This window comes from Primorskyibacter sp. S87 (genome assembly GCF_049801055.1).
Classification (GTDB): Bacteria; Pseudomonadota; Alphaproteobacteria; order Rhodobacterales; family Rhodobacteraceae; genus JBNAGF01.
On sequence record NZ_JBNAGF010000001.1, the window covers coordinates 55,185 to 111,057 of the forward strand.

Below are 55,873 nucleotides of genomic sequence, written 5' to 3' on the forward strand. Positions count from 1 at the left end.
GGCACCATTCACCCGATCAGCCAAGCCAGCGAAGAACTAACCGCGATCTTTGCCGAATTGGGGTTTTCCGTGGCCGAAGGCCCGCGGATCGAGACCGACTGGTATAATTTCGACGCCCTGAACATCCCCGGCCACCACCCCGCGCGGGCCGAGATGGACACGTTCTATATGCACCGCGCCGAGGGCGACAATCGCCCGCCGCATGTGCTGCGCACCCATACCTCTCCGGTGCAGATCCGGTCGATGGAGAAGCAGGGCGCCCCGATCCGGGTGATCTGTCCCGGCGGTGTCTACCGCGCCGATTACGACCAGACCCACACGCCGATGTTCCACCAGGTCGAAGGGCTGGCGCTGGACAAGGACATCTCGATGGCGAACCTGAAATGGGTGCTGGAGGAGTTCTGCCGCGCCTTCTTCGAGATCGACGACGTGGAACTGCGCTTCCGCGCCTCGCATTTTCCGTTCACCGAACCCTCGGCCGAGGTCGATATCCGCTGCTCGTGGCAGGGCGGCGCGCTGAAGATCGGCGAAGGCGACGACTGGATGGAGATTTTGGGCTCCGGCATGGTCCACCCCAAGGTGATCGCCGCCGGCGGCATCGACCCCGAGGTCTATCAGGGCTTTGCCTTCGGCATCGGCATCGACCGTCTGGCGATGCTGAAATACGGCATCCCCGACCTGCGGGCCTTCTTCGATTCAGACCTGCGCTGGCTGCGCCACTACGGGTTTGCAAGCCTCGATATGCCAAACCTGCATGGCGGCCTGTCGCGGTGAGCTTTCGGTGGGAGCAATTCCATCACCACTGATTTCCGACAGGATCTGCCTGTCAAACGAGACGGAATGAGCATATGAAATTCACCCTCTCCTGGCTGAAAGACCACCTCGACACCACCGCAAGCGTGGACGAGATCGCCGAGGCTCTGACCGATCTGGGCCTTGAGGTCGAAGAGATCACCAACCCCGCCGACCGGCTCAAGGATTTCACTCTTGGGTATGTCAAACATGCCGAGAAGCACCCCGATGCCGACAAGCTGCGGGTCTGCAAGGTCGAGACCGATGAGGGCGAGATGCAGATCATCTGCGGCGCGCCCAATGCCCGCGAAGGCATCACCGTGGTCGTCTGCAAACCGGGCATGTATGTGCCAGGGCTGGATATCACCATCGGTGTCGGCAAGATCCGGGGCGTCGAAAGCTACGGCATGATGGCCTCGGAGCGCGAGCTTGAGCTTTCGGACGAGCATGACGGTATCATCGAACTGCCTACCGGCAAGGTCGGCGACCGGTTCGTCGACTGGCTGGCTGAGAACGAACCCTCCAAGGTTGATCCCGTCATCGAGATTGCGATCACTCCAAACCGCCCGGATGCCTTGGGCGTTCAGGGCATCGCACGCGATCTGGCGGCGCGCGGACTGGGAACTCTGAAGGTGCGGGATTATGCGCCTGTTCCGGGTGATTTCAAAAGCCCTATCAACGTCACGATTGCCGATGACACATTGGATGGCTGCCCGTTGTTCACTGGTCGGGTCATTCGCGGCGTCAAGAACGGCCCCAGCCCGCAATGGCTGCAGGATCAGCTGAAGGCAATCGGATTGCGCCCGATTTCGGCGCTGGTGGACATCACCAACTACATGACTTTCGATCACAATCGGCCGCTGCATGTCTTTGACGTGGACAAGGTCAAGGGCAACCTGATCGTGCATCGCGCCAAGGGCGGAGAGAAACTGATCGCGCTGGACGAAAAGGAATACTCCCTGCAGCCCGGCATGATGGTTATCTCGGACGACAACGGCCCTGAAAGCATCGCCGGAATCATGGGCGGACAGGAAACCGGCTGCACCCAGGACACGGTCGACGTATTTCTCGAGAGCGCATACTGGGATCACGTGCAGATCGCTCTGACCGGTCGCGCGCTCAAGATCAATTCGGACGCACGCTACCGGTTTGAACGCGGGGTAGACCCGGAATACACGATTGAGGGGCTGGAACACGCCACACAGATGATCCTCGATATCTGTGGCGGCGAAGCGTCCAAGGTCGTGGTTGCCGGCAAGGTGCCGGATCACTCCCGCGCCTACAAGCTGGATGCCGATCGTGTGCAGTCTCTGGTCGGGATGGAAATCCCCGAGGCCGATCAGCGCCAGACCCTGACCCGACTGGGCTTCAAGCTAGAGGGCAACATGGCGCATGTTCCCAGCTGGCGTCCCGACATCCTGGGCGAGGCGGATCTGGTCGAGGAAGTTGCGCGGATTGCGTCCCTGACCAAACTGCAGGGCAAACCCTTGCCGCGCTTGTGTGAAGGCATCCCGAAACCGGTAATGACGCCCGGCCAGCGGCGTCAGCAGATGGCGCGCCGGACCTGTGCTTCCTTGGGATACAACGAGTGCGTTTCATACACGTTCATCGATCAGGCCTCGGCGGCACTGTTTGGCGGTGGTGATGACGCAACAAAACTGGAAAACCCGATTTCTTCGGAAATGAGCCACATGCGCCCGGCTCTGCTGCCGGGGTTGTTGCAGGCGGCGGCCCGAAATCAGGCTCGCGGTTTCATGGATCTTGCGCTGTTCGAGGTCGGGCCGGCCTTTCACGGCGGCGAGCCGGGTGAACAGCACACGTTGATTTCCGGACTTCTGGTTGGCCGAACCGGCCCAAAGGATGTTCAGGGCGCTTCCCGCCCAGTTGATGTTTTTGACGTCAAGGCCGATGTCGAGGCGGTTCTGGCTTCTATCGGTGCGCCGTCCAAGGTGCAGATCCTGCGGGGCGCGCAAAGCTGGTGGCATCCGGGACGGCATGGCAAGATTTGCCTTGGCCCAAAGAAAGTTCTGGGTGTTTTCGGCGAACTCCACCCCCGTGTCCTGCAGGCAATGGACGTCAAAGGACCGGCCATGGCCTTTACCATCTGGCCGGAAGAAGTGCCGATGCCGCGTAAATCCGGCGCATCGCGCCCGGCCTTGGAACTGCGTGACCTTCAGGCGGTCGAGCGTGACTTCGCCTTTGTGGTGGACGTCGATGTCGAGGCGCTAACGCTGGTCAATGCCGCGGCCGGTGCCGACAAGGCTCTGATCGAAGAGGTCCGGGTGTTCGACGAGTTTATCGGCGGGTCTGTTGGCGAAGGTAAGAAATCCCTCGCGATCACTGTGCGTCTTCAGCCGGTGGAAAAGAATCTGAAGGACAAGGATATCGAAGCTGTCGCAGCGAAGATTGTCGAAAAGGTTTCGAAGGCGACGGGCGGCGTGCTGCGCGGCTGAAACCGCTCTTACCCAGAAAATCTGAAACCCCGGTCTGGTGCCGGGGTTTCGTCATTTATGGGCCGGGCTATGGCGGCAGGCTGGCCAAGCTGGCATAGTTGGCTTGTGCTGACAGGAGGGCCGGCATGTTCGAAGATCGGGAACAGGCGGCAATTCGCCTTGCCGACGCGGTCGCTGAACAGACCCCGAAAAATCCGCTGGTGCTGGCTCTGCCGCGCGGTGGTGTCCCACTTGCGGTCAAGGTCTCAGAGAGGCTGGGGGCGCCACTAGATCTGCTTTTGGTGCGCAAGATTGGTATGCCGGGCAACCCGGAATATGCAGCCGGTGCCGTAGTGGGCGGCACTGAGCCGATCACGCTTTTCAACGATCGGAGCCTTGCGTCGCAAGGCCTGTCGCCTGCTGATTTCAAGGGGCAAGTCACAAAACTCCTTTCAGAAATCGAAAGACGGCGGGATGTCTACCTGAAAGGAAGGCAGAAGCAACCGGTGGCAGGTCGGACGGCAATCCTTGTCGATGACGGGATCGCCACAGGGGCCACGGTTCGGGTTGCTGTGAAGGCTCTGCGTCAGCAAGGCCCTAGCGCGATCTGGGTTGCCGTGCCCGTAGCTCCGAAAGACGCCAGAGAGATTCTGGAAACTGAGGCGGACCGCGTCATCTGTCTCGAAACACCGACCCCGTTTATCGCCGTCGGGGTACATTACAGGCAGTTCGGACAGGTATCCGATGAAGAAGTCGTTCGTTTGCTTTCCCCGGAGTAACACTGTAGGAGAGCGCGGCGCGGCGGCCGGTCTTCGGGCGATGGCATGCCCGAAGAAATCACAAAATGTTAGGAGTGGCCCATGCCCCTGAACGTCTATCTTTCTGGCGAAATTCACACCGACTGGCGCGAGCAGATCATCGAAGGCGCTGCCGATCTGGCCGTAGAATTCAACAGCCCCGTAACCGATCACGATGCCTCGGACGATTGTGGTGTCGCCATCCTTGGCGAGGAACCGAACAAATATTGGCATGACCACAAGGGCGCCATGGTCAACGCGATCCGGACCCGCAAGGGGATTGCCGATGCGGACGTCGTCGTGGTGCGCTTTGGCGAGAAATACAAACAGTGGAACGCCGCGTTCGATGCTGGCTATGCCTCAGCACTGGGCAAGTCGATCATCGTTCTGAATCCGCCCGAGCATCAGCACCCGCTCAAGGAAGTTCACGCCGCCGCGTTGGCTGTTGCCGAGCAACCTGCGCAGGTCGTTGAAATCCTACGCTACGTGCTGACGGGGAAAATTCCCGGCTAAAGCAACTGGACCGGCCCGCCATTTTTCGTTTCTGTAGCTGCATGATGGCGGGATTTCCCACGCCACAGCAGGGAGATTGAAATGGAAGAGGTAATAGGCGGGCCGTTTTCCGCTGTGTTGATGAATGCTGGCAAGGCGTTGCTGGTCCTTATTGTGGGCTGGATCCTTGCCGGTCGATTGGGCGCAATTGTTCGCAAGAGGGTCAACTCGAATGAGCATATTGACCCAACGCTGGGCAACTTCTTTGCCAGCCTTGTGAAATGGGCGGTTCTGGCCATCGTTCTGGTGGCTGTTCTCGGAATTTTCGGAATTCAGGCCACCAGTATCGTTGCCATTCTGGGCGCGGCCTCTCTTGCGATCGGGCTTGCCTTGCAGGGCACGCTCAGCGATCTGGCCGCCGGTGTCATGCTGGTTGTGTTTCGGCCTTACAAGCTGGGCCAGTTTGTCGACATTGGTGGAACGTCGGGGACGGTTAAGGATCTGAACCTGTTCACCACCGAACTGGTAACGCCCGACAATGTTCAGATCATCGTTCCCAACGGTCAGGCATGGGGGTCGATCATTACCAACTATTCCGCCCATGACACCCGCAGGGTCGATCTGGTTTTCGGTATCGACTACGACGACAGCGCCGATACGGCGATGGAGATCATTCTGGACATCGCAAAGGCTGACTCTCGTGTTCACGACGATCCAGAGCCTTGGGTGCGCGTGACCAACCTTGGTGACAGTTCGGTAGACCTGACTGCGCGACTGTGGTGCGACGCTGCAGATTACTGGGACGTGAAGTTCGAACTGACCAAGTCGATCAAAGAGGCCTTTGACGCTAAGGGTGTGTCGATCCCCTATCCACATACGGTGGAAATCAAGAAATCTGCCTGAGCGAAATTGGCGCTCGGGAAATTTTTGGGTGGCGGTCTGAAATGTCATTTTTCTGTTTGACACCGCCGCCCAGCTTGGATACTTCGCGCCGGTGAGTATGGCGTGATAGCTCAGCTGGTTAGAGCACAGCACTCATAATGCTGGGGTCGGCGGTTCAAGTCCGCCTCACGCTACCACACTCACTTTTCCCAGCCGGTATGAGCGACGACCTACAGGACCAGCCTGCGGGCTGTTTGCTGGTTGAAATTTGGGTGCATGCAGCGCGTTGGCACAAAACTGTGTGGCATCCGGCCGGGTTTTGATCTGCCAATAATGGATGCGGATAAATTAGGGGCTTCTGGAACGAAAAAGCCCCGCAACCACTGAGGCCGCGGGGCTATGGGGCGATCTGGAAGATCTGGATTACTTGATGACCAGGTTGGGTGACACGACGTCGATGCCAAGCGCTTTGCCGACCGCGAAGTAGGTCAGTTGACCGGCGTGGACGTTAAGCCCGTTCAGCAGGTGTGGATCGTCTGCACAGGCCTGTTTCCATCCCTTGTCGGCCAATGCCAGCAGGAACGGCATCGTGGCGTTTCCAAGGGCGATCGTCGAAGTCCGCGCCACGGCACCCGGCATGTTGGCAACGCAATAGTGCATGATGCCATCGACCTCATAGATAGGATCGGCATGGGTGGTGGCCTTCGAGGTTTCGAAGCAGCCGCCCTGATCGATCGCCACATCTACGAGCACCGCACCGGGTTTCATGCCGGCAAAATGATCGCGACGGACCAGTTTCGGGGCCTCCGCTCCGGGGATCAGAACCGCACCGATGATCATGTCGGCTGCGCTCAGGTGCTCTTCGAGCAGGCCTGCCGAGGAATAGCCGGTGCGGAACTGGTTGCCATAGACGTCGTCGAGATATCGCAAACGGGGGAGCGAGCGGTCAAGAACGGTGACTTCGGCGCCCATACCGGCTGCAATCTTGGCTGCGTGCGTACCCACGACACCACCGCCGATCACGACGACACGAGCAGGACCGACACCGGGCACACCGCCCATCAGAACCCCACGTCCGCCATTGGCCTTCTGCAGGGTCCAGGCACCGACCTGCGGGGCCAGTCGGCCAGCAACTTCGGACATCGGCGCCAACAGCGGCAGCCCGCCGCGATCGTCGGTCACGGTTTCATATGCAATGGCGGTGCAGCCGCTTTCCAGCAGGTCTTTGGTCTGCTCAGGATCCGGGGCAAGGTGCAGATAGGTAAACAGCAACTGGCCTTCGCGAAGCATCTTGCGTTCGACGGCTTGCGGTTCCTTCACCTTCACGATCATGTCGGCTGTGGCAAATACCTCCTCAGCGGTATCGAGAATCTTGGCGCCAGCGGCGATGTAGTCGGCGTCCTCGAAACCCGATCCATGGCCGGCGTTGGTTTCGATCACGACCTCGTGGCCATGCGCAACAGCTTCCTGCGCGGCGTTCGGAGTCATGCCGACCCGGAATTCCTGTGGCTTGATCTCTTTTGGGCACCCGATTTTCATTTTGAATCCTCCTGTTCGCAAGTTGCCGCAATTTTAGGCGCCCTTGACCGCAATGTTTTTGAAACTTCCCCCTGCAAATGGGCATCTGGTTCGGATATTCTCTTACCATCTTGCGAATTTTGTGAAGGATCTTGCAGAAATGGGGCTTGATGCGACGGATCGACGGATTCTGGATGTGCTGCAAAGATCGGGGCGGATTTCGAATGCGGACCTCTCCGAACGGATAAACCTGTCGGCGTCGGCCTGCCATCGACGGGTGCAGCGACTGGAGGCAGACGGGTACATCCGAAATTACGTTGCTTTATTGGATGCGCGTAAAATGGGTGTACCATCCACTGTCTTTGTAGAAATCACCCTGCAGGGTCAGGCGGATGAATTGCTGGATGCGTTCGAAAAGGCGGTCGCTCGGATCCCGGATGTTCTGGAATGTCACCTCATGGCAGGAACGGCGGATTACATTCTGAAGGTGGTCGCAGAGGACACCGAAGATTTCGCCCGTATTCACCGGCAGTATCTGGCGCGTTTGCCCGGGGTGGCGCAGATGCAGAGCTCATTCGCGCTGCGAACCGTGTTCAAGACAACGGCACTGCCGGTCTGATGTCGCAGTTGATCCACTTAATGCCCCGAACTATCTCGTTGGTAAGGACAAGCACGCGGCCGCAGTCAAAGGTCGGCCTTCCTGATATGGATCGGATTCCGGGCTGATCTGTTTGTTGGCAGGGGATCGAATGGAATTTGGTTTCCGCATGTTGCGACAAGTCGGCTCATGCGATCGTCTGGAGCCGGGCCGTACACCTGTTTTAAGGTGGTAGGGGGTCACACGCGGAAGAATTGATTGGGTTAGCGTCGAAAGGCGCGAGAGAAGCACTTCGAAAGGAACAGAGATTGGTTAACGAGTCGGAATCACAACGCAAAGACTGGCTGGAAGCCGAGCTCGAAGACTCTCTCGATGAGGATTTCGAAATCGAGTTCAGCGAGCCAATGCTGTCGATGGAGATCCGCAAGATCTATCGAGGCCAGCATCCTGACATGCTCGACCGCAAGGTCTATTTCCGCAACTTGCTGCGGTTGCAGGCCGAACTCATCAAATTGCAGGACTGGGTGCAGCACACCAATTCCAAAGTTCTGATCATCATGGAGGGGCGGGATTCAGCCGGGAAGGGCGGTGTGATCAAGCGGATTACCCAGCGTCTAAACCCGCGCGTGGCCCGCGTTGTTGCTTTGCCGGCCCCCAGCCGTCGTGAACAAAGCCAATGGTATTTTCAGCGTTACGTGCCGCATCTGCCGTCGGGTGGTGAAATCGTTCTGTTCGACAGATCATGGTATAATCGCGCGGGGGTCGAGCGAGTGATGGGGTTCGCCACCGAAGATCAGGTGGAGCAGTTTTTTCAGGACGTTCCGGAATTTGAACGGATGCTGGTTCGCTCGGGCATCATCGTTTTGAAATACTGGTTTTCAATCACTGACGAAGAACAGCAACTGCGCTTTCTCATGCGGATCCATGATCCGATGAAGCAATGGAAGCTGTCCCCGATGGATCTGGAGTCGCGTATTCGCTGGGAGCAATACACCAAGTCAAAGGAAGAGATGTTCGCCCGCACCAACATTCCGGAGGCACCGTGGTATATCGTCGAAGGCAATGACAAGAAACGCGAACGGTTGAACTGCATCGAACATCTTCTGTCGCAGATCCCGTATGAGGATGTACCCAGCGACAAGGTTTCCTTGCCGGAACGGCATTACAATCCTGATTACGAACGGCAGGTTCTTCCAGACGAGCTATACGTCCCGAAAATCTACTGAGACAAAAGCGCTGCGGGGGGAGAATTCAGGCCAATGCCAGGTAGAGCAACGCGTTAGCCCCGCCGCGCTTTTCTTTTTTGCCCCTGAAAAACGACAAACCCCCGGGCGATGCCACGGGGGTCGTCAACTTTAGCGTCAGAACCAGCTGTGCTGATTGCGGCGAGGAGATCTTAGAGAAGACCTTCGCGCTGTGCTTTCTTACGTGCCAGTTTACGGGCACGGCGGATCGCTTCAGCTTTCTCGCGCGCTTTTTTCTCGGACGGCTTCTCGAAATGTTGCTTGAGCTTCATTTCACGGAACACGCCTTCGCGCTGCAGCTTTTTCTTCAGGGCACGGAGCGCCTGATCGACATTGTTGTCGCGAACACTAACCTGCATGTGGTTGTCACCACCTTTCTAGAGTAAGAGTTGCAAGGAAATTGCAGGAGTTGGCCGTATAGCAAAGCAGGACTAACTTGTCCAGCACGCGCTTTTCGGATCGGAGAGACATCATGACCACTGCTTATGAGACCGCAAGAGACACCCTTTTGAATGCTGCACTGCTCCATGTTCCCTTTGATGGCTGGTCGGAAAGCACGTTCCAGGCTGCCATCAATGATTCGGAGATGGACATTGGGTTTGCCCAGGCGGTTTGCCCCCGCGGAGCACTTGATCTGGCTCTGGCGTATCATGCGCGCGGCGACGCAGCCATGGTGAACCGCTTGCGCTCAGAAGATCTCGGGGCGCTGAAGTTCCGCGAAAAGATTGCAGCTGCCGTGCGGTTCCGCCTCGAGGCTGTGGATGACAAAGAGGCAGTGCGCAGAGGCGCAACGCTGTTTTCGTTGCCACAGAACGCGCCCGACGGGGCAAAGGCAATCTGGAACACCTGCGATTTGATCTGGACCGAGCTCGGTGACGGATCGGATGATCTGAATTGGTACACGAAGCGGGCGACCCTGTCGGGGGTCTACTCGGCAACGGTTCTCTACTGGCTGGGTGACGACAGCCCCGATCATCAGGCCACATGGGAGTTCCTTGACCGGCGGATCGAAAACGTGATGCAGATCGAGAAGCTCAAAGCGGATATCCGCAAAAATCCCGTGCTCAAACCGTTCATGGCGGGGCCTCAGTGGTTGGCCAGTCAGATCAAGGCTCCGGCAAAACTGGACAAGCTGGACCTGCCCGGGACGCTGACCCCCCGGCGGTAACGACATTTCAGGATAAATGCCCGGTTTGCAGCGCCTTGTCCGGATGCTAGGCAGGCAGAAAATGAAAGAGGATGCCCGATGACCGAGATGATGCGCGCCGTTGAGATCTGCGAACCCGGCGGGCCGGACGTACTGAAGCTGACCGATCGTCCGGTACCTCAAGCGGGACATGGTCAGGTGGTTCTGAAAGTGGCCTATGCCGGCGTGAACCGACCAGATGCCCTCCAGCGGGCAGGCGCGTATGACCCCCCGCCCGGTGCCAGCGACCTGCCTGGGCTGGAAGCATCCGGCGAAGTTGTCTCTGTCGGCCCCGGAGTCGAAGGCATTTCGGAGGGGGACAAGGTCTGCGCCTTGCTGCCCGGCGGCGGATATGCTGAATATGTGGCGACGCCCGCAGCCCATTGCCTGCCGGTGCCTGCCGGTATGGGCATGAAAGAGGCCGCCTGCCTGCCCGAAACCTTCTTTACGGTCTGGTCCAACGTGTTCAACCGGGGCGGGCTGAAGGCCGGTGAACGCTTCCTTGTTCACGGGGGATCAAGCGGTATCGGGACGACCGCCGTCCAACTGGCCAGTGCATTCGGTGCCCGTGTCTTTGTCACCGCCGGATCGGAAGAAAAGTGCCAGGCATGTCTCGATCTTGGTGCAGAACGGGCAATCAACTATCGAGAAGAAGATTTCGTTTCGGTGATGCGCGGAGAAGGCGGAGCTGATCTGATCCTCGATATGGTAGGTGGTGACTATATCCCTCGCAATGTCAAAGCACTGGCCGAAGATGGCCGGCTGGTTCAGATTGCGTTTCTTCAAGGGCCGGTAGAGAAACTGAATTTCGCACTGGTGATGGTCAAGCGCCTGACAATAACGGGCAGCACCCTTCGTCCGCAAAGCGATCTGGCCAAGGCTCGAATCGCACAGGACCTACACGAGGCCGTCTGGCCCCTACTCGAAGCGGGAAAGGTAGCGCCGGTCATGGACAGCGAGTTTGATTTGTCCGAAGCCGCAGCGGCGCATGCGCGCATGGAAAGCTCTGGGCATATTGGCAAGATTGTCCTGAAGGTTTCAGGCTGATCTGGCCAATTTCAATTTTGTGATCTTTTGCCCGGGCCGCGGAACAGGTCGGCTCGGGACCGTTGGTCCGAGCCCTTCGGGTACTCGGTCGTCAGGCGACGGCCCGGCGATACAGATGCCATGTCGCATGGCCAAGGATCGGGACGACGATGATCAGGCCAAGCAGCATCGGCAATGCGCCCAGAACCAACACCCCGGCCACGATGCATCCCCAACTCAGGATGACGACCGGGTTGCGTCGCAGGACGCGCACCGATGTCACGACGGCGACAGGAACACCCACCGACTTGTCGAGCAACAGTGGGAACGACACCACACTGATGGCCAGTGCCACCACCGCAAACAGCGCCCCGATCACAAGGCCAGTGACGATCATCGACCAGCCTGACGAGGTGGTGAAGATGTCTTGCATAAAGGCCCCGGCCGAGGCGGGCGGTTCCGGCCCCAGGGTCTGGGCGTAAATGGCCTGTGCACACATCATCCAAGTCACGAACAGTCCCGTCAGATACAAGCCGAGGATCAGAATTGCACCGCTGGATGGTGAGCGAAACACTCCGAATGCGTCGATCCAGTGCACTTCCTTTCCCTGTTCCCGACGCCGGCTCATCTCGTAAAGTCCGACCGCTGCAACCGGGCCGAGGATCGCGAAACCGGCGACCAGAGGGGCGAGCAGCGGCAGCAGTTCCATCTGCAATCCGAGCCCCATGAGAACCAGACCGGCGATTGGGTAAACCACAGCGATAAAGATCACATCGGCCCGGCACGCCTTGAAGTCCTCGTAACCGGCAAACAACGCGGCCCGGACGTCACCAAAGTTGAGATCAAGCACCATGGGTGGCGAAGCCTCTGCGGTCCCGCCAAGTTGCGACACCGAATCCGACAGATGCTCCGAGGCATCTCCGACCCTTCCGGCTGTCCAGCTTAATGGATTTCCAATTGTTTTTGCCATAACCGTATCCTTTCCTGGGGAGTTTCCCCGCGGAAAAGGCCCGGCAATCAGGACGCGACCGGGCGGGCCGATCCGCGTTCCCCACTTCAGTTTACCACAGAATTTTCGGAGTTCCGGTCACAGTGTCGGGATCTGGGCATCCTGAGTCGCAGATGCACGGCATATTGGCAGCGGAAATTCTGGGAATCCTCACCTTTCCGGTGCCATGGCGGTAACTGGGGGTTGGTCTTGGCTGCAATTCCGCTAGACATGTCAAGCGTCAACCATTTGTCCAAGGAGACACCATGTTCCGCACCCCGCTCCGCGCCATCGCTCTTGCTTTTGGCCTCGCCGCGCCATCGCTGGTTTCAGCGCAGGAATTGATCGACAAGGGTTTCGTGCATGGCTGGAACCTCATGGTCGATCCCGCCATGGGAAATGGTTGCCTGATCCAAACGGTTTACGAGGATCTCTCCGTTGTTCGGCTCGGTTATGACGCCAACAGCGATCGCGGTTACTTTGTCGTGTTCAACAAGGCTTGGGGTGATATCAAGACCGGCGAACAATACAACATCACCTTTGATCTTGATGGAGAGGGTTTCAACGGGGTCGCTACAGGTGTTCGTCTGAAGAACGTCCCCGGCGCGATCGTGGCGTTTGATGACCGCAACTTCGTGCATGCCATCGCAAGCCGCAAGGTGATGACGGTCTACGGCCAGACCGGTGAGCAGGTTATGGCGATCGATCTGAAAGGCACGGCAAAGGCGCTGGAATACGCCCGCGAGTGTCAGAAACAACAGGGTTAACGCTTAGCGGACCGGGGGAAACAGCGCGTCCTTCAACGTGCAATCTCGGATCACGTCCCGACCGCAAGGCACCGGCTCCAGACCGCGGGAAAGGCAGATCCGAACCTCCTGAATGCGCCCTTGGGTGCAGGTCACCGTCAACATGTCTGCATCTAGGTCTGGGTTGGCCTTGAGAAATGCCTCTTCCACGATCTTGGCGGGCAGGGCCACTTGCCGGTCCAGCTTGCGAAAGACCGGCGGGCGGACGACCTTTCCGTAGGCGTGCCGGGACAGGGTGTAGTAGTCGGCAGCACTTAGTCCGGAACAGGTGCCGTGTTTCTTCCACTGATGCCACGCCAGCCCGGCGCTGCCCTGAATGTCGGCCATTTCGCGGGTCATTCGGCGGGTAGGCGGTGGTTCGGGCGTGCGGCAGAAAGCGGGCCAGCCCTGGTGAAACTGCGGCCACAAACCGTGCAGTATCCAGCCATGGTCATGGCGGTCATCGCATTGATCGGATTTTTGTGCGTCTCCGGTCAGCTCGCACCAGCTGGGGGACCAGCTGAGGGCCAGTACGTAGTAGTCGAATTCCCCAGCCTTTTTGCCATCGGCAAAAACCGGCAGGGCAGAAAACATCCAAATCAAGAGCCAGCGCATTCGCCTCTTTCCTTATTCGCTGGCGATGACTATATACGGGCCAAGTTCCCCGACAACGGAAACCCGCCCTGTGTATCAGGGCCGCCGATTCCAGGCGACGGGACAAATGTATTCGAAGGAGATACGCACATGGCAAAACCATTGATGGCCAAGGCTACCGCCGTGTGGCTGGTGGACAACACCACGATCAGCTTCAAGCAGATTGCAGATTTCGTGGGCATGCACGAACTGGAAATTCAGGGCATCGCCGATGGCGAAGTTGCGGTCGGCGTAAAAGGGTTTGACCCAATCGCCAACAACCAGCTGACGCAGGAGGAAATCGATTCCGCTCAGTCGAATCCGCTGCACAAGCTGAAGCTGAAATTCAATCCGGCTGCCACAGGTGAAGAAAAACGGCGCGGTCCGCGCTATACGCCATTGTCAAAACGGCAGGACCGTCCGAACTCGATCCTGTGGTTGGTCAAGTTCCATCCCGAACTGAGTGACGGCCAGATCGCCAAACTGGTGGGCACCACCAAGCCGACGATCCAGTCGATTCGCGAGCGCACCCATTGGAATATCTCCAACATGCAACCGATTGATCCAGTGGCTCTGGGGCTGTGCAAACAGTCCGAGTTGGACGCGGTTGTTCAGAAAGCCGCTGCCAAGAAGGCCGCCGAGGGTGGCGTTATGAGCGATGATGAGCGCCGCAAACTGGTGTCGACGGAACAGTCGCTTGAAATGGATGCTGAACCCAAGATTCCGACTGCCATCGAAGGCCTGGAAACCTTCTCGCTGCGCGATGATGCAGAAGAGAAGGAGAAAGAAGAGGAGGTCGTTGATGCCGACAGCTTCTTCAACCTGCCTAAGGGTGACGATTCAGAAGAAGACGAAAGCGACGACCCGCGTTTCTGAGTTTCTGAAACCGCAAAGGACAAAAGCCCTCGCGCTACAAGGCCGGGGGTTTTTTCATTTCAGGTCTGTGAGGCGTTTGAAAGCGTCCCAAGTCGCCCTGAAACTGGCATGGGATCTCAGATTTCCTTACGGGCGCTGAGGGCCGCACTGATGGTGCCGTCATCGAGGTAATCCAGCTCACCTCCGATCGGAACACCCTGCGCCAGTGACGTCAGGCGAACCTGACCCTCGAGCTGATCTGCGATGTAGTGGGCTGTTGTCTGGCCATCGACGGTGGCATTCAAGGCGAGAATTACCTCGGATATTCCTTCGGTCGTGACCCTGTCAATCAGCCTGGGAATGCGCAGTTCTTCCGGCCCAACGGCATCTAATGCCGACAATGTGCCGCCGAGTACGTGATAACGGCCCTTGAACACCCCGGCGCGTTCCATCGCCCAAAGATCGGCAACGTCTTCGACGATGCAGAGCTCGCCCGTCGCGCGGGCTTCGGACTGGCAGATGCCGCAGATTTCTGACGTTCCGACATTGCCACAGTTCAGACATTCACGCGCGGTCTCGGCAACCTGTTGCATCGCATCGGCCAATGGGGTGAGTAGAAGTGCCCGCTTTCGGATCAGATGCAAGACCGCCCTCCTGGCCGAACGCGGCCCCAGTCCGGGCAGCTTAGCCATAAGCTCGATCAGATTGTCGATGTCGCGGGTAGAGCTATCGGTCATTTTGCACAGCGCGTCCGGTCATGTCTGGTCGCGCCATTAGGGCGGTGCAGGCAGGGAAAAGCAAGCGCCACCCGGCATTTGATCGGGTTGTGTTTTCTCTGGGTGTCGCAGGCCACACCCATACGTGCGGCCTGTCGGTGGGCCCGGATCAGAAGGGCAGCTTGATGTCTTTTGGCAGACCCATGCTTTCCGTCAGCTTGGCCATCTCGTCCTGCGTGCGCTGGGCGGCCTTGGCCTGTGCGTCCTTGACCGCGGCAAGGATCAGGTCTTCGACAACTTCCTTGTCGTCGCCGTTGAAGATCGACGGGTCGATATCCAGCCCCTTGAGCTCGCCCTTGGCGGTGGCCGTGGCCTTGACCAGGCCTGCGCCGGCTTCGCCGGTCACGAGCATTTCGTTCATTTCGTCCTGCAGCTGAGCCATCTTGGTCTGCAGTTCCTGGGCGGATTTCATCATCTTGGCCATATCGCCAAGACCGCCGAGTCCTTTGAGCATGAGGTGTCTCCTGAATTGCGGTTTGCGTCTAGATACGGGTGCGAAGGTGTTAGCACAAGGGGTGGCACCGGTTTCCGATATCGCATCCAGCGCAGGCCGAAGTGGCCGCATCTGTCGCTATGTTACTCTGCAGGCCGACAGGCCAAAGAACCGTCACGGGTGCGCCGGGTTGTAAAAGTCTTCAGTCTTCCTCGAACGGATCCCACTCGTCTTCGACCTCGGGCAAAGCTTCGGTCTGGACCTGGGCTTCCAGCTCTTGTGGGGTCTGGATGCGCGCAATCCGGGCCTTTGGAAACTGCGTCAGAACCGCTTGGACAAGGGGATGCGCCTCTGCTTCCTGTCGTAATGCATTGTCGGCGGCGTCACGCAGTTCGGAGATGGTGTCGGCCCCGCCATCAGAGGAGACAATCACCGCCCACCGGTTTCCGGTCCAGCTTTGCAGCCTTGCACCCAGACGCTGCGCCAGATCTGTCGGAGCCTGCTCCGAAGGCGTGAATTCAATCCGCCCCGGTTGATAGGAAACCAGCCTCACGCCCGTTTCGACTTCGACCAGCAGTTTCACGTCACGTTTGTTGCGGATTAGTTCGACCACATGTTCAAAGCTGGGAAATCGCGCCAAAGCAGCCTCAACGTCCTGTGCCAGGGCCATCACCGGGCCTCCGGACGGAGCCGGGCCGCCGGATGAAACGGGCTGAGTCTGTACCGGTGTGGCAACACCGCCGGAATGCAGAGCGCCACCGCCACCAGAACCCGGCCCCGGTGGCAGTGGTGGCGGTGCATCCTGCAAGCGCCGGACCAGTTCCTCGGGCGAGGGCAGGTCCGCAACATGGGTCAGGCGAATGACTGCCATCTCGGCCGCCATCATAGTGTTCGGGGCCGAGGACACCTCGTCCAGCGCCTTTAGTAGCATCTGCCACATCCGGGTCAGCACGCGCATTGGCAAGGCATTGGCCATCTGCGAGCCCCGTGCCCGTTCATCCGGAGACACGGTCGGATCTTCGGCCGCGTCGGGTGTGATTTTCACCACGCTGATCCAATGGGTGATCTCGGCCAGATCGCGCAGAACGGCAAGCGGGTCTGCGCCTTCGGCGTATTGAGCGCCCAGCTCGGTCAGGGCTCCGGCCGCGTCTCCCCGAAGAATCATATCCATCAGATCAAGCACCCGCCCGCGATCGGCCAGCCCCAGCATTGCCCGGACCTGATCCGCTGTCGTTTCACCCGCACCGTGGCTGATCGCCTGATCCAGCAGCGAAGTTGCATCCCGGGCCGAGCCTTCGGCCGCGCGGGTGATCAGGGCCAGCGCGTCACCGGCGATCCGGGCGCCTTCGGCATCCGCAATCTTTTCGAGCATGCCAATCATGTCTTCAGGCTCGATCCGTCGCAGATCAAAGCGCTGGCAGCGCGACAGAACGGTAACCGGAACCTTGCGGATTTCAGTGGTCGCAAAGATGAATTTCACATGCTCGGGGGGTTCTTCCAGCGTCTTCAGAAGCGCGTTGAACGCGCTTGTGGACAGCATGTGAACCTCGTCGATGATGTAAATCTTGTATCGGGCCGAGGCGGCCCGATAGCGGACCGAATCGATGATCTCACGGATGTCGTTCACACCTGTCCGGCTGGCGGCATCCATCTCCATCACGTCAACATGGCGGCCTTCCATGATCGCCACGCAATGTTCACATTGCCCGCAAGGCTCTGTCGTCGGCCCTCCTTCGCCATCTGGGCCGATGCAGTTCATCCCCTTGGCGATTATCCGGGCGGTGGTGGTTTTTCCGGTGCCGCGAATACCGGTCATTATGAAGGCCTGGGCTATTCTGTCGGCTTCGAAGGCGTTCTTGAGGGTGCGGACCATGGCGTCCTGCCCCACGAGATCGGCAAAGGTTTCCGGTCGATACTTTCGGGCCAGAACCTGATATGGGGCGGGGCTGCTTTCGGTCATTTATGCTCTGTCGGATTCGTTGTCGATGGCAGGGTAGAGCGGCTGACCCCCGGCGTCCACCGCGGTCCCGACGAAAACCCTGTTGGGGAACCGGGATCGGTCGCGCATAGTCGGGCTGGCGAACATAATCGGCGAGGAGGGCAATGACCAAGTTCAAGATCTTTGAGCTACCTGTGGGTGGCGGAACGCTTGCCTTCTCCGCAATGCCCGGCAGTTCGGGCGACTACGCAGCGGACCTGCAAAAAATCCTGAAATGGCGACCTGCGCTGGTGATCTCGATGACCACCGAGACAGAGAACACCAATGCCGGGATCGGCCAGATTGCCAGAGATTTGAAAGACTGCATGTGGGTGAACTTTCCGGTTCCGGATTACGGGATCCCGATCGGGGCAGCGGACAGAGAGTGGTGCGGCCTCGGCGAGTCTGCCCGACGTCATTTGCATCAGGGTGCGCGCGTTCTGGTGCATTGCAAGGGTGGGTGCGGGCGATCCGGAATGATCGTTTTGCGACTAATGATCGAAAGTGGCGAAGCGCTCGGTCCGGCCTTGTCCCGTTTGCGCGTGATACGCCCATGTGCGGTCGAGACAGAGGCGCAGTTGACCTGGGCGGGACAGGGGCGTTTGCGGGGTGGGCTCGCCTAAGCCCAAACGTAATTGGCCTGTCGATGATGCAGGGTTTGTGGCGCAGGGCCTGCGGAAAAGACACGGTACGTGTGTGGGAGAAGGTGAGAGGCTGGACAACGACCCAAGCGGGGCTCGTTACGGCTGCTTCCTTCCGGACCTGACCGGGTTGGCGAGGCGCTCGCCCGCGCCAACCTCTCAAGGCACGATATAGGGCGACTCAGCTGGATTCGCAAGCCGCACGCAGGGGTCATTCCGGCAAAAGGCTCAGAGCGGGATGGCCAGCATCAGAAACCCGTTTTCGGTAAGTCCGAGGTCGGTTGCTCCGCGGGCCATCAACTCACGAACGTGCCGACGAGCCTCTGGTCCAGTCTGTGCCGTCACGTCCGTACCGGGCATGCGCGTGAACCGCCATGGGGCTGGCTGGTCCGCGATGGGGTCGTGGGGCAGCTGACCGGCCAGGTATTGGCACAGGATATCCCTGATCCGTGCCGAAGGAAGATCGATACACCGAGCATCATCCAACGCCAGAAAATTCCCGCCTCCATTTGTCCGGTAGTTGTTGGTGGTCACTATCAGCACTTCATCATCGGCGAGCGGTGCGCCGTTCAGGCACAAATTGCGAATCCGCTTTGTGTTCGTGGTTTTGCGGCGCCCATCACAATCGAAGGTGGCCGGTCTGCTCAGGTCGATCTCGTAGGTCAAGCCGTGCAGGACATCAAAGTTGTGACCGGGAAAGTCCGTGTTTTTCAGGGGTGTTCGGTGGCTGCCTTTGGCGACCTGCCGAAACTGTGCGGCGGACATTTCCAGCCAATCCCGGATTTTTGCTCCCGTTAGCACGACTGCCCGCAGCTCGTTCGGAAAGACATAGAGGTCGGCCACTTGGCGCAGGTTGACCTGACCGGAAGGAATGTCCGTGTAATGATGCGGGCCCGCGCGTCCACCGAACTTACCGGGCGAAACCGCCGAAACAATCGGCATCGCCTTCAGAGCGGGATCGGTCAGGTTGGCACGAACAGCCGCCGCTTGGGCAGCGGCCACCAACGCCAGCGAGCGATCCGGGGCAAAAAACGAGAAATAGCTGTGCAGGGGCATACTGGTTTCGCCGACCGGCGTTTGCAATTGCCGCACAGTTTCCTGATGGGACCCCGAAATCAGTTGGCGAAGGTCTTCGGCAATTTCAGTGAGTGGCTCGGATTTCCCCCGAACGCAGCGCCGCGCTATGGCCTTTAGGTAAGACGTGCTTTCGGCCACCTGCCATCCGGCTTCCGAGCACCAGAGCAGTTTCAGGTCGATCACCGCCAGATGGGATCCGGCAGTTCCTGGCATTGCCACCGGTATGCCATTGATCCTGCCGGAGCTTTCCAATCCTTTCTGATCAGGATCTGGAAAGATCTGGTGCGTGTGCCCGGCGATGATCGCGTCGATACCATCCAAATGGCAGAGCGGATACAAAGCATTCTCCTGTCCGGGGACATGTTTGCGCGCTCCGAACCCAGTATGCGCCAGCAGAACGACCACATCGCAGCCCCGGGCCTTCAGTTTTTCTACCTGACTTCGGGCGCAATCAACGATGTCCAACGCATCGACACACCCACTCAGGACATGCGCCTCCCACTTGGTTGTTTGCGGAGGGAGGAGCGAGAACATTCCGATCCGGAGATTCCGTGTGCTGCCATCCGTGCAGATCACATCCCGGTCCAGAACCAGATGAGGTGCGACATCGGGGCCTTTGCCGTGGAAGTCGAGATTCGAACACAGAACCGGGCAAGGCGACTGCGAAAGAACCCTTTCAAGTTCCGGCAGGCCAATGTCAAAATCATGGTTGCCAAGTCCGATCGCATCATAGCCAAGTGCCGCAAAACACGCCATGGCGGGGTGATTGACGCTGGTTTCTGTGGCTGCGAAATCCCCCAGTGGCGTCCCCTGAAGGCAGTCGCCGTTGTCGATCAGCAGAACACTGCAATCCTGACTTTCGGCTTCTGCGCGGGCCGTACGAATGAGTTGCCCCGTGCGCACCAGCCCCACACCCGCATCCTCCAGCCCGGAGTAATAGTCGTAACTCTCCAGATGCATGTGCAGATCCGATGTGCCCAGAATGCGCAATGCGGCGCTGGGGGGCGTTGTTTCGCTTCGGCTCATGCTTCAGATGGGGCCGGGGTTGCGGAAGTCATGTCTTGCCTTGTTTTTCTTGCCGGTCTGCCGTGCCGGAACTGCGATTGAAAGCACGTCCCGCCGGGAAAGAACAGGGGCGTGCGTCCGATCGGTCCCGACAAGGGCAGGTTTTCTTTTGCCTGCCCAATCTGACAAGATTTCGGCTCAACGGCGTTGCGCTGCGGGCGGGTCCGTGGCAGCGGTAGGGCAAGTTGCAGGAAAACGAGCGGGAGAGCAGGAATGAAACGGGCCGAACAGGTTACATTCGGGGGGGCAGGTCTTGATCGTGCGGCTCAGATTAGAGGCGACGCGGGGGCATTGTCGGCAACCCTTTCCGATCCCAGGGCAAGGGCGACGCCGATCTGGCGAGGCAAGATCCTGCTACAGGGCGAGAGGCTGGAAAATCTCGTGAATCTTCCGGTCACGCACCCCGTTTTTGAGGAGGCGGACGAGGCGCCCATCCTGTTGGGGCGCGAACGGGACGGCACCCCGCAGTTCGCGTTCGATATTTCAGGTTGGACTGCCGAGGGTCAGGATCTTTCCAGCCTTGGGCATTTCGTCGACCGTTCCGAACAACAGCATCCGGCCCTTGAAACCGGGCAGGTGTTTGGCGAATTGCGGCGGGTCATGAGCCGACTGACACCAAGAGACGCCGAACTTGCCGCGACAGCCAAGGCAGTGACGGGCTGGCACGAAACACATGGGTTTTGTGCCCGTTGCGGCGAGAAAACCGAGATCTCTCAGGCAGGATGGCAGCGCAGTTGCCCGGCCTGCGGCGGTCAGCATTTTCCGCGAACCGATCCGGTGGTCATCATGCTCATTACCCACGGTGACGCGGTTCTACTGGGTCGTTCTCCGGGGTGGCCGGAAGGCATGTATTCGCTGCTGGCCGGTTTCGTTGAGCCTGGCGAAACACTCGAAGCCGCCGTGCGTCGCGAAGTCATGGAGGAAGTGGGTGTTCCCGTCGGACCGGTCACCTACTTATCGAGCCAGCCCTGGCCTTTCCCGTCATCGCTTATGATCGGCTGCTCCGGCGAGGCGTTGTCACGCGAGATGACAATTGATCCGAATGAGATCGAGGATGCCGTTTGGATTGACCGTTCCGAAGCGATGACCGCATTTGCGGGAGAGCATCCGGTGATGATGCCGGCTCGCAAAGGTTCGATTGCACAGTTTCTTTTGCAAAACTGGCTTGCGGATACGCTCGATTAAGACGACTATTTCGCCAAACAGAGCCGTTCAGGATAGCGCAGGCAGGTTATGCAGTTCTCCAGCAAGGAAGATATCGAAGCCCCCATTGGCTCCGTTTTTTCAGCCATTTCCGATTTCGAGACCTTTGAACGAGCTGCAATGCGGCGCGGAATCGAGGTCTCCCGGGTGGACGAACATGCCCCGGTTGCGACCGGTCTTGCTTGGCAGACTAGATTTTCCCTGCGCGGCCGTCCGCGCGATCTGCGGCTTGTTTTGACCCAACTCAGGCAGCCGGATTCGTTGGCCTTGGCCTTCGATAGCAAAGGACTGGATGGGACAGTCGAGATTGACCTGCTGGCGTTGTCGCCTCGTCGAACGCGGCTTGCACTTGCGCTGACGCTCGAACCCAAGACCCTGTCAGCGCGTCTGTTTGTTCAGTCGCTGAAACTGGCCCGCAACAATCTGACCCGCAAGTTCCGGTTGCGTCTGGCAGAGTATGCAAAAGAACTTGAGGACCGCTTGAACCGCAAGACCAAGGGTGCCTGAAACAGTCCTCAGAACCTTTCGATCGCGGCGGGATACACGCCCAGAATTTCCACATTGGTGGTAAAGTAGTTCAGTTCGTCCATCGCCAGCTTTACGTTGGGATCGTCCGGGTGCCCCTCAATATCGGCATAGAACTGGGTGGCGGTGAAGGAGCCGTCGACCATGTAGCTTTCGAGCTTGGTCATGTTCACGCCATTGGTCGCGAAACCTCCCATTGCCTTGTAGAGAGCGGCAGGAATGTTGCGCACCTGAAACACGAAAGTTGTCATCATCCCGTCCTTGCCGCGTCGTGATGTATCGGATTGGCGGGACATCAGCAGAAAGCGGGTCGTGTTGTGGGCGTGATCTTCGATATGGCGTGCGAGGATGTGCAGGCCGTTGATCTCGGCTGCCAGATCCGATGCCAGAACACCCGTGGTTCGGTCCGCCGCAGCGGCGATCTCTGCAGCAGCACCGGCACTGTCGGCCGATGCTTCTCCCCGGATGCCGTAACGTTTGAGAAAGTCCTCAGCCTGAGGAAGCAAAACGAGATGCGCCCGAACTTTTTCGATCTGTTCGATTTCGACACCCGGCAAGGCCATCAGACTGATATGCACCCGCACGAAAGCTTCGTCGACGATCCTGAGGCCGCTTTCGGGCAGCAGCCGATGTATGTCGGCGACCCGGCCATAGGTCGAGTTCTCGACAGGGAGCATGGCCATCTCGGCCTCACCGGACTGAACGGCTTCGATCGCGTCTTCGAAGGTCCGGCAGGGTAGCGGCTTCAGATCGGGACGGGCTTTGCGGCAGGCCTCGTGGCTGTAGGCACCGGGCTCTCCCTGAAAGGCAATGCGATTGGTCATGGGTCGTTTCCGTGCAACAAGTTTGCAGATTGGGCGTTTAGTCGCGGTGTCTATACCTTGCCTCTCGCAAGGGGAAGCCTTAGACAGCCGCTCAGACAGTTGAAATGGACACGCGATCAATGTTCGACACGATGACAGTTACCAAAGCCGCAGCAGGCTTTTTGAGCGCTTTTCTGGTGCTCCTTCTGGCCAAATGGGCCGCAGAAGGCCTCTTCCACGTCGGGGGGCACGGCGAAGCCTCCTACGTGATTGAAGTTGAAGATGCCGGAGATGGCGGCGATGCCGAACCGGAAGTTAATTTTGACGAGCTGATGGCATCGGCCGATGTGGCAAAGGGCGCGAAAGTGTTCAAGAAATGCTCAGCCTGCCACAAGCTTGAAGACGGTGCGAACGGCACCGGACCATTCCTGTATGGCGTTGTGGGCCGGGCAATTGGTGGCGCGGCGGGCTTTGGCTACTCCGATGCGATGGCCTCGAAAGGTGGCGATTGGACCCCGGCGGCGCTGGACGCGTTTCTTGCCAAGCCGAGCGCCGATATTCCCGGCACTTCGATGAGCTTCTCGGGCCTCAAGAAACAGGGCGACCGGATCAACCTGATTGCTTATCTCGACAGCCTCGACGACTGATCGATCCAAGCCGGAAAATCAAACGAAAGAACCGTTGCCCAAGGCAGCGGTTTTTTCTTTTTTGATTGACTGATTTGCTCGGGCCATACCTGGCTGGGGCAGGGTTGTATCGGGTCAAGCGATTTGCGCGTCGACGAATCGCCCCTCACCCTTGCGAACCGCTGATCACGGTCACTTCATCGCACGTTCACGCATTCTAAACTTGAATCTTCCGGCTCTGGACCATTAGCTGTCCCAAAATAGATTGGCTGAGTGATGCACCCATTGCGTCGGTCCAACCGGAGGAAGAGCCCCATGACCCCCCACCGCGCCAGGTTGCCGCACCGGAGCCGAGTCGTAGCCCGAACTGAGGATCTAAGGCCAAGGATTGCGGCTGTGCTCTCGGGAACAGTGGTGGCTCTGCTGATCTTGGCCACGCAGGTGCTAGCCGAAGAGAACGTCACCAAAAGCCACGGGTTCTCGGAATTCGGCGAACTGAAATACCCTGAAGGATTCGCTCATTTTGAGTATGTGAACCCGCAGGCGTCGCGGGGGGGCGAACTGTCCTACGCGGCACAGGGAACCTTTGACAGTTTCAATCCCTTCACCCGGCAAGGCCGGGCCGGCGCGCGATCTGCCGATCAGTACGAAACCCTTCTTTTTCCGTCCTATGACGAACCGGCGGCCTATTACGGGTTGCTGGCAGAAAGTCTGGAGTATCCCGAGAGCCAGGATTGGGTGATTTTCAACCTTCGCCCGGAGGCCCGGTTTTCCGACGGCTCGCCGGTTACCGCCGAGGATGTGGTATTCAGCCACGAGATCCTTCTGGATCAGGGGTTGCAGTCTTATGCCGAGGCCGTGCGCAAACGGATCCCCAAGGCCGAGGCGTTGGATACCCACCGTGTGAAATTCTATTTCGCTCCGGACATTCCGCGCCGGGCTTTGATCACTCAGGTCGGCGGAACGCCGGTTTTTTCCAAAGCGTGGTTCGACGCAGACCCGGAAAACCGCCGCATCGACAAACCTAGGCTGGAGCCGGGTATTGGTTCGGGCCCCTATGTGCTCGACAGCTACGATATCAACCGTCGCGTGGTCTACAAGCGCAACCCGGATTACTGGGGCGACAATGTGAACGTGAATGTCGGCCGCAACAACTTTGAGACTATTCGTATCGAGTATTTCAGCGACTCGATTGCCGCGATGGAGGGGTTCAAGGCCGGCGAATTCACCCTTCGTCAGGAAAACAACTCAAAGAGCTGGGCCACGGCCTATGACTTTCCGGCCATCTCTTCCGGTCATGTTGTTCGCGAAGAGCTGCGTGACGGGGACGTTCCCAATGCCAGCGGATTTGTCATGAACATGGACCGCCCGCAATTCGCCGATCCGCGCGTGCGCGAAGCCGTTCAACTGGCCTACAATTTCGAGTGGACCAACGAGAGCCTGCAATACGGTCTGTTTCAGCAGCGCCATTCCTTCTGGCAAGGCACCCATCTGGAGGCCAAGGGCGTGCCGGAAGGCCGCGAGAAAGTGGTTCTGGAATCTCTGGGGGATGCTCTGGATCCGGCGGTGCTCACGGATGAACCGGTCAGTGCGCACAGTTCGAAACCCGACCGGCAGAATGATCGGCGCAACCTGCGCAAGGCGTCAAAATTGCTGGAGGAAGCAGGATGGGCCGTTGGGTCCGATGGCGTTCGGCGCAACGACAAAGGCGAAACACTGAAGGTAGAATTCATCTCGGATCAGCCGACGCTTGACCGCCTGATCCAGCCCTTCATCGACAATCTGGGGGTGATTGGAATAGATGCCACCTATAACCGCATCGACAACGCGCAATTTACCCTGCGGCGCCGCGAGCGGGATTTTGACATGATTGTGGGAGCCTATCGGAAGTCTCTGCAGCCCTCGACAGGTCTCTACCAGCAATATGGCTCTGAGGCGGCAGCGTTTTCCGTGTTCAATCCATCGGGAATTCACGGTCCCGATATCGAACCGCTGATCGACAACATCGTGGCAGCGACCGAACAGGAAGAGCTGTTTGCCAATGTCCGGGCGTTAGACAGGGTGTTGCGGGCCAAGCGGTTCATGGTTCCGACTTGGTATCTGGGCAAATTCTGGGTGGCCTACTGGGACATGTACGAACATCCGGACAATCTGCCGCCCTATGCATTGGGGGTCGAGGATCTGTGGTGGATCAATGCTGACAAATCGGCGGCCTTGAAAGCCTCGGGCGCGTTGCGGTAAGCGCCACCCATGGGAGCCTATATCCTCAGACGCCTGCTCTTGGTCATACCGACCTTGCTAGGCATCATGATCATCAATTTCACGCTCGTGCAGTTCGTGCCCGGCGGCCCGGTCGAACAGATCATCGCCCAGATGGAGGGTGGGGGCGACGTGTTCGAGGGCTTTGCCGGTGGCGCGGATATCGAGACAGAGTCTACTTCTGTAACGGATCGCTATGTCGGCGCCAGGGGGTTGCCTCCGGAATTCATTGAAGAACTTGAACGGGAATTCGGATTCGACAAACCGCCGCTCGAGCGGTTCCTGTCAATGATGGGGAATTATCTGACGCTGGACTTCGGAGAGAGCTACTTCCGTTCGATCAGTGTGATTGATCTGGTGCTGGAGAAAATGCCGGTGTCGATTTCGCTTGGGCTCTGGTCGACGATCATCGCCTACCTCGTGTCGATCCCGTTGGGGATACGCAAGGCGGTCAAGGACGGATCCAGTTTTGACACCTGGACCAGTGGCATGATCATCGTGGCTTATGCCATACCCGGTTTTCTCTTTGCGATTCTCTTGCTGGTTTTGTTTGCAGGCGGTTCGTATTGGCAGATCTTCCCGCTGCGGGGTTTGACGTCCGACAATTGGCAGGATCTTAGCCTGCTGGGCAAGATCGGAGACTATTTCTGGCATATTGCTCTGCCGGTCATCGCCTCGACGATCTCGGCTTTTGCAACACTGACTCTGTTGACCAAGAACTCCTTTCTGGACGAGATCAAGAAGCAATATGTCATGACCGCCCGCGCCAAGGGGTTGTCAGAACGCAAGGTGCTTTACGGCCATGTGTTCCGAAACGCGATGCTGATCGTAATCGCGGGTTTCCCGGCGGTTTTCATCGGGGTGTTCTTTTCCGGCTCGCTGATCATCGAGACGATCTTTTCGCTCGATGGCCTTGGCCGTCTTGGATTCGAAGCCGCCGTCGCGCGGGACTACCCGGTTATCTTCGGGACGCTGTTCATATTCGGTCTGATGAGCCTCGTCGTCGGCATCCTCAGTGACATCATGTATGTGCTGGTCGATCCCCGTATCGACTTCGAAAGCCGGGAGGGATAAATGGCGCTGTCCCCACTCAATCAGCGCCGCTGGCGCAATTTCCGGCGCAATTCCCGGGCATTCTGGTCGCTGATCATTTTCTCGGTGTTGTTCGGTCTGTCATTGCTGGCTGACTTTCTGGCCAATGACAAACCGATCCTCGTGAGCTATCGTGGTGATCTGTTCACTCCGGTCTTCAATTTCTATCCCGAAACCACCTTTGGCGGCGATTTCCAGACCGAGGCGATCTATCGCGACCCGGAGGTGCAGTGCCTGATTGCATCTGGCGGAATCGAGGACTGTTTCGACGACCCTGAAGGCATCATCGAGGACATCGATGCCGGGACTTTCCAAGCGGATGATTTCGTCAAGGGTTGGGCGATCTGGCCGTTGATCCCCTATTCGTTCAACACCACTGTGGATCGCCCCGGTGCGGCGCCGTTGCCGCCCAACGGCCAGAACTGGCTAGGAACAGACGACACCAAACGCGACGTGCTTGCACGGGTCATCCACGGCTTTCGGCTATCCATCCTGTTCACTCTCATGGTGACTGCCGCGGCCAGTATTGTGGGCGTAATTGCCGGTGCGGTGCAGGGCTACTTCGGGGGGTGGCTCGATCTGGTATTCCAGCGGATTATCGAAATCTGGTCGGCGACGCCGTCGCTATACGTGATCATCATCATGTTCGCGATCCTTGGCCGCAGTTTCTGGCTACTGGTAATCCTGATGGTCTTGTTTTCATGGACCGCGCTGGTGGGGGTTGTCCGGGCTGAGTTCCTGCGGGCCCGGAACCTCGAATATGTCCGGGCGGCCAAGGCGCTGGGTGTCGGCAACGTCACGATTATGTTTCGACACATGCTGCCCAATGCAATGGTTGCGACCCTGACCATGCTGCCGTTCATTGTAACCGGAACCATATCAGCACTGGCTTCGCTCGATTTCCTCGGGTTCGGTTTGCCGGCTTCGGCGCCCTCGCTGGGTGAATTGACCCTTCAGGCCAAGCAGAACCTGCAGGCCCCGTGGCTGGCGTTCACCGCCTTCTTCACCTTTGCCATTATGTTGTCTCTGTTGGTCTTCATTTTTGAAGGCATTCGCGACGCGTTCGATCCCAGAAAGACCTTTTCATGAGCCTGCTCGATGTGAAAAACCTAAGGGTCTCGTTCCGGCAGGACGGACAGGTGACCGAAGCAGTCAGGGGCGTGTCCTTTTCTGTCGACCGGGGAGAAACGGTGGCTCTGGTTGGTGAGAGCGGATCAGGCAAATCGGTTTCTGCGTTGTCCACTGTATCGCTTCTGGGCGACAGCGCCGAAGTCAGCGGGTCGGTAACCTATCACGGCAAAGAAATGATCGGCGCGTCCGAACAGAAGCTCATGGAGGTGCGCGGCAACGACATCAGCTTCATCTTTCAGGAGCCGATGACGTCTCTCAACCCACTGCACACCATCGAAAAACAGATGGCCGAAAGCCTTGCGTTGCATCAGGCTCTGGCCGGCGACGCAGCGCGTGCCCGCATTCTTGAACTGCTGAACAAGGTGGGTATCCGCGATCCCGAGGATCGTCTTGGCAGTTATCCGCACCAGCTTTCCGGTGGGCAACGACAGCGCGTGATGATCGCCATGGCGCTCGCCAACAAGCCCGACGTTCTGATCGCGGACGAGCCGACAACGGCGCTGGACGTAACCATTCAGGCGCAGATCCTGGACCTGCTGGCCGAGTTGAAATCGGCCGAAGACATGGGTCTCCTCTTTATCACTCACGATTTGGGCATTGTCCGTCGGATTGCCGACCGTGTTTGCGTGATGAAAGATGGAGAAATCGTCGAGACCGGGCCAACCTCTGAGATCTTCGATAATCCCCAGCATGCCTATACCCGCAGACTGTTGGGCGCGGAGCCTGCCGGCTCTCCCGACCCGGTTCCGGAGACCTCGGAAGAGATCGCCCGAACGGATCATCTCAAGGTCTGGTTTCCGATCCAAAAGGGGTTGATGAAGCGAACGGTCGGATATGTTAAGGCCGTCAATGATGCTTCGATCCGGGTGCGGGCCGGTGAGACGCTGGGCATCGTGGGCGAATCCGGCTCAGGCAAGACGACGCTGGCACTGGCCATGATGCGCTTGATCGCGTCCGAGGGTGGTATCACCTATCGCGAAGAAGACGTACGCAAATGGTCGACGCGGGAATTGCGGCGGTTGCGCAAGGACATGCAGATCGTGTTTCAGGATCCGTTCGGATCCCTGTCGCCACGTATGACCTGCGCGCAGATCATTTCCGAGGGGCTGGCGATCCACAAGATTGACCCGCACCGCGCCCCGCGTGAACTGGTCGCCGAGGTTATGACGGAGGTAGGGCTGGACCCTCAATCTATGGACCGGTATCCGCATGAGTTTTCGGGCGGGCAGAGGCAACGCATCGCCATTGCGAGAGCAATGGTTCTGCGCCCGAAACTGCTGGTGCTGGACGAGCCGACCTCGGCGCTCGATATGACGGTTCAGGTGCAGATTGTGGAGTTGTTGAGAGACCTCCAGCGTAAGTATGGGCTGGCTTACCTGTTCATCAGCCACGATCTGAAAGTCGTGAGGGCGATGTCCCATCAGGTCGTCGTCATGCGCAACGGCGATATCGTCGAGACGGGTGCGGCCGAAGATCTGTTTGAGAATGCCCGGACCGACTACACAAGAACGCTGATCGCAGCGGCAGGCTAAACCCGCCGCACCCGTCGCAAAAGATCGTGGCGGTCTCCGCCTCAGCTGCGACGACCCCGAGGTGATCAGGCGACCACCTCCTTTTCCTTGTTTGTCTTTGGAACCGGCCCGCGTAACTCCTCGTAGTGGTCAAAGCTAAGGTCCACCCAGCCGGTGCCGCGCGTGGCGCTGGCGATGGATCGGTTCAGTTCAGCTTCGGCAACCGCCGGCAGCAGGGCATTGAAAATCTCCCAGCCTGACGAATCGGGATTTCCCTCAAAGCCCAGAACCTGCCCCTGCAGGCTTGAAATTACCGGAACGAGATCACCCACGAAATCTGAGGGCAGGTGGATTTCGGCCCTCAGGATAGGTTGCAGTACGACAGGTTTGGCTTCTCGCAGGGCTTCGCGGACCGCAGATTTTCCGGCGGTGCGGAACGCGAAGTCCGAGCTGTCGACTGAATGGTGCTTTCCATCCTTGAGCGTCACCTGAACGTCCACCACGGGAAATCCCTGCGGCCCTTCGACCAAAGCATCTTTGGCACCATGTTCAACGGCGGGAATATAGTTGCGCGGAACAGCACCGCCTTTCACCACTTCGTCAAAGGAAAAGCCGCTGCCACGGGGCAGCGGGGCGAGCTGGATCACCACGTCGGCGAACTGACCTGCACCGCCAGACTGTTTGCGGTGGCGATAGTGATGTTCGATCGGCTTCTGGATCGTTTCGCGATAGGCTGTTTCGACCGGTTCCGTAGTGACTTCGATGCCGAAATCGGCGGCCAGCTTCTCGGAAACCCGGCGCAGGTGTTGCGGGCCTTGCGCGCCAAGCACTGCATGGCCGCTGTTTTCGTCTTGTGACAGAGACAGCCCGGGATCGATCTCTGCCATTCTGGACAACGCATTGGACAGTCGCACATCATCGCGCTCATGGGTCGGCATTACCACTTGCCGATAAGAAGGCGACCGAGCCTTGGCCCATCCCGGCAACTCTTCGGCATCCGTCTTGTCATAGAGCCTGCCGGGAACAAGGTGATCGGATTTCACCGCCAGACCAATCTCGCCGGCGGCCAGCTTGTCGACTGGAGTTTTGCCGTCCAGCGCCGTGAGACTGCCGATTGTCTCTCCGCCCAGCGGCTCATGCGCTGCCACTCCGGCCTTGAGGCCGCGTAACACAGTAATCTTGCCAATATGCTTCTTCACATCGGCAAATCCGGCAATGGCAAGGGTCTCTCCGCCGGCCTCGTCACGGTCTCGGGCAATGTCGAATTCCGGTGCTTCGTGACGCAGTGCTTTCATCAGCCGTGTAAGGCCGTTGCTGTGGCTGGCCGCTCCCAGATAGGCCGGTATCAGTTGATGGTGTTGCAGAACTTGAGCCGCAAGATCGAATATCTCGGCACTTGGCGGTTGCTTGTCCTCGATCAATTGCTCAAGCAGGTTGTCGTCGAAATCCGACAGGGCCTCCAAAAGTTCCGTCCGGGCTTCCTGTTCCCGTTCCACGGTGGAATCCGGCAGTTCGATCAGAGCCGAAGGTTCGCCCTCGCGATACTTCCATGCGCGTTCCGAAATCAGGTCAACGGCACCTACGACCTGATCGCCTTCACGAATGGGAACCTGGCGCAGCGTAATGTGATGGGTGCAATAGGTTTGGAGAGCTGCAACGATATCGCGAATTCGACCGCCGGGATGGTCCATACGGTTGATGAACAGAACCGCGGGAATGCCCGCTTCTTCAACCAAACGCAGGTAGGGGGCACAAAGCACCGCCGCATCGGGATCAGGTGGCACTACCACCACCGCCGCATCCGAGATTGCCATTGCCGGTCCGACATAGGCCAGTGCGTCACCGCCGCCATCCACGTCGACGGCCATCCACGGTTCGCCGAGATAGTCAAAGCCGTAAAGCCCTACAACGCCGCCAAGATCGAAACGGGTCGCGCGCCCATCCAGACCGCTCAACGCCTGAACAAGGGTTGATTTGCCTGATTGAGACGGTCCGATAACGGTAAATACACGCATGAGAGCTTCCTTTCCTTGCACCTTGCCATCCACCGGCGCCATCAACTGGCGCCTTCCCCGGGCGGCTGCACGAAAGGTCCGGGCGGAGATTTCCGCACGTCTTGATCGGGATTCGACCTGCCTCACCCGCGATCCGAATGCATCGCGGGCAAGATTGAGTGTCGGGAGTTTACTGGGGTTACGTCAAGCCCCGCATTTCTCCACCGCTCAGATGGCCGAGCTGTGCCCCGCCTTGGAAAGGTCATACGCGTCAAAGCTGCGCGCAATCATACGGGTCAGGGGCCGGGCCTCTTCCGGGATGAAAAGCCCGTTGTCCGAGAGTTTCAGCAATCCGTCAAAGGCGTCATTCGCATCCCTGAACATTTCGAAAAGCGCACCGCGGGATATGTCGAAACTGCCCATGATCTCGTCGACATCAATGCAAAAGTCGCACATCAATGCCTCGATCAGGCGCGCGCGCAGAAGGTCTTCGCCTTTGAATGTATGACCGCGCGAAGTCGAGAATCGCCCGTCGCGGATCGCCGATGTATGTGCCGAGGTGGCCGGTGCATTCTGGGCGTATCCCTTTGGGAACCGCGAAATCGAAGACGCCCCAACCCCGATCAGGGCCTGCGCTTGGTCATCGGTGTAGCCCTGGAAATTGCGTTTGAGCTGACCGGCCCTGAGCGCCTTTGTCAAACCGTCATCCTGCGTGGCAAAATGATCGATGCCGATTTCAGCGTAGTTGTCCCACAGGAACAACTGCCGTGCGGTTTCGAACAGCATCAGGCGTTCTTCGGGCGTGGGCAGCGCATCCGATGGGATCAGCTGCTGGCGTTTGGCCATCCAAGGCACGTGTGCATACCCATAGAGCGCCACCCGGTCCGGGTTGAGAGACAGCAGCTTTTGCACGCTTTCCGTCATTCGGGCCTTGGTCTGGTGGGGTAAGCCAAAGAGAATATCAGCGTTCAAGCTCTCGATGCCGCGGTCACGGATCATTTCAACCGCTTTGCGGGTTACGTCATAGCCCTGAAGCCGACCGATAGTTTTCTGAATATCTTCGTCGAAATCCTGAACCCCGATCGAAGCCCGATTCATGCCCGCGCGCGACAAGGCATCCAGCCGGTCCCCGTCGATCTCATTGGGGTCGATTTCGACCGAAAATTCGGCGCCATCGCCCAGAGGCGCGACCTCGAAGATTGATGCGGCCAGATCTTCCATCAGCCCCGCCGAGAGAAGAGTCGGAGTTCCGCCGCCCCAGTGCAACCGCGATAGGGTGATTCCTTCGGGTAGCTTGCGCTTGAGCAGGTTGAGCTCGGCCTTGAGGACCTCGACATACGCGACAACAGGCGCATCAGTCTGCGTGCCCTGCGTTCTGCAGGCGCAGAACCAGCACAAGCGGCGGCAGAACGGAACATGGATATACAGAGAGATCGAACCGTTTGGTTCCAACTCCGAAATCCATTCTCCATAACGGTCAGGCCCCACGTCATTGCTGAAGTGGGGCGCGGTCGGGTAGCTGGTATAACGTGGCACTTTCGCGTCAAATAATCCCAGCCGGGACAAATCGGATTTTGCTATCATGAGATGTATGTAATAAGTGACTCTCTGACAAAGCTTTGACCCAGATCAATTGGGACCAAATTGATGAACGCGCCTGGTCAATCCATTCCGCACACCTGTGCCGACTGCCCAATCCGGCATCGGGCCGTATGTGCCCATTGCGAACCCAATGAGCTCGATGAGCTTGAGGGGATCAAATACTATCGCAACATCGAAGCCGGCCAGACGATCATCTGGTCAGGTGACCAGATGAATTTTGTCGGGTCGGTGGTGTCGGGTATCGCCACGCTGACCCAAACAATGGAAGATGGCAGAACCCAGATGGTCGGGATGCTTCTTCCCTCTGACTTTGTGGGGCGGCCGGGCCGCGAAAGTTCACCGTATGATGTGGTGGCAACCACAGATCTGGTCATGTGCTGTTTTCGCAAGGCTCCGTTCGAAGATCTGATGAGCCGGACTCCGCATATTGCGCACCGGCTGCTGGAAATGACCTTGGACGAACTGGATGCTGCCCGGGAATGGATGCTGGTTCTGGGGCGCAAAACCGCGCGCGAGAAGATCGCAAGCCTGTTGTCGATCATTGCGCGTCGCGATGCGTCGTTGTCCAAGAACGGGCGCGGCAAGATGGTCTTTGATCTTCCACTGACGCGCGAGGCGATGGCCGACTACCTTGGCCTGACGCTGGAAACGGTGAGCCGGCAGATGTCGGCGCTGAAGAAGGACGGCGTCATACTGCTGGAAGGCAAGCGGCATGTTACTATCCCGGATATGCGTCGTCTGATGGACGAAGCCGGGGACGACAGCGACGGCGGATTTCTGGTCTGAACATCAGAGCGTCCGCACCGGAACAAAAACAGCGGAGGCTCAATGGAATTCAACAGCGTTTTTGCAATGGTGATTGTCGGCGCGCTCGCGGGCTGGCTTTCGGGCAAGCTGATGCAGGGCAGCGGATTTGGGCTGATCGGAAATATCGTGGTCGGGATTGTAGGGGCCTTCGCCGCCGGTTTGATCTTTCCTGCGCTGGGCTTTTCGGTCGGAGGAGGTTTTTTTGCCTCAGTGTTTCACGCGACGATTGGCGCGGTCATTCTTCTGGTTCTGATCAACCTGATCCGAAAGAGCGCATAGGCGCCCGCGTTTAACTCTGGAAACCGATGATACAACGCCCCGCCGCGAAGGATGGGGCGTTCACATTATAAATGTGCTGGCTATCAATGAGCCATGAAGATCGGAACTTCGGCCTGTTCCAGCATGTTGCGGGTCGCTCCTCCGAGAATCGCTTCGCGGAAGCGGGAGTGACCGTAGGCTCCCATCACGATCATGTCAGCGCTGGTGTCCACGGCATGCCGGTTCAGGATCTCCGAAACCCGTGGCATGGTCTTGCTGAGAACATCGATTTCGCAACGCACCCCGTGTCGGGACAGCATTTGCGACAATAGCCCACCGGGATCGGAGCGGTCCGGTCCATGTTGCGGAGGGTCGATCACGACTATGCGAACGGTTTCTGCTTGCTTCAGGAATGGCAGCGCCATCCGAATGGCGCGCATGGCCTCTACGCTTTCATTCCAGGCGACCAGAATTGTTGACGGCTTGGCAAGCGGTGGCCGGTCATCCGGAACGATCAGAACAGGTGCGTGTCCTTCGAACATCGCAGCCTCGACGATCGGTTCCACTTCGGCGCCGCGAGTTTCGCCATAGGGGCGGGGCAGCACGACGAGATCGGAAAACCGAGCCCGATGAGCAACATGGCGCCCGAGGTCGGCAATCTGTGCCACGCCTTCTTCGGCAGACCAACGCACGCCCGACTTGCCTAGAATATCCTTGGCAGCCTCAAGCATCTCGGTGGCCTCGGCATTGGCCCGGGACAGGGTTTCCTGCAGAATCATCGCGTTTGCACCTGCGTAGTAGTAACCAGTCTGCGTTCGGTCGACCCCCAAACACAGCGCCTCGGCATGGGCGTCCTGCGCCGAGGCCAGCGCCACCAGTTGACTGAGGGTGGGCCCGGCAAACTGCGGGTTGGTCAGTACCGTCAGAAGAGATTTGTAAGACATTTGCACCTCGTCGAAAACGGCGTTCGCCGCCTACGTCTGCTTCATCATGTTTTGAGACGTGTCACAGATTTCGACCCGTTGTCTTGATGCAGATCAAGGCAGCATTGCTCACCCTTTTGCATGAAGCGGCTAGTCAAACTCCGTTCGGCGCGACATAAGAATCGTGTGGGACATGGCAAAGGGACGCAAAATGTCGAATTATATCAAGCTTATTGCGCTTGGTTTGGTCGCCATCTTCACGATGATAGCGATCAACTACGCGCGTGATACAGCTTACATGGTGCAAATGATCGTCGTAATGATCGTTTCCGTGGGGCTGTTTATTTGGACTCTCCGTCATACCGACGATCCGGGTCTGCTCGTGGATCAGAGCGGCGAGTACATGGATAATGTTGTCCGTGCCGGCGTGATTGCCACCGCCTTTTGGGGCGTTGTTGGTTTTCTGGCCGGTGTGTTCATCGCTTTCCAGCTCGCATTTCCGGTACTGAACTTCGATTGGGCTCAGGGTTACGCCAATTTTGGGCGCCTGCGGCCGCTGCACACCTCGGCGGTGATTTTTGCATTTGGCGGGAACGCCCTGATCGCGACCTCATTCTACGTGGTGCAGCGCACCAGCGCAGCGCGCCTTTGGGGCGGCAATCTCGCGTGGTTCGTGTTTTGGGGTTACCAGCTGTTCATCGTGCTGGCCGCGCTGGGCTATCTGTTCGGCGGCACCCAGTCCAAGGAATACGCTGAACCGGAATGGCACGTTGACCTGTGGCTGACCATTGTATGGGTCGCCTACCTGGCCGTGTTCCTCGGCACCGTTATCAAACGCAAGGAGCCGCATATCTATGTGGCCAACTGGTTCTACCTGTCGTTCATCGTCACGGTGGCGATGCTGCACCTGGTTAACAACATGACCATCCCTGTCAGTATCTGGGGGTCCAAGTCGGTGATCGTCTGGGCCGGGGTGCAGGACGCCATGATCCAGTGGTGGTATGGGCACAACGCTGTGGGCTTCTTCCTGACTGCGGGCTTTCTGGGCATGATGTATTACTTCATCCCCAAGCAGGCCGAGCGGCCGGTATTCTCATACAAGCTGTCGATCATCCACTTCTGGGCGCTGATCTTCATCTACATCTGGGCTGGTCCGCACCACCTGCACTATACAGCGTTGCCTGACTGGGCCTCGACGCTCGGCATGGTGTTCTCGGTCGTGCTGTGGATGCCGTCCTGGGGTGGTATGATCAACGGCCTGATGACCCTTTCGGGCGCATGGGACAAACTGCGCACCGATCCTGTGATCCGCATGATGGTAATCTCGGTCGGCTTCTACGGCATGTCGACCTTCGAAGGGCCGATGATGTCGATCCGCGCGGTGAACTCGCTGTCGCACTACACCGACTGGACGATTGGTCACGTGCACTCCGGCGCGCTGGGCTGGAACGGGATGATCACATTTGGTGCTCTCTATTTCCTCGTTCCGGTTCTGTGGAAGCGTGAGCGCCTCTATTCGCTGCAACTGGTCAGCTGGCACTTCTGGCTCGCCACCATCGGTATCGTGCTCTACGCCGCCTCGATGTGGGTGACCGGTATCATGGAAGGCCTGATGTGGCGCGAAGTGGATGCCAACGGCTTCCTGGTGAACTCGTTCGCTGACACCGTTGCCGCCAAGTTCCCGATGTATGTGGTGCGTGCTCTGGGTGGAACCCTGTTCCTCGCTGGTGCCGTGATCATGTGCTACAACCTGTGGATGACCGTTCGGAAGGCCCCGGCTAAAGAAGCCAGCCTGTCCGTCGCGGTCCCGGCTGAATAAGGAGGGCCGGAGCAATGGCAATTCTCGACAAACACAAGATCCTCGAGACCAACGCGACCCTCCTGCTGATCTTCAGCTTTCTGGTCGTAACCATCGGCGGCATCGTGCAGATCGCACCGCTGTTCTATCTCGAAAACACTATCGAAAAGGTGGAGGGTATGCGTCCTTACACCCCTCTCGAGATGGCAGGGCGTGAGATCTACATTCGCGAAGGCTGCTATGTCTGCCACAGCCAGATGATCCGCCCGATGCGAGATGAGGTCGAACGCTATGGCCACTACTCGCTGGCGGCAGAGTCGATGTATGACCATCCGTTCCAGTGGGGTTCCAAGCGGACCGGGCCTGACCTGGCCCGCGTCGGCGGCCGTTACTCGGACGAATGGCACGTCGATCACATGCGCGACCCGCAGTCCGTGGTGCCGGAATCGGTGATGCCCAAATATGGCTTCCTCGAAAACACCCGGCTGGATGGCAAGTACATGGGGGATCTGATGGCCGCGAACGCTCTGGTCGGTGTGCCTTACACCGATGAGATGATCGAAAACGCGCAGGCGGATTTCCTCGCCCAAGCTGACCCGGACAGTGACTATGACGGGCTGCTGGAACGCTATGGCGAAGGCTCAGTGAACGTGCGCAACTTTGACGGCCAACCGGCAGTCACCGAGGCCGACGCACTTATCGCCTACCTACAGATGCTGGGTACTCTGGTCGATTTCTCGACCTTCACGCCGGACGCGAGCCGCTAAGGGAAAGGGGAAACTCATGGAAGAGTATACCATCCTGCGGCAGTTCGCAGACAGCTGGATGCTGCTCGTCCTGTTTGCCTTCTTCGTCGGAGTGATCCTTTGGGTCCTCCGGCCCGGCAGCAGCAAAGGGCACAGAGATACCGCGAACATACCGTTCCGGCATGAAGACAAACCCGCCACATCCGAGGAGGCGCGGCAATGAGCAACAACGAACCCGACAAGAAGAACGAACACGGGCATGGCACGACCGGCCACTCCTGGGACGGCATCGAGGAATGGGACAACCCTATGCCGCGCTGGTGGGTCTGGACCTTCTACCTGACCATCATCTGGGGCATCGCCTATTCAATCGCCTACCCGGCCTGGCCGATGGTCAGTGCGGCAACCAGCGGTGTTCTGGGCTGGTCTACGCGAGGAGATGTGGCTGCCGATATCGCAGCGGTCGAGGAATCCAACGCGGCCATCAACGAAAAGCTCGCCACGGCCGAGCTGGCCTCGGTGCCGGGTGATTCCGAACTGAACCCCTATGCCGTTTCGGCGGGCGATGCGGTGTTCAAAACATGGTGCGCTCAGTGCCACGGTTCGGGCGCGGCCGGTGCCAAGGGGTACCCGAACCTGCTGGATGACAGCTGGCTCTGGGGCGGCGATCTTGAGAACATCTATCTCACTGTTGCTCACGGTATTCGCAATGAGGACAGCGACGAAGCGCGCTATTCCGAAATGCCGGCCTTTGGTCGCGATGAGTTGCTGGAAGAGGCTGAGATCGACCAGGTCGTGAACTTTGTCATGTCGCTGTCCGGCGAGGCACAGGACGCGTCGCAGGTCGAGGCCGGTTCCGTTGTCTTCGCCGACAATTGCGCCGCTTGTCACATGGAAGACGGATCAGGCGACCGCGATCAGGGCGCCCCGAACCTGACCGATGCAATCTGGCTCTATGGCGGCGACTTCGACACGCTCAAAGACACGGTCTACAACAGCCGTTATGGCGTGATGCCGGCATGGAACACGCGTCTGACCGAGGCGCAGGTTCGGGCTGTATCGGTCTATGTCCATCAGTTGGGCGGCGGCGAGTAACGCCGCAACGAAACTTCCGGGCTGTCGCCGCAGCCCGGAGGTCGGCGCCGGCTTTTCGATCTGTTCGCGCGTTTCCTGAAAAGCCGGCGTCTTTAAGTTTGACCGGCGTGTCTTTGCAGTGACTGAAAGATGTCCTGGGGGTGAGCCCACTGACATTCCACCAAGCAATCTGCACATCCACCATCGGGTCGTGGTCGACCGCCACCGAAACGCTACTATCTTTTCTCAGGAAAACCTATCCCGCAGATGCTCTTTTTGACCCATGTCAAAGTTGCGAGGGGTAGGATCTGGAACAAACACATTCAAAATTACCAGTATTCGGAGCGCACCAGTGAGTGATTCCAACCCCACTCCCAGCTTGTATGTAGCCAGGGAGCCGATCTATCCGAAGAAAGTTGCCGGACCGTTTCGGAACTTGAAATGGATCATCATGGCGATCACGCTGGGCATTTACTACGTCACGCCGTGGATACGCTGGGACCGTGGGCCGTCGTTGCCTGATCAGGCGGTTCTGCTGGATATGGCCAATCGGCGGTTCTATTTCTTCTGGATCGAGATTTGGCCACATGAATTCTACTTTGTTGCGGGCCTGCTCATCATGGCCGGGCTTGGATTGTTCCTGTTCACGTCGGCACTCGGCCGGGTCTGGTGCGGTTACGCCTGCCCTCAGACGGTCTGGACCGATCTCTATATCCTCGTGGAACGATGGATCGAAGGGGATCGCAATGCGCGCCTGCGCCTGCACCGGCAAAAAAAACTGGACTTTCGGAAGGCACGTCTGCGGCTGACCAAGTGGTTTGCGTGGTTACTGATCGGACTGGCAACTGGCGGAGCCTGGATCTTCTATTTTGCGGACGCCCCGACCCTCGCACGGGATCTGGTGACCGGGAATGCGCATCCGATTGCCTATACGACCATGCTGGTGCTGACCGGCACAACTTTCTTTTTCGGCGGTTTCGCCCGCGAACAGATCTGTATCTATGCCTGCCCCTGGCCACGGATTCAGGCCGCAATGATGGACGAGGATACTCTGGTCGTTGGATATCGCGAATGGCGCGGGGAACCGCGCGGTAAGGGCAAACGCAAGGCCGACAGCGAACTGGGCGATTGCATCGACTGCATGGCTTGCGTGAATGTCTGCCCGGTCGGGATCGACATTCGGGACGGTCAGCAGCTGGAGTGCATTACCTGCGCGCTGTGCATTGATGCCTGTGACGACATGATGGCCAAGATCGGAAAGCCCCGCGGCTTGATCGACTACATGGCGCTTTCAGATGAAGAACGGGAACGTGGCGGCCAGCCACCGCGCAATATCTGGAAGCACATTCTGCGTCCGCGCACGATCCTTTACACGACACTCTGGGCGCTGGTCGGTGTCGGGCTCCTGATCGCGTTGTTCATTCGACCCGATATCGACCTGACGGTTGCGCCGGTGCGGAACCCTACCTTTGTGACACTGTCGGACGGCTCAATCCGCAATACCTATGATGTGCGACTGCGTAACAAGCATGGCGAAGCGCGTCCGTTCCAGCTTTCGATCAAGGGCGATCCCTCCCTGCGTATCCAGTTGGAAGGCACCCCGTACAATTCGGTCGAAGTGCCGGCTGACACGGCCTATCTGCAACGTGTATACATTGTATCGCCAAAAGGGTCGGAACCATCCAACACCGACGCGAGCGATGTGCGGATCTGGGTCGAGGATCTGACCAACGGCGAACGCGCCTACAAGGACACGACCTTTAACGGGAAAGGGAACTGACAATGTCCGAACGTCGTTTTACCGGCAAGCACGCGGCCGCAGTGTTCATCGGCTCCTTTGCTGTCATCATCTCAGTCAACATTCTGCTTGCGGTGAGCGCGGTCCGTACCTTCCCGGGGCTGGAAGTGAAGAACTCCTATGTCGCTTCGCAGAAGTTCGATGACCGCCGCACGGCGCAGGAGACGCTGGGTTGGTCGGTGCGCGCCGATGCAAAAGGCGGGTTGGTAATCCTTGCAATCACCGATGTAAATGGCCAACCGGTCGAGGTCGCGGACCTGAGGGCAACCGTGGGTCGCGCAACCCATGTAAAAGACGATATCACGCCCGAATTTCGTTTTGACGGCGATGCCTATGTGGCCAAGGCCGAGCTGGATGAGGGCAATTGGAATATCCGCATGGTGGCGCGCGCCGAAGATGGGACAGAGTTTTCGCAGCGCGTGGTTCTGCACGTAAGGGGTTGATCGGATGACAGCCGAGCTGCGTCCTCCATTTGCTGCGGCTTGTCCGGGGTGCCTTGCTGCGCCGCAGGACATGGCCGAGATGCCGCCGCAGGATGCGCAGATCGCTCTGTCGTTGCCTACCATACATTGTCAGGCCTGTATTTCGTCGGTCGAACGCGAACTGAACGCCTATCCCGGCGTTCAATCGGCTCGGGTGAACCTGACATTGAAGCGCGCAATGGTCGAAGCCGAGCCGAACGTGACGGCGACCGAGCTCATTCCGGTTCTGGAAAATGCGGGCTACGAGGCGTACGAACTGGATGCCGGAGCGTTGTCAGCCACCCAGAACGACAAGGCCGGGCGGGATCTGCTAATGCGACTGGCAGTGGCCGGTTTCGCGTCGATGAACGTGATGCTGCTGTCGGTTTCGGTCTGGTCCGGGGCAGAAAATGCAACCCGCGACATGTTTCACTGGATCTCGGCTGCGATTGCCCTTCCGGCCATCGCTTTTTCCGCCAAGCCGTTCTTTGAAAATGCCTGGAGTGCACTGAGGGTCCGCCGCCTGAATATGGATGTGCCAATCGTCCTTGCCATCGTTCTGGCGCTGGTGACATCGCTTTGGGAAACATCGTTAAGCGGCGAGCATGCCTATTTCGATGCGGCTCTGGCGCTGACGTTCTTTTTGCTGGCCGGACGTTATCTTGATTACCGAACGCGGGCGGTTGCAAGGTCGGCAGCCGAGGAATTGGCCGCACTCGAAGTACCTAGGGCGCTGTTGCTTCAGGATGGAATCGAATACGAAGTGTCGGTTGCCCATCTGGCAGTCGGCGATCTGATCCGGGTTCGTCCCGGTGGCCGGATGCCTGTAGACGGCGAGATCCTGGAGGGCCGTTCCGAACTGGACCGATCGCTGCTCACCGGAGAGACAGTACCCGTGTTCGCCGAACCGGGCCTCAAAGTCAGTGCGGGCGAAGTCAACTTGACCGGGCCGCTCACGGTGAAAGCATCTGCAGTCGGGCAGGACACATCGCTGCATCGCATGGCCGATCTTGTGGCCATCGCTGAATCGGGGCGTTCGCGTTACACGTCGTTGGCCGACAGCGCAGCAAAGCTTTATGCGCCGGGTGTTCACATCCTGTCTGCTCTCAGTTTTCTTGGTTGGTTCCTGTATTCCGGTGATGTCCGGGTTGCGTTGAACATCGCCGCCGCCGTTTTGATCATCACCTGCCCCTGCGCGCTTGGGCTGGCGGTTCCGGCAGTGACCACGGCGGCATCGGGTCGGCTGTTCCGACGCGGGATGCTGATCAAGCACGCGACCGCGCTCGAACGGTTGGCTCAGGTCGATACTGTGGTTTTTGACAAGACGGGCACATTGACAGCAGGAGCCCCGGTGCTGGTCAATCTGGGCGATCATGCTCAGGCCGATCTTGAGGTCGCTCTGGCGCTGGCCGAAGCGTCTTCGCATCCCCTTTCCGTTTCATTGGCGACGGCTGCCCGCGAGGCGGGGATCAAAGCCGCGACGGTGAGCGATATCACCGAGGTTCCGGGATTTGGTACCCAAGGCCAGTGGCGCGGACTGCCTGTTCGCCTTGGTCGCGCGGCCTGGACAGGGGCACCGGAGAGCAAGCAGACCTCCGCGTGGCTCGCCGTTGGTGATCAGAAACCTTTGGCATTCCGTTTCACCGATGCCCTACGCCCGGGTGCCGAAGACGTTGTCAATCAGCTGAAAGTAGCTGGCAAAGAGGTCTTTTTGATATCGGGGGATACGACTGCTGCCGTCGAGGATCTTGCCGGTCGGTTGGGGATCTCGAAATGGGTGGCCGAAGCATTGCCCGAAGACAAGGCCCGAAGGGTTCAGGCCATGACAGAGCAGGGGCGCCATGTTCTGATGGTTGGGGACGGGTTGAACGATACCGCCGCACTTGCGGCAGCCCATGTCTCGATCTCGCCCGCCTCGGCTCTGGACGCGGCGCGCGTGGCCTCGGATATCGTTCTTTTGGGCAATGATCTGACCCCGATCGCCGACAGCTGCGATATAGCCATCCGCGCCACCAAGCGCATTCGGGAAAATTTCCAGATCGCAACCGTATACAATGTCATCGCGGTGCCCCTTGCCGTTGCCGGTCTGGCTACGCCGCTGATTGCCGCATTGGCCATGTCGCTATCGTCCATTACCGTATCGCTCAACGCGCTGCGCCTGAGGTAACCTGATGTCTGTTCTGTCCTACCTGATCCCCATTTCCCTGATCCTCGGTGGCATTGGTCTGGTCGGCTTCATCTACACCGTGCGTTCGAACCAGTATGACGATCCCGAAGGGGATGCCCGGCGTATCCTGAGCGACGAGTGGGACAATCACCCCAAGCCCTGAAAATCGGCCCCCAAAAAAGCCGCGCCAGACGTTGGCGCGGCTTTTTCCTATTTTTGATGGCAATTGTGCCTGTGATCGCTCTTTGGCCGGGGGTCAGGATGGCCCGATCATGAAGCAGGTCACGTTCCGTGCCTTAAGGCGACGGCAGGCGAGGTCGGCGCCTTCGCGGGTCATGCCGTGGAATGTGGCATCATAACCTGTCGATCCTGACTGCACCTTGCGAAGTGTCCCGTCCAGCGTGGACATTTCGGCAAGAGCCGTGCGTAGCAGCACTTTTTCAGCCTGATAGCGGCTGGTGTAGCGACCGACATTGATCCCCCAGAGACGGCCACCGGAGGTGGATAGCCGGGTCACAACTTCCTGTTCGGGTTCCGGTGCGGGAGCTTTGGCGGGCTTTGCCGTCGGGTTGACTGATGCCAGAACCAGCTCTGCCGGACGTGCTGCCGGTCGCGGCGTGGCCACGGTGCTGGCCTGGACATTGACCTGTGCGTTGCTTTCCGCGGCGGCCGCCACGGCAGCATTGATCCCGGCTTGAAGCGTCGCGGCGTCGGCGTCAGTTGTTTCAGCCTCTGCGATCAGTACCGATCCGACGCTGGCTGGCCGCGATTTCGGGCGGAGGCTTTTCTGAACTGAACCGGCAACGCGAATTGTCTTGCCCGCTCCATCCATTATGCCCTGATTTCCGACATAGCGGGGGCGGTTCGGCTTGCGGATCGGCGCGCGCGAGGGTGCCCGGCGGAAACCCAGATCGAGGAGTTCAGCGACCTTGGCATTGCGGGATGTCGTTGATTTTCCACCAAAGACCGTCGCGATGATCCGCTCGTTGCCGCGTTTGGCCGAGGCCACAAGGTTGAAGCCCGCCGCGCGGGTGTAGCCGGTCTTGATGCCGTCAGCGCCGCGATATGCGCCCAAAAGGCGACGATTGGTGTTTGCGACCGTCTTGATACCGGCATGCGTCTCCCGTCGGGAAAACAGGTTGTAATACTGCGGGTAATCGTAGAGCAAATGCCGACCGAGCTTGGTCATGTCACTCGCAGTTGAGAGATGGCCGGACTCGGTCAGGCCATGAGCATTCTTGAATGTGGTGCGAGACATTCCTAGCGCCTTGGCGGTGCGGGTCATGCGCCGAGCAAACGCGGCTTCCGAACCGCTGATCGCCTCGCCGATCGCCGTGGCCGCATCATTGGCCGATTTCACGGCGGCGGCGCGGATCAGATAGCGGAACGCGATTTTCTGACCTGAGCGCAAACCCAGTTTCGAAGGCGGCTCGGCGGCGGCATTTCGGGAAATCCGCACCTTGGTATCGAGCTCGATCTCACCATTCCGAACGGCTTCGAACGCAATATAGAGCGTCATCATCTTCGTGAGTGAAGCCGGATGCAGCCGTGTATCGGCATTTCTGGAATGCAGCACCTCTCCGGTGCGCGCATCAATCACCATTGCGGCGTAAGGGGCGGCCATGGATGACGTGAATGACATCACGCACGCGAACAGCGCGGTGACGATGAATAGGCCCAAACGGGCCGGCAAATATAGCCGAACCTGCACGATGCTTGCCTCTGTCTGCCTCTCGCCGCCGGTTTTCCGACTGGCTGATTTGTAATTATGCGATCAGGCTAGCATAGCGATTCATCAAAATAAACCCGCCGCTTGGACCGCGTTGTTAAATGCGGGGCAGGGATGCAACCCAGATCTTGGGGGCAGGGCAATTATGACCCCTAGGCTGGCGATTGTGGCGGGAATACGGCCAGATTGGGGCAGATTTTGGCCTGTCGGACCAGACGTGCAAGTCAGTCGATGTCTCGCACCAGATCTGCCAGCGACCCCAGATCCGGCAGCTCTCGGTACCGCGCGGAATGTCGGGGCGGCGCGGCCTTCTCGATTTCCCATTCCAGCCCGTGAGGAACATAAACACCCCAACTACCAGCCTCGATAGCTGGGCGGACGTCGGACTTCATAGAGTTGCCGATCATCATCGCCTGCTCAGCGCCTGTGCCGTGCCGCCTGAAGATCGTGTCGTAGACGTCGGGTGTTTTCTGGGACACGATCTCGACGCCATCGAATAGGTCGCCAAGGCCGGATTGGGCCAGCTTGCGTTCCTGATCCAGCAGATCCCCCTTGGTGATCAGGATCACCCGGTGGGTGTTCGCGACGCCTTCGACGGCTTCGCGCGCGTGCGGCAGCAACTCAATCGGATAGGCCAGCATTTCCTGCCCGGATTCGATCAGTTCCCGGATCACCGACGCGGGCACCTGGTCTTCGGTCACCTCGATGGCGGTCTCGATCATCGACAGAACAAACCCCTTCACACCAAATCCATAGTGGCCGATGTTTCGCTTTTCGGCCGCCAGAAGGCGCTCGGTCAGGTGATCGGGGGCTGCGTGATCGGCAAGAAGTTCGGTAAATCGGGTTTGGGTCAGCCGGAAAAAACGCTCATTGTGCCAGAGCGTGTCGTCGGCATCGAAACCGATTGTCGTTAGGGAACGTTTCATCGGGATGTCCACTGGCTCTTTCCACAGGGCGTGGGAAGGTTATATAACGAGGAACACCAAAACAACGCATAGATTTCGGAATTCTGCGCGCGATGCTGTTACAGCCCATGATGATGTCGGACCAGCCCACCGGCGACGAGGACGCGTCAGTCCTGCTTGAAACACGCAGCCGGACCAAGCGTCCGCCGCTGTACAAGGTGCTGCTGCTGAACGACGACTACACTCCGATGGAGTTTGTCGTGCATGTTCTGGAACGGTTTTTTTCCATGACGCATGCGCAGGCCTTCGAGATCATGCTGACCGTGCATAAGAAAGGCGTGGCCGTGGTTGGCGTGTTCAGTCACGAAATAGCTGAAACAAAAGTCGGGCAGGTCATGGATTTTGCCCGTCGTCACCAGCATCCATTGCAATGCACGATGGAGCGGGAAGACTGATCCCGCGATTCGGATCTTGCACGTAGATGTCGGGATCCAGTTCAGAAAGAGCCCGCCATGTCACCGCGAATAGAACTTGCCTTGGAAGCCGGGCTGCCCTTGTCCGGTCAGATTACCGCTCTGCTTCCCACCCCTGAGCAGGACCTGACCGTGCTGGGGTCCGACGTTCAGGTGGTTCAGCCGTTCAAACCCTTTCACGATCACTTTCAGCGATTGGGGTACTCCTGTGTGCCAGAACCGTCTGGATCAGCAGAAAACGTTATCCTGTTCCTGCCTCGCGCGAAGGCGCAGGCCAAGGCGCTTGTGGCACTGGCTTGCGCGATGTCCAGCGGTTGGGTCGTGGTTGATGGAGCCAAGACTGACGGTGTCGACAGCCTGTTGAAAGAGATCCGAAAACGAGTTCCGGTCGAGGGTCCTGTCGCCAAGGCGCATGGCAAGATCTTCTGGTTTTCAGCCGGTGGCGATGCCTTTTCCGACTGGAACGCGCCTGACGCGCAGCAAGTCAATGAGTTCCGAACCGCGCCCGGCGTTTTTTCGGCCGATGGGATTGATCCGGCCTCGAAACTACTTGCTGACAGCCTGCCCAAAAAGCTCGGCCGCCATGTCGCCGACCTTGGGGCAGGGTGGGGGTATCTTTCTTCCCGAATTCTGACGGACGAAACCGTCCAGAGTCTGGATCTGGTCGAGGCGGACCACACGGCTTTGGAGTGTGCAAAGCTCAATATCTCAGATCCGCGCGCTCGGTTTCATTGGGCGGATGCAACCGGGTGGGTGGCCGGGCAGCGTCTGGACGCAGTCGTAATGAACCCGCCCTTTCACAATTCCCGCGCCGGTGATCCGGGATTAGGTCAGGCTTTCATCGCAAACGCGGCGAAACTTTTGTCTCCGTCAGGGTCGCTCTGGATGGTAGCTAACCGGCATCTGCCCTATGAGACGACGTTGGAGAGCCAGTTTGTGAATGTGCAGGAAATCGCCGGGGACAACCGGTTCAAGGTGTTTCATGCTGCACGACCCACTCGCGCCCGGCGGTGATCCCCGCTAATCTGCGTCGAATTGCGGGACCCCAAGTCCAGCCAAGGAGAGAGACATGTCCTTTTCCATCGCCGGAAAGACCGCCATCGTGACCGGTGCCGCCAACGGTATTGGTCTGGCTATCGGTCGAAAGTTTGCCGAAGCAGGTGCCAACGTCATGTTCGCGGACATGGATGAAAAGCGTTTGGTGGAAGAGTTGGGCGAGCAGGCCGACGAAGGCAATGTTCGGTATTTTGCCGGAGATCTTCGCGAACGGCTGACCATCGCCAACCTGTTGTCAGCGACGCTTGATGCCTTTGATCAGGTGGACGTTCTCGTAAACGGTGCCCGGCAGGTCATCCGGTCCGAGCCGCTAAATGCCGATGATGAGTCCGTGGCCACGCTGCTGAACCAAAACCTCATGCCGGCGTTACGGTTAAGTCAGGTCGTGTCGAAACGAATGATCAAGCAATCTGAAGGTCAAGAAGAAGGCCCCGCCGGCTCGATCATCAACCTTTCGTCGATCGCTGCGCGCAGGACCCACCCCGATCTGATGGCCTATTCGGTCTCGTCTGCGGCACTGGATCAGATGACCCGATCGCTTGCCGTGACTCTTGCTCCGCACCGGATTCGCGTGAACTCGATTGCATTCGGGTCGGTCATGAGCGCCTCTCTGAAATCGACCCTGAAAGAAAATCACGGTTTCCGGGAAGATATCGAAAATCACACGCCCCTGTCGCGGATCGCCGCTCCGACAGAGCTTGCCGAAACAGCGCAGTTTCTGGCTTGTGACGGGTCCGGGTTCATGACCGGCCAGATCCTGACCGTTGATGGTGGCCGAACCCTACTAGATCCGGTGGCCGCCCCCGCGCACTAATTTCAATACTCGTCAGGAAGACCCGATGACCAAACAGATGGAAACTGAAAAGACAATTGCCTCCGAGTGGTTCCGTCAATTGCGCGACGAGATCGTGGCGGCCTTTGAAGCCCTGGAGGACAGTCACGACGCTGGCCCGTTTTCAGACATGCCAGCAGGCCGGTTCGACGTGACCGAAACCCGCCGGGCCAGCGAAGATAGCTCGGATGCCGGTGGCGGTTTGATGTCGGTCCTACGCGGCGGTCGGGTGTTTGAAAAGGTCGGTGTAAATGTCTCCACCGTCTACGGGTTTTTGGGGGAAAGGGCGCAGAGCGCGATGGCCGCGCGCAAGGGAATTCCCGGAATGAAGCAGGATCCCCGGTTCTGGGCCTCTGGGATTTCTCTGGTGGCGCATATGCGCAACCCTCATGTTCCTGCGGTTCACATGAACACCCGTATGTTCTGGACCCCGCACGCATGGTGGTTCGGCGGCGGGTCAGACCTGAACCCCTGTATCGAATACCAAGAGGATATCGAGCATTTTCACGGCCAGCAAAAGGCACATCTGGATCCGCATGGACCGGGACATTATCCACGCCTGAAGGACTGGGCGGACGAGTATTTCTACATCCCGCATCGCAAGCGCGCCCGGGGCGTCGGTGGCATCTTCATGGACGACTACTGCACCGGAGATTGGTCGGCAGATTTTGCCTTGACGCAAGATATCGGGCGGGCGTTTCTGCCGGCCTTTGTTCCGCTTGTCAAAAAGCGTCGCACCCAGGGCTTCACCGAAGCCGACAAAAACACCCAGCTGGTTCACCGCGGTCTCTATGCCGAGTATAATCTGGTCTATGATCGCGGCACCAAGTTCGGGCTGGAAACCGGCCACGACCCCGATGCCGTTCTCATGTCACTTCCCCCACTGGCTAAGTGGGTCTAGCGGTTTCAAGTCGGAAGCCAGAGATCCTCGGCGCGGCGGTCATAGCAGTAGCCCTGCGCCATTGCAGCGTTCAGGTTGTCTCCTTCACGTTTGACAGTCAGCGAATAGCCCGTTGAAGTGTCAGCGCCCGGAGGCGGTTGCAGCGCGAACTGAACGCCCTTGCGGCCTTGCCTGATCGTCGACGGTGCGATGGCCTTCCAAATATAAATCCGTTGCGTGGCTGACGTGCGCAGCACCCGGATCGCATAATCACCAGCGCCGCACCAGAAATCCTTTGGAGCCGAGCCAACCTCGGCCACGACTTCAAATACACCATTGCCTACAGGTTCAACCTGATGCCGGTTGAACGCCCACCACGCCAAAGCGGAGCTGGGTGCGAGAAACAAAGTGGCAGCAACTGCCAGAGAGATACGTTTTCCGTTCATGCCGACCTCCGGACCGGGCAATCAGTTTCGATGTCCGCTGTAAGATAGTCCTTTTTCGGACGAGTCCCATACCCAAAACATATTTGTGACGCTCCGTTGGCAGAGGCGACATCGGGTTGGCAGATGGCCAAGTTTTTTGATCGGGAAGTGAACCTACCCGGCAGCGGATTTTCGTGGGTGTCCTTGCGGGATCACTTCGTACCCCGGTTCCTCGGGTTCGTCATCCAGCATCTCGGGGGGGAAACCCGGTGCCTGAATATCGAGCCCGGTGGCTTCTTCCAACCTCCTGATAATATTTGGAGAAAGTTCGCGAGGGCCGAAGCGGTCTATCCCATCCTGAAAGATGTCGATCAGCACCGGGTTAATCTCCAGCGGAACTCCGGCGCGGTCCGCGACCTCCTGAAACAGGCCGATATCTTTTTTGACCAGATCCATTGTAAACGAGATGTCCCGCGATCCGTTCAGGATCACCTGGCTCTCGGTCTCGTGAACGAATGAGGTTCCGGACGAGATTTTCATGGCCTCATAAGCAGTGTTCAGATCCATGCCGGCAGCCTTGGCAACCACCAAGGCCTCGCAACAGGTTACAAGATTGGCCGTCGCCAGATAATTCGTGAGCACCTTCAGTACCGAGGCAGAACCTAGCTCACCGGTATGCAGGACACGCCGTCCCATGGTTGTGAGGAAAGGCAGGATATGGTCGAACGTGTTGCGGTCACAGCCGACAAAAATCGAGATGTTACCCGTTGCCGCGCGGTGGCAACCGCCAGATACCGGACAGTCAACGGCAGCGCCGCCGCGTTCGATTACCATTGCGCCAAGGCGTTTGACCTCGGCCTCGTCGGTCGTAGACATCTCCATCCAGATTTTTTTTGGGGAAATCTCGGGCAACATCTGGCGCATGACAGCATCCGACGCAGCAGGAGAGGGCAGGCAGGTAATCACCGCATCGCAATTCCGCATCAGCTGCGCCGGGTTTGTGCCGGTCTTTGCGCCTTCGCGTGCGAATGCCTCGACTTTGTCACGGTCGAGATCGCAAACCGTCAGATCGATACCGTTGCGTAAAAGGCTGCCTGCGAGTTTTCCGCCGACATTTCCCAAACCGATAAACCCGACTTTCATTGCTCTCTCCCTGGTCCGGATCCCGTTTTCTGGATGCCACGGATCGGAGCCGGGCGAAGGCTGAAAAACGACAATTTCGATGCGTTATCTTCAATAGCGCAGGAAACCGGCACTCCCATCAACCGAGCCATAGGCCAACCCGCGCCGAGAGAGAAAATCCCGACTTGCCTTCCGGGGCTAGGAGCGCATCCTTGATCCAAGGCGAGAAACGGAGCGGGTGATGCGGTTACTGATTTTTTGTGTGTGTCTGGTCGCCGGACTAGCCGGGTGCGGACAGCGCTCTTCGCCGCCGCCAGATCCATTGGCAGCGGAACAAGCGGCTGCGGGCCTGTCCGCCGCTGATCTGGTCACTTATCCCAAGTTCGGTGACGCCGACCCTCACAGCTGGAAAGGGCGCGCACCGCGCACCTATCCGGTCCACGGTATCGATATCTCGCGCTGGCAGGGGGACATAGACTGGCGCAGGGCTAAGGCATCCGGTGTGTCGTTCGCATTCATCAAGGCGACCGAAGGCGGCGATCTTGCGGATCCGAAATTCCGGGACCACAGGGCAGGGGCCAAGGCCGCAGGAGTCCCGTGGGGCGCCTATCATTATTACTATTTCTGTCGCCCGGCCGAAGAGCAGGCGCGCTGGTTCATCCGCAATGTTCCGCGCGATTCCGCTTCGTTGCCTCATGTACTGGACATGGAATGGACGCCCTATTCGCGAACCTGCCGCATCCGCCCCGAAGGGGCTAAGGTGCGAGCCGAAGCGGACAAGTTCCTCGACATGCTCGAAGCCCATTACGGCAAACGCCCGATACTCTATACAACAGTGGATTTCTTCCGCGACACCGGGATCGACAGGTTGCGTGGCACCGAGTTCTGGTTGCGTTCAGTGGCAGGTCATCCACGCAAAACCTATCCCGGTGCGTTTTGGACGTTCTGGCAATACACCGGCACCGGGTTGGTGCCCGGTGTCGATGGCAAGGTGGACATCAACGTCTTTCGCTCATCACCCGAAGTCTGGCTGCGCTGGTCAGGGCAGGCAGTGCCGGGACGTTGATCAAAGCGTTCTCTGTTGATCACCCCTTGGGGGCGTACCAGATCGGTGACGTATAGGCGCGTTCCTGCCCGACAAGCGTTGCGCCCTCGGGGATGTCAACGCCAAGCCGCAGCCGGTCATACACCACCCAGCGCGGTGTCGGGATTTCCAGCACGCGGGCATAATAGAAGGCATGCTGCAACGGATCGAAATCCGGGTCAGTCCAGATGGTAAGCAGCTCGGGCGCGCCGATGGTGTTGGTGTAACCCGCCGCTTCGAGATCTACCGTGTTCCCGACCGGTGGCAGCTTGCCGTTCGCATCCGGTTCACGGCCTTCGGACCAGGCGACGTCATAGACTTTTTCATGAAGGGCACCATCTGCGTCCATCCAACCCTTGACGATCTGGATCCGATCCAGATTCGCGCCAATCGGGTCGCGCAGCGCGTAGACCATGAAATCCGGCGCTTCGTCCATAGCTGGCAGGTCACCTCCCATGGGTACGCCCTTGGCATAACCTGCAAACGCGGGTTGCCGTCCGCGCAGATCGTTTTCGGTGTACCCGCTGCCGCCAAAGAACCGCACCATCATTCGCGGCCCTGTGGTGGCGTAAGTTTCACGCCGCACCATGGCGTCCCACAGCGCGTCGCGTGTGTTGTCCGTGGCCCAAACACCAGTGTAGCCGGATGCAACCAGTTCAAACCCCTCGAAAACCCCGTTCTCGGTTTTTGTAAACGGGTGGGACATGCGTGTCTTGGAGGGCTCGGCATTGGTGGCTTTGCCGAAAAAGTTGTCTTCGTCCGCCGTGGTCAGAGACGTATGGCTGTCGGTCGCTCCGGAGAAGCCGAACTTGTAAGGATTGATACCAAGCGACTGCTCCAGCAGAAAACCCTGTTTCAAGGCTTCGCGCGCATACTCGCCTTTCAGCATTTCATCGGTTTTTGCCGCCGTGAGATCGAGGTTTCCGGCGTCCCACGTTTCATAATCCGCGAACTCATCATCGGGCGACAGTTTAGGATGGGTTTCGCCATCACCTTTGATCTGCGTGATTTCGTAGAGCGGCTCCCACTTGGCGCGTTTGGTCACATATTCCTCGTCGACGGTATCGCCCGTGAATCGTTTCTCGGTTGGGAACATGATCCCGTTCGAGAGATTGCCGTTATGGGCAATCGTAAAGGCACGGCCGCCTGATTTGGATTCGTAGTTCTCAAGCCACGTGTACAGATCCATCGGATCGACACTGCCAGTCGGGCCTTGCGTCACCATCGGTTCCACAAGCGAAGCCCGGGCACCGTCGTCGCGCAAAACCACGTTGCGATGGAGGTTGTTGCCTTTGTAGAGCGAGGTCCATTCAAAACCGATGAAAGCGGTAAAATGCCCCGGCTCGTTGTAATGCTCGGCGGCCTCGATGATGTTTTTCCAGACCGAGGCATATTTTGCGGCGCCCGGTGAGTAGTCGGCGATCAGGTCCGGATCCATGGTGCCTTGCGAAAAGTTGGTGATCAGATCAAGCGCCGCAGTTGCCGACGCTTCACCACCTTCGTTTATCGCCTCGTGCCAGCGCTTTCCCTGCTCCGAGGCCAGCACGTTGGGCGTTCCCGATTTGAGATCAAAGATCAGCCCCATACCGTCGGAGTGTTCGGTCAGAACCAGCCAGTCGAGGGGGCGCGACAGCTTGACCGGCTGTCCGGACGCGGCCATCACCTCTTCGCCGCGGGCAAATTCATAAGCAGTTTCCAATCCGGTCGTATTGCCAAAAAGCCCGGCATCCATCGAGTATCCGGTGTGCAGGTGGGTGTCACCCCAATAGACCTGACTGGGAAATCCCCTTTGAGCGTAGGGGGAATAGGCTTTGCCCTGATAGAGCCCTTCGAGGGATTCCTGGGATGGGACAAACTGCGCGGCGACAGGCGTGGACAGCATCAAGCAGGCCAGGATCGATCTTTTGATCATCGGGAATGCTCCTTATCGGATGGCGGCAACAAAATGTGGTGTGACTTGAAATGGCGAGGCTAGCTTAAAGCCCCTGAATTTCAAAATACAATTGAGCCAGCCAAACGGTGGCGCAGAAAGCCTGCCGGGTCAGATCCGGGCTGACCGCCATCCTGCTTCGCGCAGCGCCTGACCGTAATTGGCCGCCGTTTTCATCTGCTGTCCAATGCCTTTGTCCACCAAAGCCTGATGCATTTTTGGCAGATTATAGCAGGGCACATGCATGATCATGTGGTGCTCAAGGTGGTAGTTGACCCAGTATGGCGCAACCAATGTCCGCGCAATCGGCCCGGCATGAGTAGTGCGTACATTCCGAAGCGGATCCTCGGATTGTTCTGTCGCCCCGTGTTCGGCGATGTTTCGCACCCTGAGAACAAATTGGAACCACGTCAGATACGGCAGCAGCCAGAACGCCAGTCCCCACCACCAGTCACCAATCACCCCCATCGCGAGGATGATGCCCAGAAATACCGGCAAGGACTTCCAAAGATGGGGCGCCTTGAAACTCTGAGCAAAATCCGAGGCCGCGGCCTTCATGGCGTCTTCGTCACCCGCCAGCTGGAACGACATCATGATCTGGCCGAACAGTTGTTTTGCACCGGTCTGGCCGGTCAGATCGCGGGTGAATTTCCGTTTTAGCGAAGCGTGCGAGGTTGGGAATTTCGACGACAGAACCAGATCAGGGTCTTTTTCGGTCTGTGTAAAACGGTGATGGGTCAGGTGATAGTGGCGATATGCGGAAAGCTCGGCCAAGATCGGGCGACCACAGAGCCACTCTCCGACAAAGTCGCTGATCTCGCGTGTCCTGAACAACGCATTGTGTGCAGCTTCGTGCATCAGGATGGCGAGCCCAAGCTGCCGGGACCCGATCAGCACAACGGCCACCAGAAAGGTCAGCGGGTTGGGCCACAACCCGAACAATGCCACAGAAAGAAGAATGACCCCCCAGCAATGGAGCACCAGCCAAGCCCCCTTGGCATCAGAACGCTCTGCCAGAGGGCGGATTTCTTCGGAACTCAGAAATGCCTTTCCGGGTGCCATCTGTGTCTCCTCCCGCCTGAAAGGGTCTCAGAGAAGAGGGTAATCTGTCAAATCGGGCGCGGCGTCACCAGAGGTGTTACGTTACGCCCGCCACTCAAAAAAGTCTTGCCCGGCCTGCGCCAACAAGCTTTCGGCCATGTCGCGGCCCAATGCGGCCCCATCCTCGACCGGGCAAGTCCGGTCGTCCGAGATCGCCTCGGACCCGTCAGGGCGCAGCACTTCGCCGCGCAGGCGCAATGTAGAACCATCAAGTTCCGCCAATCCGGCAATGGGGGTCTCGCACGATCCGTCGAGCGCAGCCAGAAACGCGCGTTCGGCGGCAAGGCGTTGTTGGGTTTCAGAATCGTGGATTGCGGCTAGCAAATCAGCCGATCGGCTGTCATCGGCGCGCCGTTCGATGCTTATGGCGCCCTGTGCGATGGCAGGCAACATGTCATCGGGTGAAATGGCGGTTGCCGGCACATCGGTTCTGCCAAGCCGGCGAAGCCCTGCCATGGCAAGGAACGTGCATTCGGCCACGCCATCGGAGAGTTTTTTTAGCCGGGTCTGCACGTTTCCGCGAAATTCGACCACTTTCAGATCGGGCCGCCGGTTCAACAATTGTGCCCTGCGCCTCAGGGACGACGTCCCGACGACAGCCCCTTGAGTCAGATCGGCAATGGACGTTGTTACGGGCGAAATGAATGCGTCCCGAACATCTTCGCGCGGCAGAAACGTGTCGAGAACCAACCCGTCGGGCTGTTCAACCGGCATGTCCTTGGTGGAGTGCACCGCGATGTCGATATCGCCGCGCAGCATCGCTTCTTCAATTTCCTTGGTGAACAGGCCTTTGTTGCCGATCTCTTTCAGCGGTCGATCCGCTTCTATCATCGCGCGATTGTCGCCAGTGGTAGCTATCACTGTGATTTCAAACGCATCATGCGGCAGGTCAAAAGCCGTCGCCAGCCGATTGCGGGTTTCGTGGGCCTGCGCAAGCGCCAGTGGAGAACCACGGGTGCCAATTTTCAGCGGCGAAGCGGGAGAGGGAAGGGCATTGGTCATGGCGTCAGCTTTAGTCGCGTCACATTGCCCTGACAACCCGTGGGGTTCTTGACAATTTGCCGCTTTGGCGTGACCGGTGACCCGAACGACGAATGAGGTCCGGTCATGACAAAGAAGCTTCTGAAGGCGCTGGCGGGTGAAACGCAGGATATTCCGCCGATCTGGATGATGCGGCAGGCCGGGCGCTATCTGCCGGAATACCGGGCGACGCGCGCGCAGGCGGGTGATTTTCTGTCGCTGTGCTACAACTCCGAACTGGCGGCTGAGGTGACATTGCAGCCGATCCGGCGCTATGGGTTCGACGCCGCGATCCTGTTCGCCGACATCCTCCTGTTGCCGCAGGCGCTGGGCGCGGATC

54 protein-coding genes, 1 tRNA gene and 1 other RNA gene (2 of these 56 only partly in view) are annotated in these 55,873 nt (G+C 58.6%); 36 read left to right on the forward strand and 20 right to left on the reverse strand.

Going from position 1 to position 55,873, the window contains the following annotated elements; genetic code table 11:
* The 6 genes from pheS to ACP15U_RS00340 all read left to right on the forward strand — a co-directional run.
* Positions 1-774 carry the 3' portion of a phenylalanine--tRNA ligase subunit alpha gene (pheS, locus tag ACP15U_RS00315; RefSeq protein ID WP_425043126.1) on the forward strand. Its footprint begins 300 nt before the window's first position, so only the last 774 of its 1,074 coding nucleotides appear in the window; its start codon lies off the left edge, out of view; its stop codon occupies positions 772-774.
* Between the two features lie 74 nt (positions 775-848).
* Positions 849-3,245 (forward strand): phenylalanine--tRNA ligase subunit beta, encoded by a 2,397-nt coding sequence (pheT, locus tag ACP15U_RS00320; RefSeq protein ID WP_425043127.1) that lies wholly within the window; start codon positions 849-851, stop codon positions 3,243-3,245.
* A 125-nt stretch (positions 3,246-3,370) separates the two neighbouring features.
* A complete protein-coding gene (locus tag ACP15U_RS00325) occupies positions 3,371-4,003 on the forward strand; it encodes a phosphoribosyltransferase (RefSeq protein ID WP_425043128.1) in 633 nt (210 codons plus the stop codon).
* 81 nt (positions 4,004-4,084) lie between these two features.
* The gene (locus ACP15U_RS00330; protein ID WP_425043129.1) at positions 4,085-4,534 is read left to right on the forward strand and encodes a YtoQ family protein; all 450 of its coding nucleotides are present in this window, start codon (positions 4,085-4,087) and stop codon (positions 4,532-4,534) included.
* Between the two features lie 81 nt (positions 4,535-4,615).
* A complete protein-coding gene (locus ACP15U_RS00335; protein WP_425043130.1) occupies positions 4,616-5,416 on the forward strand; it encodes a mechanosensitive ion channel family protein in 801 nt (266 codons plus the stop codon).
* Positions 5,417-5,515: 99 nt separating this feature from the next.
* Positions 5,516-5,592: transfer RNA gene (locus ACP15U_RS00340), tRNA-Met, on the forward strand.
* 226 nt (positions 5,593-5,818) lie between these two features.
* On the opposite strand, the gene ald is transcribed toward ACP15U_RS00340, so the two are convergent.
* Positions 5,819-6,934 carry an alanine dehydrogenase gene (ald, locus tag ACP15U_RS00345; protein ID WP_425043131.1) on the reverse strand — a complete coding sequence of 372 codons (1,116 nt, stop codon included), beginning with the start codon at positions 6,932-6,934 and terminating at the stop codon, positions 5,819-5,821.
* 139 nt (positions 6,935-7,073) lie between these two features.
* On the opposite strand from ald, the gene ACP15U_RS00350 reads away from it, so the two are divergent.
* Both ACP15U_RS00350 and ppk2 read left to right on the forward strand, forming a co-directional pair.
* Positions 7,074-7,532, forward strand: a complete 459-nt coding sequence (locus tag ACP15U_RS00350; protein WP_425043714.1) for an Lrp/AsnC family transcriptional regulator — start codon at positions 7,074-7,076, stop codon at positions 7,530-7,532.
* Positions 7,533-7,819: 287 nt separating this feature from the next.
* Positions 7,820-8,737 (forward strand): polyphosphate kinase 2, encoded by a 918-nt coding sequence (ppk2, locus tag ACP15U_RS00355; protein WP_425043132.1) that lies wholly within the window; start codon positions 7,820-7,822, stop codon positions 8,735-8,737.
* A 170-nt stretch (positions 8,738-8,907) separates the two neighbouring features.
* On the opposite strand, the gene rpsU is transcribed toward ppk2, so the two are convergent.
* A complete protein-coding gene (gene rpsU, locus ACP15U_RS00360; protein WP_005614280.1) occupies positions 8,908-9,114 on the reverse strand; it encodes a 30S ribosomal protein S21 in 207 nt (68 codons plus the stop codon).
* A 113-nt stretch (positions 9,115-9,227) separates the two neighbouring features.
* Here rpsU and ACP15U_RS00365 point away from each other — a divergent pair, with 113 nt between their 5' ends.
* Together ACP15U_RS00365 and ACP15U_RS00370 are read left to right on the forward strand one after the other, a co-directional pair.
* The gene (locus ACP15U_RS00365; RefSeq protein ID WP_425043133.1) at positions 9,228-9,923 is read left to right on the forward strand and encodes a COQ9 family protein; all 696 of its coding nucleotides are present in this window, start codon (positions 9,228-9,230) and stop codon (positions 9,921-9,923) included.
* A 78-nt stretch (positions 9,924-10,001) separates the two neighbouring features.
* Entirely contained in the window at positions 10,002-10,988 is a 987-nt protein-coding gene (locus ACP15U_RS00370) for an NAD(P)H-quinone oxidoreductase (RefSeq protein ID WP_425043134.1), read from the forward strand.
* Positions 10,989-11,079: 91 nt separating this feature from the next.
* On the opposite strand, the gene ACP15U_RS00375 is transcribed toward ACP15U_RS00370, so the two are convergent.
* Positions 11,080-11,937, reverse strand: coding sequence for a DUF2189 domain-containing protein (locus ACP15U_RS00375; RefSeq protein ID WP_425043135.1), 858 nt, complete (start codon positions 11,935-11,937; stop codon positions 11,080-11,082).
* 284 nt (positions 11,938-12,221) lie between these two features.
* On the opposite strand from ACP15U_RS00375, the gene ACP15U_RS00380 reads away from it, so the two are divergent.
* Entirely contained in the window at positions 12,222-12,722 is a 501-nt protein-coding gene (locus ACP15U_RS00380; protein ID WP_425043136.1) for a hypothetical protein, read from the forward strand.
* A 3-nt stretch (positions 12,723-12,725) separates the two neighbouring features.
* On the opposite strand, the gene ACP15U_RS00385 is transcribed toward ACP15U_RS00380, so the two are convergent.
* Positions 12,726-13,355: a ribonuclease T2 family protein gene (locus ACP15U_RS00385; protein WP_425043137.1), complete on the reverse strand. Its 630-nt coding sequence runs from the start codon at positions 13,353-13,355 to the stop codon at positions 12,726-12,728.
* Between the two features lie 129 nt (positions 13,356-13,484).
* On the opposite strand from ACP15U_RS00385, the gene ACP15U_RS00390 reads away from it, so the two are divergent.
* Complete coding sequence (locus ACP15U_RS00390) at positions 13,485-14,249, forward strand: DUF1013 domain-containing protein (protein ID WP_425043138.1); 765 nt, start codon at positions 13,485-13,487, stop codon at positions 14,247-14,249.
* A gap of 116 nt (positions 14,250-14,365) precedes the next feature.
* Here ACP15U_RS00390 and recR read toward each other — a convergent pair whose 3' ends face one another.
* The 3 genes from recR to ACP15U_RS00405 all read right to left on the reverse strand — a co-directional run bounded on the left by recR (position 14,366) and on the right by ACP15U_RS00405 (position 17,397).
* Positions 14,366-14,965, reverse strand: a complete 600-nt coding sequence (recR, locus tag ACP15U_RS00395; protein WP_425043139.1) for a recombination mediator RecR — start codon at positions 14,963-14,965, stop codon at positions 14,366-14,368.
* Positions 14,966-15,113: 148 nt separating this feature from the next.
* Entirely contained in the window at positions 15,114-15,458 is a 345-nt protein-coding gene (locus ACP15U_RS00400) for a YbaB/EbfC family nucleoid-associated protein (RefSeq protein WP_425043140.1), read from the reverse strand.
* A gap of 181 nt (positions 15,459-15,639) precedes the next feature.
* The gene (locus ACP15U_RS00405) at positions 15,640-17,397 is read right to left on the reverse strand and encodes a DNA polymerase III subunit gamma/tau (RefSeq protein ID WP_425043141.1); all 1,758 of its coding nucleotides are present in this window, start codon (positions 17,395-17,397) and stop codon (positions 15,640-15,642) included.
* Positions 17,398-17,540: 143 nt separating this feature from the next.
* Between ACP15U_RS00405 and ACP15U_RS00410 the strand changes: the two genes are divergently transcribed.
* The gene (locus ACP15U_RS00410; protein ID WP_425043142.1) at positions 17,541-18,038 is read left to right on the forward strand and encodes a protein-tyrosine phosphatase family protein; all 498 of its coding nucleotides are present in this window, start codon (positions 17,541-17,543) and stop codon (positions 18,036-18,038) included.
* An 81-nt stretch (positions 18,039-18,119) separates the two neighbouring features.
* On the opposite strand, the gene ffs is transcribed toward ACP15U_RS00410, so the two are convergent.
* Positions 18,120-18,218, reverse strand: an RNA gene (gene ffs, locus ACP15U_RS00415) — signal recognition particle sRNA small type.
* A gap of 66 nt (positions 18,219-18,284) precedes the next feature.
* Positions 18,285-20,159 carry a bifunctional 2',3'-cyclic-nucleotide 2'-phosphodiesterase/3'-nucleotidase gene (locus tag ACP15U_RS00420; protein WP_425043143.1) on the reverse strand — a complete coding sequence of 625 codons (1,875 nt, stop codon included), beginning with the start codon at positions 20,157-20,159 and terminating at the stop codon, positions 18,285-18,287.
* Positions 20,160-20,411: 252 nt separating this feature from the next.
* On the opposite strand from ACP15U_RS00420, the gene nudC reads away from it, so the two are divergent.
* Both nudC and ACP15U_RS00430 read left to right on the forward strand, forming a co-directional pair.
* The gene (gene nudC, locus ACP15U_RS00425; protein WP_425043144.1) at positions 20,412-21,383 is read left to right on the forward strand and encodes an NAD(+) diphosphatase; all 972 of its coding nucleotides are present in this window, start codon (positions 20,412-20,414) and stop codon (positions 21,381-21,383) included.
* A 48-nt stretch (positions 21,384-21,431) separates the two neighbouring features.
* The gene (locus ACP15U_RS00430) at positions 21,432-21,908 is read left to right on the forward strand and encodes an SRPBCC family protein (protein WP_425043145.1); all 477 of its coding nucleotides are present in this window, start codon (positions 21,432-21,434) and stop codon (positions 21,906-21,908) included.
* A gap of 8 nt (positions 21,909-21,916) precedes the next feature.
* Here the strand turns inward: ACP15U_RS00430 and ACP15U_RS00435 are convergent, their stop codons facing one another.
* Positions 21,917-22,750 carry a prephenate dehydratase gene (locus ACP15U_RS00435; protein WP_425043146.1) on the reverse strand — a complete coding sequence of 278 codons (834 nt, stop codon included), beginning with the start codon at positions 22,748-22,750 and terminating at the stop codon, positions 21,917-21,919.
* A 119-nt stretch (positions 22,751-22,869) separates the two neighbouring features.
* Here ACP15U_RS00435 and ACP15U_RS00440 point away from each other — a divergent pair, with 119 nt between their 5' ends.
* The 5 genes from ACP15U_RS00440 (at position 22,870) to ACP15U_RS00460 (ending at position 29,369) form a co-directional block, all read left to right on the forward strand.
* Positions 22,870-23,376: a c-type cytochrome gene (locus ACP15U_RS00440; protein ID WP_425043715.1), complete on the forward strand. Its 507-nt coding sequence runs from the start codon at positions 22,870-22,872 to the stop codon at positions 23,374-23,376.
* A gap of 294 nt (positions 23,377-23,670) precedes the next feature.
* Positions 23,671-25,596, forward strand: coding sequence for an extracellular solute-binding protein (locus ACP15U_RS00445; RefSeq protein WP_425043147.1), 1,926 nt, complete (start codon positions 23,671-23,673; stop codon positions 25,594-25,596).
* 9 nt (positions 25,597-25,605) lie between these two features.
* A complete protein-coding gene (locus ACP15U_RS00450) occupies positions 25,606-26,688 on the forward strand; it encodes a microcin C ABC transporter permease YejB (RefSeq protein ID WP_425043148.1) in 1,083 nt (360 codons plus the stop codon).
* Positions 26,689-27,795, forward strand: a complete 1,107-nt coding sequence (locus ACP15U_RS00455) for an ABC transporter permease (protein ID WP_425043149.1) — start codon at positions 26,689-26,691, stop codon at positions 27,793-27,795.
* The gene (locus ACP15U_RS00460) at positions 27,792-29,369 is read left to right on the forward strand and encodes an ABC transporter ATP-binding protein (RefSeq protein ID WP_425043150.1); all 1,578 of its coding nucleotides are present in this window, start codon (positions 27,792-27,794) and stop codon (positions 29,367-29,369) included. The genes ACP15U_RS00455 and ACP15U_RS00460 overlap by 4 nt, the downstream gene beginning before the upstream one ends.
* 65 nt (positions 29,370-29,434) lie before the next feature.
* Here ACP15U_RS00460 and ACP15U_RS00465 read toward each other — a convergent pair whose 3' ends face one another.
* Positions 29,435-31,363 (reverse strand): elongation factor G, encoded by a 1,929-nt coding sequence (locus ACP15U_RS00465; protein WP_425043151.1) that lies wholly within the window; start codon positions 31,361-31,363, stop codon positions 29,435-29,437.
* Between the two features lie 207 nt (positions 31,364-31,570).
* On the reverse strand, positions 31,571-32,926 hold the full coding sequence (hemN, locus tag ACP15U_RS00470; RefSeq protein WP_425043152.1) for an oxygen-independent coproporphyrinogen III oxidase: 1,356 nt from the start codon (positions 32,924-32,926) through the stop codon (positions 31,571-31,573).
* A 63-nt stretch (positions 32,927-32,989) separates the two neighbouring features.
* Between hemN and fnrL the strand changes: the two genes are divergently transcribed.
* Positions 32,990-33,730, forward strand: a complete 741-nt coding sequence (gene fnrL / locus ACP15U_RS00475) for a transcriptional regulator FnrL (RefSeq protein WP_425043153.1) — start codon at positions 32,990-32,992, stop codon at positions 33,728-33,730.
* A 42-nt stretch (positions 33,731-33,772) separates the two neighbouring features.
* Positions 33,773-34,030, forward strand: coding sequence for a GlsB/YeaQ/YmgE family stress response membrane protein (locus ACP15U_RS00480; protein ID WP_425043154.1), 258 nt, complete (start codon positions 33,773-33,775; stop codon positions 34,028-34,030).
* 83 nt (positions 34,031-34,113) lie between these two features.
* Here ACP15U_RS00480 and ACP15U_RS00485 read toward each other — a convergent pair whose 3' ends face one another.
* Positions 34,114-34,953, reverse strand: a complete 840-nt coding sequence (locus ACP15U_RS00485) for a universal stress protein (protein ID WP_425043155.1) — start codon at positions 34,951-34,953, stop codon at positions 34,114-34,116.
* Between the two features lie 190 nt (positions 34,954-35,143).
* On the opposite strand from ACP15U_RS00485, the gene ccoN reads away from it, so the two are divergent.
* The 8 genes from ccoN (at position 35,144) to ccoS (ending at position 43,139) form a co-directional block, all read left to right on the forward strand.
* Entirely contained in the window at positions 35,144-36,751 is a 1,608-nt protein-coding gene (gene ccoN, locus ACP15U_RS00490) for a cytochrome-c oxidase, cbb3-type subunit I (protein ID WP_425043156.1), read from the forward strand.
* A 14-nt stretch (positions 36,752-36,765) separates the two neighbouring features.
* Positions 36,766-37,497 (forward strand): cytochrome-c oxidase, cbb3-type subunit II, encoded by a 732-nt coding sequence (gene ccoO, locus ACP15U_RS00495; RefSeq protein WP_425043157.1) that lies wholly within the window; start codon positions 36,766-36,768, stop codon positions 37,495-37,497.
* A gap of 16 nt (positions 37,498-37,513) precedes the next feature.
* The gene (locus ACP15U_RS00500; RefSeq protein WP_425043158.1) at positions 37,514-37,699 is read left to right on the forward strand and encodes a cbb3-type cytochrome oxidase subunit 3; all 186 of its coding nucleotides are present in this window, start codon (positions 37,514-37,516) and stop codon (positions 37,697-37,699) included.
* Positions 37,696-38,571 carry a cytochrome-c oxidase, cbb3-type subunit III gene (gene ccoP / locus ACP15U_RS00505; protein WP_425043159.1) on the forward strand — a complete coding sequence of 292 codons (876 nt, stop codon included), beginning with the start codon at positions 37,696-37,698 and terminating at the stop codon, positions 38,569-38,571. Before ACP15U_RS00500 ends, ccoP begins: the two co-directional genes overlap by 4 nt.
* A gap of 331 nt (positions 38,572-38,902) precedes the next feature.
* Positions 38,903-40,330 (forward strand): cytochrome c oxidase accessory protein CcoG, encoded by a 1,428-nt coding sequence (gene ccoG, locus ACP15U_RS00510; protein ID WP_425043160.1) that lies wholly within the window; start codon positions 38,903-38,905, stop codon positions 40,328-40,330.
* Positions 40,331-40,332: 2 nt separating this feature from the next.
* Positions 40,333-40,791: a FixH family protein gene (locus ACP15U_RS00515; protein WP_425043161.1), complete on the forward strand. Its 459-nt coding sequence runs from the start codon at positions 40,333-40,335 to the stop codon at positions 40,789-40,791.
* 4 nt (positions 40,792-40,795) lie between these two features.
* Positions 40,796-42,976 carry a heavy metal translocating P-type ATPase gene (locus tag ACP15U_RS00520; RefSeq protein ID WP_425043162.1) on the forward strand — a complete coding sequence of 727 codons (2,181 nt, stop codon included), beginning with the start codon at positions 40,796-40,798 and terminating at the stop codon, positions 42,974-42,976.
* A 4-nt stretch (positions 42,977-42,980) separates the two neighbouring features.
* Positions 42,981-43,139 carry a cbb3-type cytochrome oxidase assembly protein CcoS gene (gene ccoS / locus ACP15U_RS00525; protein WP_425043163.1) on the forward strand — a complete coding sequence of 53 codons (159 nt, stop codon included), beginning with the start codon at positions 42,981-42,983 and terminating at the stop codon, positions 43,137-43,139.
* A 93-nt stretch (positions 43,140-43,232) separates the two neighbouring features.
* Here ccoS and ACP15U_RS00530 read toward each other — a convergent pair whose 3' ends face one another.
* Both ACP15U_RS00530 and ACP15U_RS00535 read right to left on the reverse strand, forming a co-directional pair.
* Positions 43,233-44,618, reverse strand: coding sequence for a D-alanyl-D-alanine carboxypeptidase family protein (locus ACP15U_RS00530; protein WP_425043716.1), 1,386 nt, complete (start codon positions 44,616-44,618; stop codon positions 43,233-43,235).
* Positions 44,619-44,929: 311 nt separating this feature from the next.
* Positions 44,930-45,631 carry an HAD family hydrolase gene (locus ACP15U_RS00535; RefSeq protein WP_425043164.1) on the reverse strand — a complete coding sequence of 234 codons (702 nt, stop codon included), beginning with the start codon at positions 45,629-45,631 and terminating at the stop codon, positions 44,930-44,932.
* A gap of 92 nt (positions 45,632-45,723) precedes the next feature.
* Here ACP15U_RS00535 and clpS point away from each other — a divergent pair, with 92 nt between their 5' ends.
* From clpS to hemF, 4 genes are read left to right on the forward strand one after another with little or no spacing between them, the layout of a single operon-like run.
* Positions 45,724-46,065, forward strand: a complete 342-nt coding sequence (clpS, locus tag ACP15U_RS00540) for an ATP-dependent Clp protease adapter ClpS (protein WP_425043165.1) — start codon at positions 45,724-45,726, stop codon at positions 46,063-46,065.
* Between the two features lie 57 nt (positions 46,066-46,122).
* Positions 46,123-47,097 (forward strand): class I SAM-dependent methyltransferase, encoded by a 975-nt coding sequence (locus ACP15U_RS00545; protein WP_425043166.1) that lies wholly within the window; start codon positions 46,123-46,125, stop codon positions 47,095-47,097.
* 55 nt (positions 47,098-47,152) lie between these two features.
* Positions 47,153-47,953 carry an SDR family NAD(P)-dependent oxidoreductase gene (locus ACP15U_RS00550; protein ID WP_425043167.1) on the forward strand — a complete coding sequence of 267 codons (801 nt, stop codon included), beginning with the start codon at positions 47,153-47,155 and terminating at the stop codon, positions 47,951-47,953.
* Positions 47,954-47,978: 25 nt separating this feature from the next.
* The gene (gene hemF / locus ACP15U_RS00555) at positions 47,979-48,872 is read left to right on the forward strand and encodes an oxygen-dependent coproporphyrinogen oxidase (protein WP_425043168.1); all 894 of its coding nucleotides are present in this window, start codon (positions 47,979-47,981) and stop codon (positions 48,870-48,872) included.
* A 5-nt stretch (positions 48,873-48,877) separates the two neighbouring features.
* Here hemF and ACP15U_RS00560 read toward each other — a convergent pair whose 3' ends face one another.
* Positions 48,878-49,297, reverse strand: a complete 420-nt coding sequence (locus ACP15U_RS00560; protein ID WP_425043169.1) for a hypothetical protein — start codon at positions 49,295-49,297, stop codon at positions 48,878-48,880.
* Positions 49,298-49,450: 153 nt separating this feature from the next.
* Positions 49,451-50,440: an NAD(P)-dependent oxidoreductase gene (locus ACP15U_RS00565; RefSeq protein WP_425043717.1), complete on the reverse strand. Its 990-nt coding sequence runs from the start codon at positions 50,438-50,440 to the stop codon at positions 49,451-49,453.
* 199 nt (positions 50,441-50,639) lie between these two features.
* On the opposite strand from ACP15U_RS00565, the gene ACP15U_RS00570 reads away from it, so the two are divergent.
* On the forward strand, positions 50,640-51,464 hold the full coding sequence (locus ACP15U_RS00570) for a GH25 family lysozyme (RefSeq protein WP_425043170.1): 825 nt from the start codon (positions 50,640-50,642) through the stop codon (positions 51,462-51,464).
* 19 nt (positions 51,465-51,483) lie between these two features.
* Here the strand turns inward: ACP15U_RS00570 and ACP15U_RS00575 are convergent, their stop codons facing one another.
* The 3 genes from ACP15U_RS00575 to hemC all read right to left on the reverse strand — a co-directional run bounded on the left by ACP15U_RS00575 (position 51,484) and on the right by hemC (position 55,515).
* Positions 51,484-53,394, reverse strand: coding sequence for a DUF3604 domain-containing protein (locus ACP15U_RS00575; protein WP_425043171.1), 1,911 nt, complete (start codon positions 53,392-53,394; stop codon positions 51,484-51,486).
* Positions 53,395-53,523: 129 nt separating this feature from the next.
* Positions 53,524-54,474 (reverse strand): fatty acid desaturase family protein, encoded by a 951-nt coding sequence (locus ACP15U_RS00580; RefSeq protein WP_425043172.1) that lies wholly within the window; start codon positions 54,472-54,474, stop codon positions 53,524-53,526.
* A gap of 81 nt (positions 54,475-54,555) precedes the next feature.
* Positions 54,556-55,515: a hydroxymethylbilane synthase gene (gene hemC / locus ACP15U_RS00585; RefSeq protein ID WP_425043173.1), complete on the reverse strand. Its 960-nt coding sequence runs from the start codon at positions 55,513-55,515 to the stop codon at positions 54,556-54,558.
* 105 nt (positions 55,516-55,620) lie between these two features.
* Here hemC and hemE point away from each other — a divergent pair, with 105 nt between their 5' ends.
* A protein-coding gene (gene hemE, locus ACP15U_RS00590; protein ID WP_425043174.1) for a uroporphyrinogen decarboxylase crosses the window boundary here: on the forward strand, positions 55,621-55,873 show its beginning. It continues 776 nt past the right edge of the window; the window shows 253 of its 1,029 coding nt (coding positions 1-253); it begins with the start codon at positions 55,621-55,623; the stop codon falls past the right edge of the window.

Bases quoted from the DNA above. Each gene is read 5' to 3' on its own strand.
- hemN (WP_425043152.1), bottom strand. From the start codon at position 32,926: ATGATAGCAAAATCCGATTTGTCCCGGCTGGGATTATTTGACGCGAAA.
- ACP15U_RS00460 (WP_425043150.1), top strand. From the start codon at position 27,792: ATGAGCCTGCTCGATGTGAAAAACCTAAGGGTCTCGTTCCGGCAGGAC.
- ACP15U_RS00515 (WP_425043161.1), top strand. From the start codon at position 40,333: ATGTCCGAACGTCGTTTTACCGGCAAGCACGCGGCCGCAGTGTTCATC.
- ACP15U_RS00325 (WP_425043128.1), top strand. From the start codon at position 3,371: ATGTTCGAAGATCGGGAACAGGCGGCAATTCGCCTTGCCGACGCGGTC.
- ACP15U_RS00380 (WP_425043136.1), top strand. From the start codon at position 12,222: ATGTTCCGCACCCCGCTCCGCGCCATCGCTCTTGCTTTTGGCCTCGCC.
- ACP15U_RS00365 (WP_425043133.1), top strand. From the start codon at position 9,228: ATGACCACTGCTTATGAGACCGCAAGAGACACCCTTTTGAATGCTGCA.
- fnrL (WP_425043153.1), top strand. From the start codon at position 32,990: ATGAACGCGCCTGGTCAATCCATTCCGCACACCTGTGCCGACTGCCCA.
- ACP15U_RS00575 (WP_425043171.1), bottom strand. From the start codon at position 53,394: ATGATCAAAAGATCGATCCTGGCCTGCTTGATGCTGTCCACGCCTGTC.
- ccoN (WP_425043156.1), top strand. From the start codon at position 35,144: ATGTCGAATTATATCAAGCTTATTGCGCTTGGTTTGGTCGCCATCTTC.
- ACP15U_RS00420 (WP_425043143.1), bottom strand. From the start codon at position 20,159: ATGAGCCGAAGCGAAACAACGCCCCCCAGCGCCGCATTGCGCATTCTG.
- ACP15U_RS00350 (WP_425043714.1), top strand. From the start codon at position 7,074: ATGGGGCTTGATGCGACGGATCGACGGATTCTGGATGTGCTGCAAAGA.
- ACP15U_RS00410 (WP_425043142.1), top strand. From the start codon at position 17,541: ATGACCAAGTTCAAGATCTTTGAGCTACCTGTGGGTGGCGGAACGCTT.
- ACP15U_RS00400 (WP_425043140.1), bottom strand. From the start codon at position 15,458: ATGCTCAAAGGACTCGGCGGTCTTGGCGATATGGCCAAGATGATGAAA.
- ACP15U_RS00405 (WP_425043141.1), bottom strand. From the start codon at position 17,397: ATGACCGAAAGCAGCCCCGCCCCATATCAGGTTCTGGCCCGAAAGTAT.
- ACP15U_RS00435 (WP_425043146.1), bottom strand. From the start codon at position 22,750: ATGACCAATCGCATTGCCTTTCAGGGAGAGCCCGGTGCCTACAGCCAC.
- ACP15U_RS00385 (WP_425043137.1), bottom strand. From the start codon at position 13,355: ATGCGCTGGCTCTTGATTTGGATGTTTTCTGCCCTGCCGGTTTTTGCC.
- nudC (WP_425043144.1), top strand. From the start codon at position 20,412: ATGAAACGGGCCGAACAGGTTACATTCGGGGGGGCAGGTCTTGATCGT.
- ACP15U_RS00465 (WP_425043151.1), bottom strand. From the start codon at position 31,363: ATGCGTGTATTTACCGTTATCGGACCGTCTCAATCAGGCAAATCAACC.
- ACP15U_RS00335 (WP_425043130.1), top strand. From the start codon at position 4,616: ATGGAAGAGGTAATAGGCGGGCCGTTTTCCGCTGTGTTGATGAATGCT.
- ACP15U_RS00530 (WP_425043716.1), bottom strand. From the start codon at position 44,618: ATGTCATTCACGTCATCCATGGCCGCCCCTTACGCCGCAATGGTGATT.
- hemF (WP_425043168.1), top strand. From the start codon at position 47,979: ATGACCAAACAGATGGAAACTGAAAAGACAATTGCCTCCGAGTGGTTC.
- ACP15U_RS00545 (WP_425043166.1), top strand. From the start codon at position 46,123: ATGTCACCGCGAATAGAACTTGCCTTGGAAGCCGGGCTGCCCTTGTCC.
- ACP15U_RS00480 (WP_425043154.1), top strand. From the start codon at position 33,773: ATGGAATTCAACAGCGTTTTTGCAATGGTGATTGTCGGCGCGCTCGCG.
- ACP15U_RS00440 (WP_425043715.1), top strand. From the start codon at position 22,870: ATGTTCGACACGATGACAGTTACCAAAGCCGCAGCAGGCTTTTTGAGC.
- ACP15U_RS00520 (WP_425043162.1), top strand. From the start codon at position 40,796: ATGACAGCCGAGCTGCGTCCTCCATTTGCTGCGGCTTGTCCGGGGTGC.
- ACP15U_RS00535 (WP_425043164.1), bottom strand. From the start codon at position 45,631: ATGAAACGTTCCCTAACGACAATCGGTTTCGATGCCGACGACACGCTC.
- ACP15U_RS00560 (WP_425043169.1), bottom strand. From the start codon at position 49,297: ATGAACGGAAAACGTATCTCTCTGGCAGTTGCTGCCACTTTGTTTCTC.
- ald (WP_425043131.1), bottom strand. From the start codon at position 6,934: ATGAAAATCGGGTGCCCAAAAGAGATCAAGCCACAGGAATTCCGGGTC.
- ACP15U_RS00450 (WP_425043148.1), top strand. From the start codon at position 25,606: ATGGGAGCCTATATCCTCAGACGCCTGCTCTTGGTCATACCGACCTTG.
- ACP15U_RS00370 (WP_425043134.1), top strand. From the start codon at position 10,002: ATGACCGAGATGATGCGCGCCGTTGAGATCTGCGAACCCGGCGGGCCG.
- ACP15U_RS00500 (WP_425043158.1), top strand. From the start codon at position 37,514: ATGGAAGAGTATACCATCCTGCGGCAGTTCGCAGACAGCTGGATGCTG.
- ACP15U_RS00430 (WP_425043145.1), top strand. From the start codon at position 21,432: ATGCAGTTCTCCAGCAAGGAAGATATCGAAGCCCCCATTGGCTCCGTT.
- ccoO (WP_425043157.1), top strand. From the start codon at position 36,766: ATGGCAATTCTCGACAAACACAAGATCCTCGAGACCAACGCGACCCTC.
- ccoS (WP_425043163.1), top strand. From the start codon at position 42,981: ATGTCTGTTCTGTCCTACCTGATCCCCATTTCCCTGATCCTCGGTGGC.
- ACP15U_RS00455 (WP_425043149.1), top strand. From the start codon at position 26,689: ATGGCGCTGTCCCCACTCAATCAGCGCCGCTGGCGCAATTTCCGGCGC.
- ACP15U_RS00390 (WP_425043138.1), top strand. From the start codon at position 13,485: ATGGCAAAACCATTGATGGCCAAGGCTACCGCCGTGTGGCTGGTGGAC.
- recR (WP_425043139.1), bottom strand. From the start codon at position 14,965: ATGACCGATAGCTCTACCCGCGACATCGACAATCTGATCGAGCTTATG.
- ACP15U_RS00580 (WP_425043172.1), bottom strand. From the start codon at position 54,474: ATGGCACCCGGAAAGGCATTTCTGAGTTCCGAAGAAATCCGCCCTCTG.
- ACP15U_RS00445 (WP_425043147.1), top strand. From the start codon at position 23,671: ATGACCCCCCACCGCGCCAGGTTGCCGCACCGGAGCCGAGTCGTAGCC.
- pheT (WP_425043127.1), top strand. From the start codon at position 849: ATGAAATTCACCCTCTCCTGGCTGAAAGACCACCTCGACACCACCGCA.
- rpsU (WP_005614280.1), bottom strand. From the start codon at position 9,114: ATGCAGGTTAGTGTTCGCGACAACAATGTCGATCAGGCGCTCCGTGCC.
- ACP15U_RS00485 (WP_425043155.1), bottom strand. From the start codon at position 34,953: ATGTCTTACAAATCTCTTCTGACGGTACTGACCAACCCGCAGTTTGCC.
- ACP15U_RS00570 (WP_425043170.1), top strand. From the start codon at position 50,640: ATGCGGTTACTGATTTTTTGTGTGTGTCTGGTCGCCGGACTAGCCGGG.
- ACP15U_RS00375 (WP_425043135.1), bottom strand. From the start codon at position 11,937: ATGGCAAAAACAATTGGAAATCCATTAAGCTGGACAGCCGGAAGGGTC.
- clpS (WP_425043165.1), top strand. From the start codon at position 45,724: ATGCTGTTACAGCCCATGATGATGTCGGACCAGCCCACCGGCGACGAG.
- ccoP (WP_425043159.1), top strand. From the start codon at position 37,696: ATGAGCAACAACGAACCCGACAAGAAGAACGAACACGGGCATGGCACG.
- hemC (WP_425043173.1), bottom strand. From the start codon at position 55,515: ATGACCAATGCCCTTCCCTCTCCCGCTTCGCCGCTGAAAATTGGCACC.
- ACP15U_RS00330 (WP_425043129.1), top strand. From the start codon at position 4,085: ATGCCCCTGAACGTCTATCTTTCTGGCGAAATTCACACCGACTGGCGC.
- ACP15U_RS00550 (WP_425043167.1), top strand. From the start codon at position 47,153: ATGTCCTTTTCCATCGCCGGAAAGACCGCCATCGTGACCGGTGCCGCC.